This is a genomic window from Polaribacter vadi, assembly GCF_018861005.1.
In the GTDB taxonomy this organism is placed as follows: Bacteria; Bacteroidota; Bacteroidia; order Flavobacteriales; family Flavobacteriaceae; genus Polaribacter; species Polaribacter vadi_A.
Genome location: NZ_JAHKQL010000015.1, coordinates 57,672 through 115,342 on the forward strand (window position 1 = coordinate 57,672; position 57,671 = coordinate 115,342).

The 57,671-nt window shown below is 29.9% G+C and carries 48 protein-coding genes, 1 tRNA gene and 1 pseudogene (2 of these 50 cut by a window edge); 34 read left to right on the forward strand and 16 right to left on the reverse strand.

Going from position 1 to position 57,671, the window contains the following annotated elements:
* From KO506_RS07265 to KO506_RS07290, 6 genes are all read left to right on the forward strand, one after another.
* Positions 1-1,522 carry the 3' portion of a serine hydrolase gene (locus KO506_RS07265; protein ID WP_215994237.1) on the forward strand. It extends 35 nt beyond the left edge of the window, so the window shows 1,522 of its 1,557 coding nt (coding positions 36-1,557); the start codon falls outside the window, past its left edge; it ends in the stop codon at positions 1,520-1,522.
* 3 nt (positions 1,523-1,525) lie between these two features.
* The gene (gene brnQ, locus KO506_RS07270; protein WP_215994238.1) at positions 1,526-2,800 is read left to right on the forward strand and encodes a branched-chain amino acid transport system II carrier protein; all 1,275 of its coding nucleotides are present in this window, start codon (positions 1,526-1,528) and stop codon (positions 2,798-2,800) included.
* 51 nt (positions 2,801-2,851) lie between these two features.
* Positions 2,852-3,691, forward strand: a complete 840-nt coding sequence (locus KO506_RS07275) for a helix-turn-helix domain-containing protein (RefSeq protein WP_215994239.1) — start codon at positions 2,852-2,854, stop codon at positions 3,689-3,691.
* A 321-nt stretch (positions 3,692-4,012) separates the two neighbouring features.
* Positions 4,013-4,327: a thioredoxin gene (gene trxA / locus KO506_RS07280; protein ID WP_215994240.1), complete on the forward strand. Its 315-nt coding sequence runs from the start codon at positions 4,013-4,015 to the stop codon at positions 4,325-4,327.
* A 274-nt stretch (positions 4,328-4,601) separates the two neighbouring features.
* The gene (locus tag KO506_RS07285) at positions 4,602-5,150 is read left to right on the forward strand and encodes a carboxymuconolactone decarboxylase family protein (RefSeq protein WP_215994241.1); all 549 of its coding nucleotides are present in this window, start codon (positions 4,602-4,604) and stop codon (positions 5,148-5,150) included.
* Positions 5,151-5,181: 31 nt separating this feature from the next.
* Entirely contained in the window at positions 5,182-5,556 is a 375-nt protein-coding gene (locus KO506_RS07290) for a cupredoxin domain-containing protein (protein WP_215994242.1), read from the forward strand.
* 66 nt (positions 5,557-5,622) lie between these two features.
* Here KO506_RS07290 and KO506_RS07295 read toward each other — a convergent pair whose 3' ends face one another.
* The 4 genes from KO506_RS07295 to KO506_RS07310 all read right to left on the reverse strand — a co-directional run bounded on the left by KO506_RS07295 (position 5,623) and on the right by KO506_RS07310 (position 8,964).
* Positions 5,623-6,642, reverse strand: a complete 1,020-nt coding sequence (locus KO506_RS07295; protein WP_252726814.1) for a hypothetical protein — start codon at positions 6,640-6,642, stop codon at positions 5,623-5,625.
* Positions 6,617-7,666: a cytochrome-c peroxidase gene (locus tag KO506_RS07300; RefSeq protein WP_215994243.1), complete on the reverse strand. Its 1,050-nt coding sequence runs from the start codon at positions 7,664-7,666 to the stop codon at positions 6,617-6,619. The genes KO506_RS07295 and KO506_RS07300 overlap by 26 nt, the downstream gene beginning before the upstream one ends.
* A 54-nt stretch (positions 7,667-7,720) precedes the next feature.
* Positions 7,721-8,500, reverse strand: a complete 780-nt coding sequence (locus KO506_RS07305; RefSeq protein ID WP_215994244.1) for an MbnP family protein — start codon at positions 8,498-8,500, stop codon at positions 7,721-7,723.
* 140 nt (positions 8,501-8,640) lie between these two features.
* Positions 8,641-8,964, reverse strand: coding sequence for a hypothetical protein (locus KO506_RS07310; protein ID WP_215994245.1), 324 nt, complete (start codon positions 8,962-8,964; stop codon positions 8,641-8,643).
* 196 nt (positions 8,965-9,160) lie between these two features.
* Between KO506_RS07310 and KO506_RS07315 the strand changes: the two genes are divergently transcribed.
* Both KO506_RS07315 and KO506_RS07320 read left to right on the forward strand, forming a co-directional pair.
* Positions 9,161-9,946 carry an alpha/beta fold hydrolase gene (locus KO506_RS07315; protein WP_215994246.1) on the forward strand — a complete coding sequence of 262 codons (786 nt, stop codon included), beginning with the start codon at positions 9,161-9,163 and terminating at the stop codon, positions 9,944-9,946.
* A 225-nt stretch (positions 9,947-10,171) separates the two neighbouring features.
* Positions 10,172-11,176 (forward strand): sugar kinase, encoded by a 1,005-nt coding sequence (locus KO506_RS07320; RefSeq protein WP_215994247.1) that lies wholly within the window; start codon positions 10,172-10,174, stop codon positions 11,174-11,176.
* Positions 11,177-11,240: 64 nt separating this feature from the next.
* Here the strand turns inward: KO506_RS07320 and KO506_RS07325 are convergent, their stop codons facing one another.
* From KO506_RS07325 to KO506_RS07335, 3 genes are all read right to left on the reverse strand, one after another.
* Entirely contained in the window at positions 11,241-12,536 is a 1,296-nt protein-coding gene (locus KO506_RS07325; RefSeq protein ID WP_215994248.1) for an aminopeptidase P family protein, read from the reverse strand.
* Positions 12,537-12,592: 56 nt separating this feature from the next.
* Positions 12,593-13,900 carry a DEAD/DEAH box helicase gene (locus KO506_RS07330; protein WP_215994249.1) on the reverse strand — a complete coding sequence of 436 codons (1,308 nt, stop codon included), beginning with the start codon at positions 13,898-13,900 and terminating at the stop codon, positions 12,593-12,595.
* Positions 13,901-14,043: 143 nt separating this feature from the next.
* Complete coding sequence (locus KO506_RS07335; RefSeq protein WP_215994250.1) at positions 14,044-14,310, reverse strand: GlsB/YeaQ/YmgE family stress response membrane protein; 267 nt, start codon at positions 14,308-14,310, stop codon at positions 14,044-14,046.
* Between the two features lie 151 nt (positions 14,311-14,461).
* Between KO506_RS07335 and KO506_RS07340 the strand changes: the two genes are divergently transcribed.
* From KO506_RS07340 to KO506_RS07365, 6 genes are all read left to right on the forward strand, one after another.
* Positions 14,462-17,290 carry a VPS10 domain-containing protein gene (locus KO506_RS07340; protein WP_215994251.1) on the forward strand — a complete coding sequence of 943 codons (2,829 nt, stop codon included), beginning with the start codon at positions 14,462-14,464 and terminating at the stop codon, positions 17,288-17,290.
* Positions 17,291-17,361: 71 nt separating this feature from the next.
* Positions 17,362-17,982: a DUF6973 domain-containing protein gene (locus KO506_RS07345; protein WP_215994252.1), complete on the forward strand. Its 621-nt coding sequence runs from the start codon at positions 17,362-17,364 to the stop codon at positions 17,980-17,982.
* An 81-nt stretch (positions 17,983-18,063) separates the two neighbouring features.
* A complete protein-coding gene (locus KO506_RS07350) occupies positions 18,064-19,734 on the forward strand; it encodes an ArnT family glycosyltransferase (RefSeq protein WP_215994253.1) in 1,671 nt (556 codons plus the stop codon).
* Positions 19,735-19,975: 241 nt separating this feature from the next.
* Positions 19,976-20,653 carry a succinate dehydrogenase cytochrome b subunit gene (locus tag KO506_RS07355; protein WP_215994254.1) on the forward strand — a complete coding sequence of 226 codons (678 nt, stop codon included), beginning with the start codon at positions 19,976-19,978 and terminating at the stop codon, positions 20,651-20,653.
* Between the two features lie 13 nt (positions 20,654-20,666).
* The gene (locus KO506_RS07360) at positions 20,667-22,679 is read left to right on the forward strand and encodes a fumarate reductase/succinate dehydrogenase flavoprotein subunit (RefSeq protein ID WP_215994255.1); all 2,013 of its coding nucleotides are present in this window, start codon (positions 20,667-20,669) and stop codon (positions 22,677-22,679) included.
* Positions 22,680-22,687: 8 nt separating this feature from the next.
* On the forward strand, positions 22,688-23,428 hold the full coding sequence (locus KO506_RS07365) for a succinate dehydrogenase/fumarate reductase iron-sulfur subunit (RefSeq protein WP_215994256.1): 741 nt from the start codon (positions 22,688-22,690) through the stop codon (positions 23,426-23,428).
* A gap of 119 nt (positions 23,429-23,547) precedes the next feature.
* Here KO506_RS07365 and KO506_RS17090 read toward each other — a convergent pair whose 3' ends face one another.
* Entirely contained in the window at positions 23,548-23,985 is a 438-nt protein-coding gene (locus KO506_RS17090; RefSeq protein WP_252726815.1) for a helix-turn-helix domain-containing protein, read from the reverse strand.
* Between the two features lie 764 nt (positions 23,986-24,749).
* Between KO506_RS17090 and KO506_RS07375 the strand changes: the two genes are divergently transcribed.
* From KO506_RS07375 to KO506_RS07400, 6 genes and pseudogenes are all read left to right on the forward strand, one after another.
* Positions 24,750-25,358, forward strand: a complete 609-nt coding sequence (locus KO506_RS07375; RefSeq protein WP_215994257.1) for a hypothetical protein — start codon at positions 24,750-24,752, stop codon at positions 25,356-25,358.
* Between the two features lie 333 nt (positions 25,359-25,691).
* Positions 25,692-25,844, forward strand: a complete 153-nt coding sequence (locus tag KO506_RS07380) for a hypothetical protein (RefSeq protein WP_215994258.1) — start codon at positions 25,692-25,694, stop codon at positions 25,842-25,844.
* A 254-nt stretch (positions 25,845-26,098) separates the two neighbouring features.
* Positions 26,099-26,428: a GLPGLI family protein gene (locus KO506_RS07385; RefSeq protein ID WP_215994259.1), complete on the forward strand. Its 330-nt coding sequence runs from the start codon at positions 26,099-26,101 to the stop codon at positions 26,426-26,428.
* A 61-nt stretch (positions 26,429-26,489) separates the two neighbouring features.
* The gene (locus KO506_RS07390; protein WP_215994260.1) at positions 26,490-27,221 is read left to right on the forward strand and encodes a GLPGLI family protein; all 732 of its coding nucleotides are present in this window, start codon (positions 26,490-26,492) and stop codon (positions 27,219-27,221) included.
* A 72-nt stretch (positions 27,222-27,293) separates the two neighbouring features.
* Positions 27,294-28,021 (forward strand): annotated as a pseudogene (locus KO506_RS07395) (GLPGLI family protein).
* A gap of 9 nt (positions 28,022-28,030) precedes the next feature.
* Positions 28,031-30,679 carry a carboxypeptidase-like regulatory domain-containing protein gene (locus KO506_RS07400; protein WP_215994261.1) on the forward strand — a complete coding sequence of 883 codons (2,649 nt, stop codon included), beginning with the start codon at positions 28,031-28,033 and terminating at the stop codon, positions 30,677-30,679.
* A 78-nt stretch (positions 30,680-30,757) separates the two neighbouring features.
* Here the strand turns inward: KO506_RS07400 and KO506_RS07405 are convergent, their stop codons facing one another.
* Together KO506_RS07405 and KO506_RS07410 are read right to left on the reverse strand one after the other, a co-directional pair.
* Positions 30,758-31,393, reverse strand: coding sequence for a ribonuclease H1 domain-containing protein (locus tag KO506_RS07405; RefSeq protein WP_215994262.1), 636 nt, complete (start codon positions 31,391-31,393; stop codon positions 30,758-30,760).
* A complete protein-coding gene (locus KO506_RS07410) occupies positions 31,386-31,958 on the reverse strand; it encodes a phosphoribosylglycinamide formyltransferase (protein WP_215994263.1) in 573 nt (190 codons plus the stop codon). The genes KO506_RS07405 and KO506_RS07410 overlap by 8 nt, the downstream gene beginning before the upstream one ends.
* A gap of 172 nt (positions 31,959-32,130) precedes the next feature.
* Between KO506_RS07410 and KO506_RS07415 the strand changes: the two genes are divergently transcribed.
* From KO506_RS07415 to pyk, 5 genes are all read left to right on the forward strand, one after another.
* On the forward strand, positions 32,131-32,367 hold the full coding sequence (locus tag KO506_RS07415) for an acyl carrier protein (protein ID WP_004569249.1): 237 nt from the start codon (positions 32,131-32,133) through the stop codon (positions 32,365-32,367).
* Positions 32,368-32,374: 7 nt separating this feature from the next.
* On the forward strand, positions 32,375-33,628 hold the full coding sequence (gene fabF / locus KO506_RS07420; RefSeq protein WP_215994264.1) for a beta-ketoacyl-ACP synthase II: 1,254 nt from the start codon (positions 32,375-32,377) through the stop codon (positions 33,626-33,628).
* A gap of 8 nt (positions 33,629-33,636) precedes the next feature.
* Positions 33,637-34,380 (forward strand): ribonuclease III, encoded by a 744-nt coding sequence (gene rnc, locus KO506_RS07425; RefSeq protein ID WP_215994419.1) that lies wholly within the window; start codon positions 33,637-33,639, stop codon positions 34,378-34,380.
* 91 nt (positions 34,381-34,471) lie between these two features.
* Positions 34,472-34,939 carry an IPExxxVDY family protein gene (locus KO506_RS07430; RefSeq protein ID WP_215994265.1) on the forward strand — a complete coding sequence of 156 codons (468 nt, stop codon included), beginning with the start codon at positions 34,472-34,474 and terminating at the stop codon, positions 34,937-34,939.
* A 5-nt stretch (positions 34,940-34,944) separates the two neighbouring features.
* Positions 34,945-36,372: a pyruvate kinase gene (pyk, locus tag KO506_RS07435; RefSeq protein WP_215994266.1), complete on the forward strand. Its 1,428-nt coding sequence runs from the start codon at positions 34,945-34,947 to the stop codon at positions 36,370-36,372.
* 75 nt (positions 36,373-36,447) lie between these two features.
* On the opposite strand, the gene KO506_RS07440 is transcribed toward pyk, so the two are convergent.
* Positions 36,448-38,745 (reverse strand): M20/M25/M40 family metallo-hydrolase, encoded by a 2,298-nt coding sequence (locus KO506_RS07440; protein WP_215994267.1) that lies wholly within the window; start codon positions 38,743-38,745, stop codon positions 36,448-36,450.
* A 108-nt stretch (positions 38,746-38,853) separates the two neighbouring features.
* Here KO506_RS07440 and KO506_RS07445 point away from each other — a divergent pair, with 108 nt between their 5' ends.
* Positions 38,854-39,321 carry a CBS domain-containing protein gene (locus KO506_RS07445; protein ID WP_215994268.1) on the forward strand — a complete coding sequence of 156 codons (468 nt, stop codon included), beginning with the start codon at positions 38,854-38,856 and terminating at the stop codon, positions 39,319-39,321.
* Between the two features lie 2 nt (positions 39,322-39,323).
* On the opposite strand, the gene KO506_RS07450 is transcribed toward KO506_RS07445, so the two are convergent.
* Together KO506_RS07450 and KO506_RS07455 are read right to left on the reverse strand one after the other, a co-directional pair.
* On the reverse strand, positions 39,324-39,677 hold the full coding sequence (locus KO506_RS07450) for a hypothetical protein (RefSeq protein ID WP_215994269.1): 354 nt from the start codon (positions 39,675-39,677) through the stop codon (positions 39,324-39,326).
* A 1,002-nt stretch (positions 39,678-40,679) separates the two neighbouring features.
* Positions 40,680-40,753, reverse strand: a tRNA-Asn gene (locus KO506_RS07455).
* Positions 40,754-40,939: 186 nt separating this feature from the next.
* On the opposite strand from KO506_RS07455, the gene KO506_RS07460 reads away from it, so the two are divergent.
* The 3 genes from KO506_RS07460 to KO506_RS07470 all read left to right on the forward strand — a co-directional run bounded on the left by KO506_RS07460 (position 40,940) and on the right by KO506_RS07470 (position 46,776).
* Positions 40,940-43,672, forward strand: coding sequence for a 2-oxoglutarate dehydrogenase E1 component (locus tag KO506_RS07460; protein ID WP_215994270.1), 2,733 nt, complete (start codon positions 40,940-40,942; stop codon positions 43,670-43,672).
* 188 nt (positions 43,673-43,860) lie between these two features.
* Positions 43,861-45,075 carry a 2-oxoglutarate dehydrogenase complex dihydrolipoyllysine-residue succinyltransferase gene (odhB, locus tag KO506_RS07465; protein ID WP_215994271.1) on the forward strand — a complete coding sequence of 405 codons (1,215 nt, stop codon included), beginning with the start codon at positions 43,861-43,863 and terminating at the stop codon, positions 45,073-45,075.
* Between the two features lie 114 nt (positions 45,076-45,189).
* Complete coding sequence (locus tag KO506_RS07470) at positions 45,190-46,776, forward strand: TlpA family protein disulfide reductase (protein WP_215994272.1); 1,587 nt, start codon at positions 45,190-45,192, stop codon at positions 46,774-46,776.
* 76 nt (positions 46,777-46,852) lie between these two features.
* Here KO506_RS07470 and KO506_RS07475 read toward each other — a convergent pair whose 3' ends face one another.
* Both KO506_RS07475 and KO506_RS07480 read right to left on the reverse strand, forming a co-directional pair.
* The gene (locus KO506_RS07475) at positions 46,853-47,455 is read right to left on the reverse strand and encodes a carboxymuconolactone decarboxylase family protein (RefSeq protein WP_215994273.1); all 603 of its coding nucleotides are present in this window, start codon (positions 47,453-47,455) and stop codon (positions 46,853-46,855) included.
* A 4-nt stretch (positions 47,456-47,459) separates the two neighbouring features.
* Positions 47,460-49,652 (reverse strand): T9SS type B sorting domain-containing protein, encoded by a 2,193-nt coding sequence (locus KO506_RS07480; protein ID WP_215994274.1) that lies wholly within the window; start codon positions 49,650-49,652, stop codon positions 47,460-47,462.
* 82 nt (positions 49,653-49,734) lie between these two features.
* On the opposite strand from KO506_RS07480, the gene KO506_RS07485 reads away from it, so the two are divergent.
* Positions 49,735-50,169, forward strand: a complete 435-nt coding sequence (locus KO506_RS07485; RefSeq protein ID WP_215994275.1) for an OsmC family protein — start codon at positions 49,735-49,737, stop codon at positions 50,167-50,169.
* Between the two features lie 34 nt (positions 50,170-50,203).
* Complete coding sequence (gene recJ, locus KO506_RS07490; protein ID WP_215994276.1) at positions 50,204-51,889, forward strand: single-stranded-DNA-specific exonuclease RecJ; 1,686 nt, start codon at positions 50,204-50,206, stop codon at positions 51,887-51,889.
* Between the two features lie 11 nt (positions 51,890-51,900).
* On the opposite strand, the gene KO506_RS07495 is transcribed toward recJ, so the two are convergent.
* Positions 51,901-52,269, reverse strand: a complete 369-nt coding sequence (locus KO506_RS07495) for an SPOR domain-containing protein (protein ID WP_215994277.1) — start codon at positions 52,267-52,269, stop codon at positions 51,901-51,903.
* Between the two features lie 195 nt (positions 52,270-52,464).
* On the opposite strand from KO506_RS07495, the gene KO506_RS07500 reads away from it, so the two are divergent.
* The 3 genes from KO506_RS07500 to nrfD form a co-directional block, all read left to right on the forward strand.
* Positions 52,465-53,769, forward strand: a complete 1,305-nt coding sequence (locus KO506_RS07500) for a c-type cytochrome (RefSeq protein ID WP_215994278.1) — start codon at positions 52,465-52,467, stop codon at positions 53,767-53,769.
* Positions 53,770-53,841: 72 nt separating this feature from the next.
* Positions 53,842-56,904 carry a TAT-variant-translocated molybdopterin oxidoreductase gene (locus KO506_RS07505; RefSeq protein ID WP_215994279.1) on the forward strand — a complete coding sequence of 1,021 codons (3,063 nt, stop codon included), beginning with the start codon at positions 53,842-53,844 and terminating at the stop codon, positions 56,902-56,904.
* A 22-nt stretch (positions 56,905-56,926) separates the two neighbouring features.
* Positions 56,927-57,671, forward strand: partial view of an NrfD/PsrC family molybdoenzyme membrane anchor subunit gene (nrfD, locus tag KO506_RS07510; protein ID WP_215994280.1) — the 5' portion only. 710 nt of this gene lie beyond the right edge of the window; only the first 745 of its 1,455 coding nucleotides appear in the window; it begins with the start codon at positions 56,927-56,929; its stop codon lies beyond the right edge, outside the window.

Sequence of the window (57,671 nt, forward strand, 5' to 3'; positions counted from 1 at the left end):
ATTAACGTTTTTTTCTATTCAAATTGATGCTCAAATCAAAGAAAAAACTTTAGATGAACTTATACAAAAAACCTTAATCACTTTTGATGTTCCAGGAATTTCTGTAGGTATTTTAAAGGATGGGAAAATGGTTTATTCAAAAGGTTTTGGTGTTCGTTCTTTAACAAATAAAAAAGAAATGAACGAAAGCACTTTAGTAGGTGTAGCATCTAACAGTAAAGGTTTTACCTGTTTTGCATTAGCAATGATGGTAGATGAAGGTAAACTAAATTGGGATGATAAAGTAAGAAAATATATTCCTGAATTTCAGTTGTATGATGCTTGGGTAACAGAAAATTTTACGATTAGAGATTTGGTTACACACAGAAATGGAATGGGTTTAGGCGCAGGCGATTTAATGTTTTTTCCTGAAGGAAATGATTTTAAAGTAAAAGACCTTATCAACAATGTAAAATATTTAAAACCAGAAACTTCATTTAGAAGCACATTTGCTTACAATAACAATATGTTTATTATTGCTGGCGAAGTTTTAAAACGTGTTAGTGGTCTTTCTTGGGAAGAGTTTATTGAAACAAAAATTATGAAACCTGTTGGAATGACAAGTAGTAAAGCGTCTTATAACAGAGTTACAGACAAATCAAATATTATTGATGCACATACAAGAACAGAAGGTAAAGTAATACAAATACCTCATGATTGGAGTGAAACTGCAAATGCTGCTGGTGGTATTGTAAGCAACGTAAAAGATATGTTAACTTGGGCTAATTTTTTAATGAATGATGCTGTAACTACATCAGGAAAAAGATTGTTAAGCACAAACCAATTTCATGAATTATGGCAACTGCAAACACCTTTAAAAGTTAGAAAAGGAGATTTGTACAATTCCAATTTTAAAGGTTATGGTTTAGGTTGGTTTTTAACAGATGTAAAAGGTGGTTACAAACAAGTGTATCATACAGGAGGTTTATTGGGTACAGTAACTCAGTTTACTATGATTCCAGATTTAGATTTGGGTATTATTGTACTAACAAATCAAATGAATGGAAATGCTTTTAACACCATTACAAATACTATAAAAGATAGTTATTTAGGTTATGACAATAGAAACTGGATAAAAACCTATGGAGATAAAAATGCCAGCTATTTGCAATATAATGATAGCATAAAAGCAAGTATTTATAAGAAAGTTGATATTGCAAAAAGTAATAAAAATTTACCAAAACCATCACAAATTGTAGGTACATATTCAGACAATTGGTTTGGTGATGTTATTATTTCTTTTGATGATAATAAGTACACTATAAAAAGTAAAAGATCTACAGATATTACAGGTGAATTATTGCCATTTAACCAAACAACTTATGTGGCAAAATGGAACAACAGAAGTTTTGATGCAGATGTTTTTGTAAACTTTACGTTTGATGAAAATGGAAATGCAAAAAGTGCAACTATGAAATATATTGCACCAATTACAGATTTTAGTTTTGATTTTCACGATTTAAATCTTCAAAAAATAGATTAATTTATGAACAAAACAAAAGAAATTTGGATTGCAGGTTTTGCACTTTTTTCACTCTTTTTTGGAGCAGGAAATTTAATATTACCTCCAAGTTTGGGCGCAAAAGCAGGTTTAGATTGGTGGATTGTTGTTTTAGGCTTTGTGCTTACAGGAGTTACTATTCCTATTTTGGCAATTTTTGCACACGCTAAATTACAAGGAACTTTATACGATTTTGGTAAAAAAGTTTCTCCGGTTTTTAGTACCATTTTTTGCTTTTTAATCTACATTATTGCAGTTGCAATTCCATCACCAAGAACTGCAGCAGTTACACACGAAATTGCAATTCAGCCATTTTTTGATTCCTCACCTATTTTAACTAGTATTATCTACTTTTTATTGGTTTTTATTTTTGCGGTAAATCGTTCCAAAATCATTAGTTTAATTGGTAAGTTTTTAACCCCAATTATTGTAATTATTTTATTGCTAATTATTGCAATTGTAACTTTTACAGCCCAAGGAACTGTAAATCCATCCACTTTAAAAAAACCTTTTGTAGATGGTATTTTAGAAGGTTACCAAACTTTTGACGCCATTGCTGGTGTAGTTGTAGGAGCCGTAATTATTATCTCATTAAATTATAGTTCGCACACCACTTTTGATGCCAAAAGAAAATTAATTAGACAAGCAGGTTTTATTGCAGGTACAGGTTTATTATTAATTTATGGAGGTTTAATTTTAAGTGGTTCGTTGTTATCATCAACCTTTGTAGAAAACGCTTCTAGAACTGAAATTTTAACCAGTTTAAGTACACAAACTTTAGGGAATTTAGGTGCTACTTTTTTAAGTATTTTAGTGGCTTTGGCTTGTTTTACAACAGCAGTTGGTATTGTAACAGGTACAGCAGATTATATAAAAGGCATTTGCAATGATTCTAAAAAGGCTTACATACTTACAGCAGCCATTGCTTCAATTATAGGAATTTTTGTGGGTAGTTATCAAGTAGATTTTATCATTACAATAGCAGTCCCAGCCTTAATGTTTTTATACCCAATAACTATTATGCTGATTATTTTAAATATTGTACCAGACAAATACGCATCAAAATTGGTGTTTAGAGGTGTAATTTTAGTAACCTTTATTTTTAGTATTCCAGATTTTTTAGGGTTTATCATCCCAAGAGAAAATTTAACAGGTATTGTAAATGTAATTCCTTTAGCCAAACATAGTTTGGGTTGGGTTTTACCAGCAATTTTGGTTTTTGGGTTGCTGAATTTGAAGAAGAAAGTGTTAACGAAATAGAGTTTAAGTTTCCATCACTTTTTACGACCAACAAACAAAACAAACTCAAATTTGGCAGTTCAAGACATCACTAAACATTCTTTTAAAGATATTTTTTCGGTAAGCACAGTAGCATTTGAAAAAGCCTGTACAATAGATCATTCAATTCAACAAAATAATTATTCTATTTATTGGATTCAAGAAGGAAGTGGAATCTATAATATCGATTTTGAACAATACACTTTTACAGATAATGTATTATTTTTCTTATCACCAGGCCAAGTTTTTACTGTAGATTCAGAACAAATAAAAACGGCTTATAAATTAACTTTTAAAAGAGATTTTTACTGCATACAAACACACGATGCAGAAGTAGCTTGTAACGGAATTTTATTCAACAATATTTATGAAACCCCTTTTGTAAAACCCTGCGAAAAAGACACAAAAAAACTCAACTATATTTTAGAAAATCTGATAGAAGAATTTCAGCAAAACGAAACTGCACAATATGATATGTTGCAAGCCTATTTAAAGCAATTCATTATAAATTCTGTACGTATTAAAAAAGAAAATCACGTAATAAAAGAAGACACAGAAACACGTTTATTTAAGGATTTTAGTTTGTTGGTAGAGCAGAATTTTAAAAGTATGCACACAGTAACAGATTACGCAAATAGATTAGGACTTTCGCCAAAATCGATTACCAAACACTTTCAGAAATTGGGTGCAAAAACACCATCAGAATTTATTAAAAACCGCATTTTATTAGAAGCAAAACGTTTGTTGATTTACACAGACAAAACCGTTAAAGAAATTGCTTTTGAGCTCGGTTTTAACGATCCTGCTTACTTTACACGCTTTTTTACAAAGGCAATTTCAAAATCTCCACTTCAATTTAAAAAGGAATACTAAACCTATTTCTTGTATAATTTTAATACTAATTTGTGCGTGTCTTTGTACTGATTATCATCAGCACAAAGTCAGGCTTTCTCAACTCGCTTTTTAAAGTTTTATCAAACTTTAAAAGAGCTCAAACAAATTGTTCAATCCTTCACGCGTGCATTTTTGCCAACTTTATTTCCTTGTCCAAACAGTAGGAACTTTTGTCCATTTTTAAACCTTTGTCTTGGTTGCATCTTTGCAGTGTAAATAAAACAAATCATTTTAAGATAATTTCTAAATACATTAAAAACATCTTTCCTGTGTTAACAGGAACCTAAAACAAATATAAATATGGAAATACAATTAGAACAAACTCAAGCAAACGATATTATAAAAAACAACCCAACTGTTTTATTAGATTTTTATGCAGATTGGTGTGGCCCTTGCCAAACATTATTACCTACAATTCACAAATTAGCAGACGAGTTAAAAGATGATGTTACTATTAAAAAAGTAAACGTAGATAACAACCAAGAATTAGCAGCAAAATTCGGAATTAGAAACATACCAACTTTGGTTTTCTTTAAAGATGGTAAAGCAGTAGATAAACATACAGGTTTAATTACAGAAAGAAATTTAAGAAGCAAAATAGACAGATTAAAGTAAATAAATTTTACTGTCCAAACCAAAGGAACTTTTGTCCATTTTTAAAGGTTAATGTTGGTTGCATCTTTGCAGTATCAATCAGTAACAACTAAAAAAATAAAAATTATGAAAACAATAGAAAGTACACAATGTCCTAATTGTTGGGGCTACCAAACTTACGATGAGCAAAGTCCAGAACAACAACTTTGTGAGTGTAAAAGCTAACAATATAAAATTAAAAAAAATAAATAGTTAAAACAATCGCTGAAAAATATCAGCATAAAAAATAGAAATTATGAGCACATTTAATGTACCAACAAAAAACGAAGTATCAGAAAACAACCAAGCAATATTTAATCAATTAGAAAAAGGATTGGGTTTTGTGCCAAATTTATACGCATCTTTTGCACACAGTGAAACAGCATTAGGTAACTTTTTAGCTTTCGGTCAAGGAAAAACAAGCTTTTCTGCGAAAGAAAAAGAAGTAATAAATTTAGCTGTAAGTCAAGTAAACGAATGTGTTTATTGTTTGTCTGCACACACTGCAATTGGTAAAATGAACGGTTTTACAGATGCACAAATCATAGAATTAAGAACTGGTAATGCTTCTTTTGATTCAAAATTAGATGCTTTATCAAAATTTGCAAAATCAGTTGCAATTCATAGAGGAGCAGCAACACAAGAAGCTATAGAAAACTTTTACGAAGCAGGTTATACAAAAGGAAATTTAGCAGATGCAATTTTATTAATTGGCGAAATTACCATTACCAATTACTTTCATAAAACAACAGAAGTTCCTGTAGATTTTCCTGTTGCAGAACCATTAGAATCTTTATCAATATAAATAACAAATAATAAATTAAATAGTAGAAATTATGAGAAAATTAGTAGCAGTAATAGTATTAGTATTAGGTTTTGCATTTAACACAAATGCACAAGACAAAATGATGAAAGAAGCAGTAAAAACGGTTTCTTTAGAACAAACAAAAGGTGAGTTTACTCAAAAACAAATTACCTTATCAGAAGGGACTTATATTTTTGAAATTGCAAACACAAATGTTGGTCACAATGTAGGTTTTGTTTTAGCGCCAAAAGCGGATGCAAATGCGCATATTAAAAATGCTTATGTTACTGCACAAGTAAAAAATAACACTAAAGAAACTTCTAAAGAAGTTACTCTTAAAAAAGGAGAGTATGTTTATTTCTGTCCTTTAAATCCAACACCACAATATACTTTGATAGTAGAATAATTGTTCTTAATTCAAATGATGATTGGCGAGCAGAAATGCTCGCCTTTTTTTACATCATTTTTTATCTTAATTATTTAAATTAAAGTTTAAATAAATAGATAAAGATTGTTTGGGAGTAACATTACCACCAAATAAATTATGAGAAATTGGTAAGGTGTAATTTGCCCCAATAATAAAATCTTTGGTGGTTATTTCTGCACCAAAAGTTCCGTTAACAACGTTACCATCTGTTTTCGGAATTTCTTCTTGGTATTGTTCAATTTTATCATAAATATTACCAGAAAGGCCTACAAAAGGTAAGAGCATGTATTTTTCTTTAGAAATAGCATAAAAGAAATTAGAAGCATAACTAAACTGATTCCCAAACTTATATTCATTCTTGTTTTCATTTTTAAAATAATACGTTAAACTAGTGTTTACACCAAATTTATCTGCTCCATAACTATGTGCAAGTCCCAAAATACCGTCTAAACTTCCTGTTCCTAATTGAAAACCTGGGTTTACTCTGTCTGCTAAAATTTGTTCGAATTTACCTGTTGGTAATTTTGCTCCCAAACCAATTTCTAAAGAATGTCCTGAAGGTTCTTTTTGTACGTTTGTATACAATTTAGCCTTTTCTTCATCTAATTTTTTGTAAAACTTAAATTTGTACCAACTCATTATTGTTGCGTCTCCAAAACCATTAATATTTTCTTCTCTGTCTGTATAAGTTCTTTTTAAATCTTGATATGGTAAAATGGCACTCACATATAATTTTTCATTTATAGGCAATCTTCCCCAAAGTTGATAGGTATGAAAATTTTCTGTGCTTGTTGGCGAGTTTGAAAAAATACCATCTTTAGATTCAAATGTTTGATAAATATAACGCACACCAACAAAGCTAGCGTTGTTTAAAGTTCCTAAACCAAAAGAACCACTGCTTGTTGAACATCCGCATAAATCACAAAAGAAAAACTCAAAAGAGTCTGGCTCGTGATTAGAACAATTTTTAAAATTATGATTTGCAAAACTTTGAAAAGTAAGCAACACAAATCCTAAAAATACTATTGATTTTTTTATTTTAATATTCTGCAAAACGTTCATCATTTAAAAATGTATTATCTGTTAATGTATTTAAAAAAGCAATTAAAGCAGTTTTTTCATCCGAAGTTAAATCGATACCTAAACTGCCATCGTTTTTTACTAATAAAGGATCTACAATTCCTCCATTTTCGGTCATTCCATCTGTATAAAAATTAAGAACATCTTCTAAAGTTCCAAATCTTCCATCGTGCATATAAGGAAAAGATAAAGCTACGTTTCGTAAACTTGGTACTCTAAATTTGTAAAAATCAGATTCGTAACCAGAAACGCGTTTTCTACCTTCTTCTTCTGGGAATTTTGTATTGTAAGGAACTCCGTTGTTTCTGTAAGTTTTATCAGTAAATAAAGCACCTGAATGACAAGTGGCGCATTTATTATCAAAAATTTCTAAACCTTCACTTTCTGCTGTTGTAAAAGTTGCATTTTCTTCGTTTCTAACAACTTTATCGTATTTAGAATTGCCAGAAATCATAGTTACCATAAACTGAGAAAGTGCTTTTAACATTCTTTCTGATGTAACTTCTGCATCACCAAAAGCATTGGTAAATAATTGTTCATATTCAGTATAAGAACTCAATTTTGCCAAAACAGAAGGAATGGTTTCATTCATTTCTACTTCGCTTGTAATGGGTATTATAGGTTGTAGATCTAAATGAATTGCTGCTCCATCCCAAGTAAATTCAGTAAAAAATGCTAAATTTTGTATAGGTTGTGTGTTTCTAAATCCTGTTGCACCATCAACTCCATGACTAACAGTGTGTCCATGATGTGTAAATGCAGATGCCTGTTCATGACAAAATCCGCAGGCAATAATATTATCTGAAGCCAATCTGCCTTCGTAAAATAATTTTTTACCTAAAGCTACACCTTCATTAGTTAAAGGGTTTTTAGATAAATCATATTCCAAATCCGGGAAATTACTAGGTACTTGCAAGTCTATATAATTGGGTACAGCAGTATAAACTTCCTCTTTATCACAAGAAATAAACGAGCTGATTGCTAAAAAAAATAGAATTATTTTTTTCATATTTATAATTAATACGCAACCAGATAAATTCTGGTTGCGTTATCTAAAAAAAGATTAATTATGTACGTGATCTACTACAAACATACCATTAACATTGGTTGCAATTTGTGGCGATTTTACTGCATCTACATGAATTTGAGCAGCATCGTCTAACAAAAAGGTTGTTGTACCAGATAAAATATTAGCAAGATCTGCAACTACATGAATTTCTGGAGTTGAGGTTGTTCTTACTCTTGCAGAGTTTGTTAAACTTAAAGTAACTTCTTTGTAATTGTCTACAGAAGAACCATGGCTACCCATATGAAATGCAAAAGCAGTTTCTGTAGTGGTTACGTCTGATGTGTAAAGCCCTTCAAAAACAAAAAACTTATAACCAGCTTGCCAAGACCACATCATACCTGCATCTTGTGCTAAGGTTAAAAAGTCTCCTTGACCAGTTGCGCCTTCTAAATATTTTTCTTGATCTACACCAATACCAAAAGTAATTTTTGTATAATCTGCTGCAGGTATATTAGAAAGACTTATAAATTGAGAATCTGTATCTGTTTCGCTTACAATAAAGTAAGAATCTTCTTTTGGATAGGTAAAAATCTCTCCTTCTTCGTTTTCTAAACGGATGTTACTTACAATGTACTTTACATCAGAAATTTTAATTTCTTCAGATTCATTAGCAGAATAAGAAGCAGTGCTTAATAATAAATCTGATGTTAAATAAGAATTATCGAATTCTAAGGTAACTTTGCCTTCTCCTGTAATTATTTCTTCGTCTTCTGATGAACAAGCTGTAATTGATAATGCAATAAAAGATGCAATTAAGTATTTTGTGATTTTCATGATTTTCTTTTTTAAATACGTGTTTTTTTAATCGTATTTTAGTTCTTAGTAAATAGATTTTAATTTGTTGTAGCACATCAGGTTTTTATAGAAAAAAATCTATAAAAAGTGTACTAAAAAGGTTTTAGTGTAATAACTATTTAAGAAAGAAAATCTGGTGGTTGTTCTAATTTATTTAGAAAAGAATAAGAGTGTAAAGAGTTCTTGTTTCTGATTGTTTTTTTCTGATAAAACGTGAAATGTTTTGCAAGGTATTCATCGTTTTTTTGAAGAAAAACAGGAAAAAAAGCATCAGTAATAATGTTTATATCTTTTAGATCATCATCAGAAGTATCTATATCATTAGAAATTTGTTTTGCTAAATGACATTTACCATTACATTGTAACTCTGGTTTATTTTTATTTACACAATAAGTTTCTATAATGTAATCTATATTTAATTGATAATAGCCAATATATGCCAAGTGATATATGGGCCTAAAAGCAAAAGCTATAAATACTATTATGCAGATCGTTTTTTTCAGAAAAACAAATTTTTGCAAATATAAAATTTACTCAGGAGTTTGGTTTACTTATGTAAGTTAAAATTTAGGTTTTAATTACAATAAAATTAAAAAGCCTATTTTTGCGTATGTAATTTTATAATTTTAATAAACGCACTTGTTAAATTACTATTCATATCCTCATAAAACCGCTAAAGAATGGGTAACTTTTGTACATGGTGCAGGAGGTAGTAGTTCTATTTGGTATAAGCAAGTTCGCGATTTTAAGAAGCACTTTAATGTGTTGATTTTAGATTTAAGAGGTCATGGAAATAGCAAGCCAAAGCTAAAGGATACATTTAATCCGAAATATACTTTCGATTCTATAACTGAAGATATTGTTGAGGTAATAGATTATTTAAAAATTGAAAAATCTCATTTTGTAGGTATTTCTTTGGGTACAATTTTAATAAGAAATTTAGCAGAAAAAAAGCCAACATTAGTACAAAGCATGATAATGGGTGGTGCTATTATTAAAATGAATTTTCGCTCGCAAGTATTAATGAAAGTAGGCAATATTTTTAAATCTGTAGTACCTTATATGCTATTGTATAAGCTGTTTGCTTTTATAATTATGCCAAAGAAAAATCATAAAAAATCAAGATCACTCTTTGTGAATGAGGCTAAAAAATTATATCAAAAAGAATTTTTACGTTGGTTTAAATTAACATCAGAAATTAATCCTTTATTACGTTTTTTTAGAACTAAAGATATTAATATACCTACATTTTATATTATGGGTGCAGAAGATCATCTGTTTTTACCATCCATAGAAAATATTGTAAAGCTGCATAAAAAAGCATCACTTTTTGTAATTGAAAATTGTGGACACGTGGTTAATGTAGAGCAACCAGATGCGTTTAATAGCCAAACAATTCGTTTTATTACTTCTTTAAAAGGATAGTTAAATTACTTGTAAAATTGGTTAACCAATTTCCTTAATTTTTAACTTTTTGTCTATTTTTTCTCATTTATTTTTTTCTTCTGATAAAATTATAATTCTATAAAACCCTTTATTGGTAGGGTTTTCGAGATGTTTTATCTATAGGTTTTTTGCTAAATAATTACAAATAAAATAATCTTTTTATAGGTTTTTATGAAGTATCTTTGCCATATAAAAGATTTTAATATGAATCAGATAATTACATTTGGAGAGGTATTAATGCGAATTTCTCCACGTGGAAATAAAAAGTTTATTCAATCTAATAATGTTGAGTTTTATTTTGGAGGTACAGAAGTAAATGTAAGTATTTCTATTGCCAATTTTGGTGGTAACGTAAAACATATTTCTTGTATTTCTGATGATTTTATAGGTGATACAGCTATTTCTTATTTAAGAAAATTTGATGTAAGCACTTCTGCAATTGTGCGTTCTAGAAGACCTTTAGGTGTATACTTCTTAGAAGTAGGTGCAGTTATGAGACCTAGTTCTATTTCTTACAACAGATCTCACTCTTCTTTTTCTGAAATTCAACCAGAAATGGTAGATTGGGAAAATGCCTTAAAAAAAGGAAAATGGTTTCATTGGACAGGGATTACACCTGCTTTAAACAAAGGAAGTAGAGATACTTTATTAGCAGGTTTAAAATTAGCTAAAGAAAAAGGAATGCAAATTTCTGCAGACCCAACTTACAGAAGTGGACTGTGGAAATATGGAGAAGACCCTAAAGAGGTTTTAACAGAGTTAGTAAGTTATTCTACCATATTTATAGGTGGTGTAAATGAAATAAATGAACTTTTAGGTACAGATTATTCTTTTTCTAATGAAGATTTTATTAAAGCTAGTAAAGAACTAATAGAGAAATTTCCATCTATAGAAAAAGTATTTGATAAAATTAGAACTTCAATTAATTCTTCTTGGCATAAAATTAGAGCCAGAATGTGGAATGGTAAAGAGTTTAAAGAAACTGAAGATTTAGATATTACACATATTATAGATAGAATTGGTACAGGTGATGCTTATGCAGCTGGGATAATTCATGGTTTACAAAAATTCGACGATTATAAAGCTATGGAATTTGGTAGCGCAGCTTGTGCAATAAAACATACGTATATGGGGGATGTAAATTACGCCACAGAAAGAGATGTAATTAATATTTTAGAAGGAAATACAACTGGTCGTTTAAAAAGATAGGTTTAAGTTATAATATAAAAAAAGGCAAGAAAGTTAATTTTCTTGCCTTTTTTTATATCTTTTTTTAAGAAGGATTCATTAAATCCTCAATTTCATCTGCTTCTATGGGTATGTTTTGCATCAAATTAAATGGAGATCCATTTTCTTGAATTATAACATCATCTTCTAAACGAATTCCAAAACCTTCATCTGGTATATATATACCTGGTTCTACTGTAAAAACCATATTTGCTTGCATTGGTTGGTATAGTAAACCATAATCATGGGTGTCTAAACCAATGTGATGACTTGTACCATGCATAAAGTATTTTTTATAAGCAGGCCAATTAGGGTCTTCATTTTGTACATCAGCTTTGTCTAATAAATTTAATTTTAACAATTCTGATGTCATTACTTTACCAACTTCTACATGATATTCTTTCCATAAAACTCCAGGAGCTAACATATTTGTAGCTTCTTTTTTTACTTTATTTACAGCATTGTAAACTGCTTTTTGTCTATCAGAAAATCTTCCAGAAACGGGTATAGTTCTAGATAAATCACTTTTATAATTTGCATATTCTGCAGCAATATCAAACAAAATTAAATCGCCATTTTTACATTGTTGATTGTTTTCTATATAATGCAAAACATTGGCATTATTTCCTGATGCTATAATTGGTGTATACGCAAATCCTTTAGATCTGTTTTTTACAAATTCATGTAATAATTCTGCTTCAATTTCATATTCCCAAACTCCTGGTTTTACAAAGTTTAAAATTCTTCTGAATCCTTTTTCTGTAATATTACATGCATGTTGCATTAAATCTAATTCTATTTGATCTTTTACAGAACGTAAACGTTGCAAAATAGGATTGCTTTTTGCTACAGAATGTGCAGGATATTTTGCTAATAACCATTTTGTAAATCTATCTTCACGAGTTTCTGTTTCTACAGCAGCTCTGTAATGTTCATTGGTATTAATATAAAAACGATCTGCATAGGCACTCATTTCGAAAAGTACTTTTTCTAAATCTTGTAACCAATACACAGTTTTAATACCAGAAGTAGTAAATGCAGCTTCTTTGGTAAGTTTTTCACCTTCCCAAACAGCTATATGCTCATTGGTTTCTCTAACAAAAAGCACTTCTCTTAAACTTTCATTTGGGCAATCAGGAAAAAGTAGCAAGATGCTTTCTTCTTGGTCTACACCACTTAAATAAAAAATATCTCTATGTTGCTCAAAAGGCATTGTGCTATCTGCACTAATAGGATAAATGTCATTAGAGTTAAAAACAGCAATACTTTTTGACTTCATTTGTGAAGCAAAATTTTGACGATTTTTGATAAATAAGGCTGAGTTTATAGGATGATATTTCATATGAATTTGAATTTACTATACAAATGTAATGATAATATCATCAGAAAAAAATCAAGCTAAAAACGTTTCTTTTTAGGAGCTCCTGTTCTTCCTCTTCCAGAAGAGGAGCCAGCTGGTTTATTTCCTTTAAAATGAGGTTTTCTTTTAGGTTTACTTCCTTGAGAGTTTGCACTTTTTTTCTTACCAAAAGAACCTTTACTTTGTGTAGCAGCTCTTTTTGGTGCAGTAGTATCTGTTGGCTCAAAACCCTCTACAATAGTAGAATTTAATTTTTCTTTGAGTAGTTTTTCTATTTCTTTTTGATATTCAGTTTCTTCGCTACAAACCAAAGAAATTGCTTCTCCTTTTGCACCAGCTCTTCCTGTTCTACCAATTCTGTGTACATAATCTTCTGGTACATTTGGCAGTTCATAATTGATTACGTGTGGTAATAATGGAATATCTAAACCACGTGCAGCAATATCAGTTGCTACTAATATTCTAATGGAATTATCTTTAAAATCTCTTAAAGCTTTTGTTCTTGCTCCTTGACTTTTATTTCCATGAATGGCAGCTGCAGAAATTTTGGATTTTATTAAATTTTGAGTTAATCTGTTGGCACCGTGTTTTGTTCTGGTAAAAATTAAAACTTGGTTCCAATTATTTTCTTTTATCAATTTAACAGTAAACTCTGTCTTTCGTTTTTTATCAACTTTAAAAACACTGTGTGTTACTTTTTTTGCAGTAGAATTTTGTGGAGCAGTTTCTACCTCTACAGGATTTTTTAAAATACCATTAGCAAGCTTTTTTATATCCTTAGAAAAAGTAGCAGAAAACATTAAGTTCTGACGTTTTTCTGGCATAAAACTAATAATCTTGTTAATGTCTCTAACAAAACCCATATCTAGCATTCTATCAGCTTCATCTAAAATTAAAACATCGATTCTTTTAAAAGACACCGCTTTTTGATCGTGCAAATCCAGTAATCTACCAGGTGTTGCTACTAAAATATCTACACCTCTTTTTAGTGTAGCAATTTGCGATGCTGGTTTAACCCCACCAAAAACAACTGCAGATTTTATGTTTACGTATTTACTGTATTCTCTTACATTATCGTAAACTTGTGCAGCTAATTCTCTTGTTGGTGTTAAAACTAAAGCACGTAAAGGTCTATATTTTGGGTGTTTTGTTTCTGTTAAATATTGTAAAACTGGTAAGGTAAAACCTGCTGTTTTTCCTGTACCTGTTTGTGCAGATGCCAAAACGTCTTTTCCTTGTAAAATATGTGGTATAGCTTTTTGCTGAATAGGAGATGGAGTTGTGTATCCTTTTTCTTCTACTGCTTTTATAAAGGCATCAGATAAGCCTAAAGATTTAAATGTCATAAATGGTATTTAAGAAACAATTTTTTCATCATTTCTAATAGAGTGCAAATGTAGGTTGATTCTTTTGCTTATGTATTGTTATTTACTGTAAATAAAAAAAGATGCATTTAAGCACCTTTTTTTTATCTGTACTATTTTAATATTTATCTTCTTTTGGCACGACTTCCTCGTAAAATACCAACTAAAAATAAAATTACTATGGCACCAGTAGCACCAACTATAATATCTTCTAACCAGTATGGGTTTACGTTAATTTTTATGCCTAATTGTCCATAAAGCCAATCACCAACAAAACTACCAGCAATACCAATAATAATATTTACTAATAGTCCAAAACCATTATCTCTCATTAATACATCTGCTATATAACCACAAATAGCACCAATAATTATCGTGTACAATAATCCCATTTTTAAAAAATTTAATTGATTAATTAATCGCAAATTAATAAAAATTAACAGTAAATTCTAAAAGAAGTCCTTAAAAACTAATATTTTAGTCAAAAAAATAGCCTTATACAGGTAAATTATAACCAATCAATAACTAATACTTCCTTTTTTTATGAAAAAAGCATTACTCTTAAGTTTCGTTTTATTTTCAACAATTGTTTTTGGTCAACAAAAAACCACAAGCGCATCAGACGTAAATCAATCTTTAACCAAGAAATCTAAAATGATGACTTCTTCTTTGGTTAAAAACATCAATTTTACAAATATTGGACCAACTGTTATGAGTGGTAGAGTTGTAGATGTTGCTGTAAACCCTTATAATACAACAGAATTTTATGTTGGTTATGCTTCAGGTGGTTTATGGTATACAAATAATAATGGAACCACTTTTACACCACTTTTAGATAATTCTCCAACACAAAATATTGGTGATATTGCTGTAGACTGGAACTCAGGAACAATTTGGGTAGGTACAGGAGAAAAAAATTCATCAAGATCTAGTTACGCAGGTATAGGTATGCTAAAATCTACGGATAAAGGTAAAACATGGGTAAATGTTGGGTTGTTAGATTCTCATCATATTAGTAGAATTGTCATCAACCCAAATAATACTGATGAAGTTGTAGTTGGTGTTATTGGTCATTTATATTCATCAAATAAAGAAAGAGGAATCTTTAAAACTATTGATGGTGGTAAAACTTGGACAAACCCTTTATTTATTAATAATGATACAGGGGTTATAGACGTTGCTTTTGCGCCAGAAAACTTTAATATTATGTATGCTGCTTCTTGGGAAAGAGAACGTAAAGCTTGGAATTTTGATGGTGATGGAAAAAATTCTGCAATTTATAAAAGTACAGATGCAGGAAGTACGTGGACTAAAATTAGCGATAAAAGTGGTTTTCCTGTAGGTGATGGAGTAGGTAGAATTGGTTTGGCTGTTTTTAACGCAAATACAGTGTATGCTTTGCATGATAGTCAATTTAGAAGACCAAAAGATGCAGATAAAAAAACTTCTTATGAATTGTCTAAAGACGATTTTAAAACCATGTCTAAAGACGATTTATTAAAATTAGAGGATAAAAAATTAAATACCTATTTAAAAAATAACGGATTTCAAGAAAAATACAGAGCTCAAAATGTAAAGCAAATGGTTAGAGTAGGTTCTGTAAAACCTGTAGATTTAGCAAGTTATTTAGAAGATGCCAATTCTATGTTATTCGATACTCCTGTTATTGGAGCAGAGGTTTTTAAAACTACAAATGGTGGTAAATCTTGGAAAAAAACTCACACCGATTTTTTAAATGGTGTGTACAGTTCTTACGGTTATTATTTTGGAGAAATTAGAGTAGATTTACAAGACGAAAACGGAATTTACGTTTTAGGTGTACCTATTATAAAATCTAAAGATGGAGGAAAAACGTTTACATCTATTAGTAGAGAAAATGTACATTCAGATCACCAAGCTTTGTGGGTAAATCCTAAAAAATCGGGTCATATTTTAAATGGTAATGATGGTGGTTTAAACCTTTCTTATGATGATGGAGAAAACTGGACTAAATTAAACGATCCTGCAGTTGGTCAGTTTTATGCTGTGTATGCAGACAATCAAAAAAACTATAAAGTGTATGGTGGTTTGCAAGATAATGGAGTTTGGGTTGGCGCAAACAATGCAAGAATGGATAAGCGTTGGCAACAATCAGGTCAAAACCCTTACGAATCTATTATGGGTGGAGATGGTATGCAAGTTCAGGTAGATGATAGAAATCCGAATATTGTGTACACAGGTTATCAATTTGGAAACTACTTTAGAATTGATAGAGAAGGAAGAAATACTTACATTCAGCCAAAACATACTTTAGGCGAAACTCCTTATCGTTTCAATTGGCAAACTCCTATTTTATTATCAAAACACAATCAAGATATTTTATATTTAGGTGGTAATAAATTACACAGATCTTTAAATCAAGGTGATGATTGGGAAACCATTTCTGACGATTTAACAACTGGAGGTAAAAAAGGAAATGTTGCTTATGGAACATTAACTACAATTTCAGAAAGCCCTTTTCAATTTGGGTTGATTTACGTAGGTTCTGATGATGGTTACATCAACCTAACAAAAAATGGAGGTGGAAGCTGGACAAGGATTTCTAATAATTTACCACAAAATTTATGGGTAACTAGAGTTATTGCATCAGCACACAAAAAAGAAAGAGTGTATGCAACTTTAAACGGTTATAGATCAGATAATTTTACACCTTATGTGTATATGTCTGATGATTATGGGCAAACCTGGCAAAATATTGGGGAATCAATACCTACATCAGCAGTAAATGTAATTAAAGAAGACCCAGCAAATGAAAATGTTTTGTATTTAGGTACAGACAATGGTTTATATGTTTCTTTTGATAAAGGAACTTCTTGGAGTGTTTTTAGCAAAAACTTGCCAAATGTTGCAGTACACGATTTGGTAGTTCAGCCAACAGCAAAACATTTAATAGTTGGTACACATGGTCGTAGTTTATATAAGGCAGATATTGCACCTATTCAAAAAATGACCAAAGAAGTTTTATCAAAATCTACCCATATTTTTACTATTTCAGATATTAGACAAAGCAGAAATTGGGGGAGTTCTAGGAGTCAGTGGAGAGCTGCAAACGAGCCAGAATTGAGTATTCCTTTTTACTCTAAAACTAAAACAAAAACGGTTGTAAATATTTATAAAGATGATGTAAAAGTAAACTCAATTTCTGTAGATGCAGATAAAGGGTTTAATGCATTTTCTTTTGATGTAACTTTCTCTAAAAATGGTCTTAAAGCGTATAAAAAAGCCAATGAAAAAGCTAAAGTAAAAGCCGCTCAAAATGATGTTTACTATTTGCCAAAAGGTAAATATGTAGTAAAAATAGGTGATGCTAAAAGTGATTTTCAAATTAAGTAAACAATTTTTAAAATAGCTATTTTACAAACCTCACAGATATTAATATTTGTGAGGTTTTATATATTTGAATTATGAAGACTTCAGTAATTTATATTTGCTTGTTTTTAGCTATTACTATAAATGCACAATCTAATTTTAATAAGTTTTTAAAGCTATCTAAACCTTTAAAGAGTTGGGTGGCCTTGCATCCTTTTAAAGCAAAAAAAGCTTTATTGATTTCTGAAGAAACCATAAGAATATCAGATTCTATTGCTAAAACAGATTTATTAGATGGTGATGTTTCTGGTGGACAAGTAGATGCTTTTAGACACGCCTTTTGGATGGCAAGATTGCATCAAGAAATTGGTAAATCTGCAGCTAAAACTTTAGGAAAAGCGCATGAAAAAGAAAATTACCTAACTTTTAAAAAGAATAAGTTAGAAGATGGTTTTTTGCCAGATAAAATATCTTCAGATATGGATTTATGGAATAATGAACAAGGTTTAAAGCTAATAGTAAAAGGAAGTGAAACCTCTAAAAACGGATTAATATTTAGAGTTATTAACGCAATTTTAGCAGGTAAAATGAAAATTATCAAAAAAGATAAAAAAGGTAATTTTTTAAATTGTAAAGGTGATGTTATTCTTACAGAAGATTTAAAAGGAAAATGGAAGAATAATAAATGTTTGGTAACATCTAACTCTCAAAATTAAAATCAGTTTAAACTTAACTTAATTATTACATAACAAGGCTGTTATTACTTTTATAAATCATAATTTCTTAATAGAAGTATAATGGTTTATAGAACAATAATTCCTTATTTATTTACAATACTTACAGCTTGTTTAGGTATTTATATCTATAATTTATTTTTAGATTTTTATATAGATGATGCAGCCTTGTATGGAACTTTAAGTAAGCACATGATAGAAACTGGCGATTTTCTATCACTAATTCACAATCATAAAGATTGGTTAGATAAACCGCACTTTCCTTTTTGGGTTGCTGCTTTGTTCTTTAAATGTTTTGGTGTAAGTCCGTTTTCATATTTTTTACCAATTACACTTTCTATTTTTGGTTCGTTTATTTACACTTTTAAATTTGCTAATAAATATTATCACAAAACTACTGCTTGGTTAAGTGTTTTTGTTTTGGCAACTGCACAATATACTTTTATGGCAAGTACAGAAGGTAGAATAGAACCTTATTTAATGTTGGCAATTATTGCTAGTATTTATCATTTTGATGCAGGTTTTTATCAAAAGAAATTAGGTCATTTAACTTTGGTTTCTGTATTTGTTGCTATTGCAATTATGACCAAAGGTATCTTTATAATTGTGCCTATTTTTGGCGGAATTTTTGGACATCTATTTTACAATAAAATAAGCCTAAAAGAACTAATTTCTTGGAGATGGCTTTTTATTTTTTTGTTGATTTTTATTTTCATTTTACCAGAAATTTATGCACTATATGTTCAGTTTGATAGTCAATTAGGTAAAGAAGTTTTTGGTAAAAAAGGAGTTTCTGGAATCAGGTGGTTTCTTTGGGATAGTCAATTTAGTAGATTAATAAATTCTGGACCAATTACAAGATCTAGAGGAGATGTTTCTTTCTTTTTACACACCTTAGTTTGGGCCTTTTTTCCTTGGTGTATTTTGTTGTATATAGCTTTTTTTAAAAGAGGAAAACAATTATTTAAGAAAGATAAAATAGCAGAAAATTATACTTTTTTTGGTGGTCTATTTATGTTAATGCTATTTTCGATATCTAAATTTCAATTACCACATTATATTTCGATTGTTTTTCCTTTTTATGCAGTTTTGGTGGCAAATACTTTAAATAATTCTTTTTCAAAAAAAGAGAGAAAAATCATTAACATAACACAATTATTATTTATAGTTTTAGGTGTGTTTCTATTGTTTTTTTTAACGATAATTTCTAAGTCAAACATCTATTTTACATCAATATGTATTTTACTATTGGTTGCTGTTATTATAAAATTACACAATATTAAGTTAACTAGAACAATTAAATATGTAGTGTTTTCTGGTTGTATATCCATTGTGTTAAATTTATATGCAAGTGTAAATGTTTACGCTAAGGTTAGCGATTATAGAGCAGGTATATATGCAGCAGAGTACTTAAATGATAATTATGCAGCTAAATCAGTAGTAACTATTGGTAAAATACCTAATGTATTCGATTTTTACGCTAACTCTTCAGTAACCAAGTTTAGAGTTTTACCAAAAGATGAAAAATTAGAATCAGAATTTGTGTTGTCTTTTTTAATTGATAGTGTTAGTACAGCAAAAATTTTAAAAGATTATATAATAGAAAAAAGGTTTAGGCATTATAATCAAGAGAATATTCAACTAAAGTTTTTTTACCCTAAAAAAAGAGCAAACAGTTTAACAGAATTTGTACTTTATAAAAGAAAGGATGAAGCTTTTTTAACTCAATTATAAAATAAGCTAAGTTTTTAGAACTTTTTTTGCAATGTCTTTTTTTGCTGAAAAAGAAAGTTTATAACTTTTTAAGTTATAATTACTTAAAAACGTTTAAAAATAACATTTTTCAAGTTTTTTGTTAAACGTTTAACCAATTTATTTAAAATAGTTCTAAATACCATTGAAAACGTTCTAATTTCTTTGCTATCCATTTGTTTAAGGTGTATTTTTGTAAACACAATTTTAACTTAACTACACAATGAGCGGATTTTTCAAATCTTCAATTGGAAGGAAAGTAGCAATGGCGCTTTCTGCTTTCTTCCTCATGTTTTTTTTAATAATGCATTTATCAGTTAATTTACTGTCACTTTTTAGTGAAGATGCATTTAACACAGCTTCTCATTTTATGGGAACAAATCCTTTAGTCCAATTTGCATTACAGCCAGTTTTAATAATTGGAGTTGTTTTTCATTTTGTAATGGGTTTTATTTTAGAATTAAAAAACAAAAAAGCACAAGGAGTTGCTTATGCTAAAAACAATGGAGCAGCAAATTCTACATGGATGAGTAGAAATATGATTTATAGCGGAATTGCAATTCTTGCTTTTATCATTTTACACTTTATCGATTTTTGGATTCCAGAATTAAACACAAAATATGTTGTTGGAGATATGTCTGGAATGTACAATGGAGAAATGAGATACTTTCATGAATTGGTAGAAAAATTCCACAGTCCATTAAGAGTGGGTGCTTACGTAATTGCATTTGTGTTTTTAGGTTTGCACTTAGCACATGGTTTTACTTCTGCTTTTCAATCTATGGGTTCTACAGCAGGTCGTAAAAAAGCATTACAAAACTTTGGTAAAGCATATTCAATTATTATTCCTTTAGGGTTTATAATTATTGCATTGTATCATCATTTATTTAATAACCATTAATCTTAATATTAGCATGGCTTTAGATTCAAAAGTACCAAAAGGTCCAATTAAAGATAAATGGACAGATTATAAAAATAAAATTAATTTAGTAAACCCTGCAAACAAACGTCATATAGATGTTATAGTTGTAGGTACAGGTTTAGCAGGTGGTTCTGCTTCTGCAACATTAGCAGAATTAGGCTACAATGTTAAAGCATTTGCATATCAAGATTCTCCAAGAAGAGCGCATTCAATTGCAGCTCAAGGAGGTATTAATGCAGCAAAAAATTACCAAGGAGATGGCGATTCTACTTACAGATTATTTTACGATACTGTAAAAGGAGGAGATTATAGATCTAGAGAAGCAAATGTATATAGGCTTGCTGAGGTTTCTGCAAATATTATAGATCAATGTGTGGCACAAGGAGTACCTTTTGCACGTGATTATGGTGGTTTGTTAGACAATCGTTCTTTTGGTGGGGTTTTAGTTTCTAGAACTTTTTATGCAAAAGGGCAAACAGGTCAGCAATTATTATTAGGAGCTTATTCTGCAATGAATAGACAAATTGCTCGTGGTAAAATAGAAATGTTTAACAGACACGAAATGTTAGATGTTGTTATTGTTGATGGTAAAGCAAGAGGAATTATAGCACGTAATTTAATTACAGGAGAAATAGAAAGACACTCAGCACATGCTGTTGTTGTTGCTTCTGGTGGTTATGGAAACGTATATTTCTTATCAACCAATGCAATGGGTTCTAATGTTACTGCTGGATGGAAAATCCACAAAAAAGGAGCTTATTTTGCAAACCCATGTTATACACAAATACACCCAACTTGTATTCCACGTTCAGGAGATTATCAATCTAAATTAACATTGATGTCTGAATCATTAAGAAATGATGGTAGAATTTGGGTGCCAAAAAACATGGACGATGTTTTAGCAATTAGAGAAGGTAAGAAAAAACCTACAGATTTATCTGAAGCAGAAAGAGATTATTATTTAGAAAGACGTTACCCAGCTTTTGGTAATTTAGTACCAAGAGATGTAGCATCTAGAGCAGCAAAGGAACGTTGTGATGCTGGTTATGGAGTTAATGCAACTGGTGAAGCTGTGTATTTAGATTTTGCTTCTGCAATTACTAGATATGGAACTGAACAAGCAAAAATTCATAATATTAACAATCCTTCTGATGCAAAAATATACGAATTAGGTCAAAAAATAGTTGAAGCTAAATATGGTAACTTATTTCAGATGTACGAAAAAATCGTAGATCAAAATCCATACGAAACTCCTATGATGATTTATCCTGCAGTACACTATACAATGGGTGGTGTTTGGGTAGATTATAACTTAATGACAACCATTCCTGGATGTTATTGTATTGGAGAAGCAAACTTCTCTGATCATGGTGCAAACAGATTAGGAGCCTCTGCATTAATGCAAGGTTTAGCAGATGGTTATTTTGTATTACCATATACTATTGGAGATTATTTAGCTGATGATATTAGAACCGGAAAAATATCAACAGAAACTCCAGAATTTGAAGCTGCAGAAAAAGAAGTAAAAGACAGAATAGATTTCTTTGTAAATAATAAAGGAACAAAATCTGTAGATTATTTCCATAAAAAACTTGGTAAAGTTATGTGGGATAAAGCAGGTATGTCTAGAAACGAAGCTGGTTTAAAAGAAGCTATGGCAGAAATTAAAGCAATTCGTGAAGAATTTTGGAAAGAAGTTTCTGTACCTGGAGGCTCTGACGAATTAAATCCAGAATTAGAAAAAGCAGGTAGAGTTGCAGATTTCTTAGAGTTAGGAGAATTATTTGCAAAAGATGCTTTAATGAGAGAAGAATCTTGTGGAGGGCATTTTAGAGAAGAATCTGCAGAAGAATCTGGACCACAAAAAGGTGAAGCAAAACGTGATGATGTAAACTTTGCATTTGCTGCTGCCTGGGAGTATAAAGGAGAACCTGCTGATGCAGTTTTACATAAAGAAGAATTAGAGTTTAACGACATTGAATTGAAACAACGTTCATACAAATAAAAGACAGAATGAATTTAACACTTAAAATTTGGAGACAAAAAGACTCGAACGCAAAGGGTCAAATGGTAGACTATAAAGTGACTGAAATTTCAGAGCATATGTCTTTTTTAGAAATGATGGATGTTTTGAACGAGCAATTAGTAAACTCTGGTGAAGAACCTGTTGCTTTTGATCATGATTGTAGAGAAGGTATTTGTGGTATGTGCTCTATGTATATTAATGGAGAAGCTCATGGACCTGATAGAGGTGTTACAACTTGCCAGTTACATATGCGTATGTTTAAAGATGGAGACACTATTACAATAGAACCATTTAGAGCTGCTGCTTTTCCTGTAATTAAAGATTTAATTGTAGATAGAAACTCTTTTGAAAGAATACAACAAGCAGGGGGGTACATTTCTGTAAACACATCTGGTAATACACAAGATGCAAACTCTTTACCAATTTCTAAACATGCTGCAGACGAAGCAATGGATGCAGCAACTTGTATTGGTTGTGGTGCTTGTGTAGCTACTTGTAAAAACAGTTCTGCAATGTTATTTGTAGGTGCTAAAGTATCTCAATACGCATTATTACCTCAAGGACAAGTAGAGGCAGCAGATCGTGTAAAAAACATGGTTGCACAGATGGATTTAGAAGGTTTTGGAAACTGTACAAACACAGGTGCTTGCGAAGTAGAATGCCCAAAAGGAATTTCTTTAGACAACATTGCAAGAATGAACAGAGAGTTGATGAAAGCGTCTATATAATTTACGAGCGTCATTGCGAGTTTTTACGAAGCAATCTCAAAATTGTAACGAAAACATTAATAATAAAACCCAAAACTAAAATTTAGTTTTGGGTTTTTTATTGAGAACGATGAATAGTTTTATTTAAAACCTTTAAAAAATTCTTCAGGAGAAATTTCTAATTTTTCTAAAATTTCTAACAATCGAATAGTATCTAATTTTGTTTTGCCAGTTTCTACTTTGTAAAAACCACTAGAGGTTAAATTTAATAGCGCTCCTAAATCCCATTGGGTTAAACCAAGTTCTTTACGTCTTTTAACAATTCGCCTTAAAATAGCTTTAGACTTCTTTTCTAACCTTTCTTTTTCTTTTTCTTTTTCTTTTTCTTTTTCTTTTTCTTTTTCTTTTTCTTTCATTTCAATTTTTAAAGCATAAAAATAAGCTAAAAAAAACACTTTTTCACTTTCCATTTTGGCATCCCTATTTATAGGGGTAAAATACTCTCCCCATAAATGGGGATGCCAAAACAGCCATAGAATTATTTTTATTTCTGATAAATCTTTCTCAAATTTGAACAAAAGAAATTGCTATGAAAAAGAAAACTTTTTAATAAATTGTTATTGTTATTATGGATGAACTTGTTTCAGTAACAGTTAAGAAATTTCCTTTTCTTTCTTTTTTTGTCATTCCTGCGAAGGCAGGAATCTAATCTAAAATAAAACAACCTCTGCTTGCGGAAATAAGAAATATAAAAATCGTGTAAATAAATGTATCACTTAAAACCATTGCCTATGTAAATAAACAAGAACAAGCAGAAGAAGTGCTACAAATGTACCATATTTTCTACAAGTTTTTGGTGTTGTTTACACTTGTTCAATCAACTAAACACACCAAATCATATTTTATAAATCATTTTTAAAAATAGAAAAAATTAGTTTTAAGTTTAGTTATTGTATTTGCAATGTCGACATTTTCAACCTAAAGATAGAAGAAGTAATTATAGAAATATGGGGCCAGCAAGTGATTGTGTAAAATAATCTAAGTATAAATCTTTATGGATAGTTCATATAAATCAATAAAGACCAATGGATTACTATATGACTTATTACTTAGTTGTGTAAAGTTAAACTAAATTAAGGTCAACAAAAGGACTGACAATCCAACTTCGGTATATGTGAAAGTTGAAACCGAAATAAAAGAATAAGTAAACCGAATTATTAAAAAACGAAAGAGTAAAATAAACTTATAAAAAAATGAAAATTATATTTTGGCAAATATTCTTGATAGTATTTGCTGTTTTAGTAGTACTATATATAATAAAAAAAATAAAAAATAAAATAAAATGAAAAATAAAATTATTATACTTTTCTTAACGATTATATCTTATTCATGTTCAGACGAGAATTTAGTCCTGCAAGAAGAGAAATTAACAAAAGAAAAAATTATTGAGCATCTAAAAAAAAGAAATAATAATTACAGTTTTCATGATGAGTCGACTATTTTCTTAAGCAAAACAAAAACAAAATTCCCAGAACCTATATATTTTGATAATATAGAAGAAATGGACATTTTCTTAAACGAAATAGAAAAAGTAAAGAATGAAGCTTATAGTAAACCAATTGTTACGGATGATGCACCAGATTATTCTGGAGATGGTGGAGATAAAGACGGTTACTTTACAAGACAAACTTACATTGGTGGTTTTGGTGTTTACATGAATGTTGGGTTTAATTTTGCTGGTTGTTCGGGTAATAATTTAAATTCATGGATATCTGGATTTACATTAGGTGTTTCTTGGCATCACCTTGGTGGGGCATTATCAACAGATAATCAAAATACTAGAATTAATTTTACAGTTTCAGGTGTTATGAATTATAATCTATTCGTAGAAGGAATAGGAACTGTATTTTCACAAAATTCAACATTTAGTGGTTATAAAACTTGTGACTAATAATTAATATTTGTCATAGTTATAATAAAGAACTTTCTTTAAAAACAGTTCTTTATTTAAATTAAAATGATTCTATTTTTGTTTATTTCTTCCCAGAATAACTGTACACAACACAGTATATAATCTATTGCTGGCTTCTCACCTAATTACGATAGTCCTCTCGGACTTTCTTAGTCGGTATTGATTTACTAACTAGTTGCTTAAACTACGCAACAAATCACATATAAAAACGGTTGTTTGTACACTGTAGAGTAATATTTTATGATAAATAATTTAGAGATCAGTTTTAATTGATCTCTAAATTTTAAGAAAGTAATTGATAACATATAAAAAATGAAAAAAAATCTTTTTTTAATTTATTTCTTTTTAACAGTAGGTATATTTTTACAATCAAATTTAACGGGTGTGGTGTATTATGAGTCAGGTATTAGCCAACAAAATATTGATAATTCTTTATTCAAAATAAAGAAAATTACTAAAAAATAAAGAATGTATTAAATTTATGGATAATTTTTTATTTAACAGTAAGAAGGTAGTGTCAACTTTACAGTTTTGATTAAATGAAGCTTTATTTCAAGTAAATAAAAAATAACAGATTGTTACAACATTACGGAAAAAATGAATTTAATAGCTGCTGGAGGTTATAAAAATTTTTATCAAAATACAAGAACACAAAGTTTAGAAATACAAAACTGTCAAACCCTTGGAGAATGTTTTGTTAATAGTTCTAAATTTAAAAAATGGAAATTAACTCAAGAAACAAAAAAAATGCAGGTTTTCTTTGTTGTAAAGCTACAACTAATATTAAAAGTAATGATAAACACATTAATGTTACAGCTTGGTATACCAATGAAGTCCCTTTTAATTTTGGGCCAAAAGCTTACAATGGTTTACCTGGTTTAATTTTAGAACTACAAGAAGATATTTTGCTGATAAAAGCTACTAAAATATCATTAAACCAAAAAAAGAAAAAGCTGATTAAAAAGCCAAGTCAAGGTGAAAAAGTAACGTTAAGAGAATATAATGCAATTGTAAAAGAAATGTATAATAGTCGTTTTAAAAGAAATTAAAAACCTTCGCTTGCGGAAATAAAAAATATAAAACCTTGTAAATAAATAGTAGACATAACTAATGCATAGAATTAATATTAATATAGCACTCCTGTTTATAACAGTAGCGTTATTTAGTCAAAAGAACTCGAATATTAGAATAACTTATGATGTTGGTTTAAAATTATATAAATCTGGAGAGTCATTAACTAAGGAGAAAAAAAGTTATAATGATTTTATGAAGGATTTACCAAACAAAACTTACATCTTAGATATTAATAATGAGCATTCTATTTTTTATACAGATAACAAAATGAATATTGATGTAAAAAATAAACTCGATTTAGTCTCGGCTTTTGTTGGTAATGGAGTCTATTATCATAATGCAGAAACAAATATAACTTTAAATCAAAAAAACACTTTAGGAGAAGATTTTATAATAGAAAATGAAGTAAAATATATTTGGAATCTTTCTCAAGAAAAAAAGAAAATAGGTGATTATATCTGTTTTAAAGCAACAACAACCCAAAAATATATTAATAGAATAGGAGAAACAAAAACTAAACAAATTGTGGCTTGGTATAACCCAGATATTCCAATTAATATTGGGATAAAAGATTATCATGGGCTTCCAGGAATAATAATATCTCTAGATGAAGGAGATGTTTATTATGAATGTGTAAAAATTGAGTTAAACTTAACAGAAAACCTAAATTTATCAAAACCATACAAAGGAAAATATGTTACTAAAAAAGAATATAATGATATTCTCAAAACAGGTTTTACAAAGAAGTTCGGAATAAAAAATAGATAAAAATAACTTATTTGAAACCTTAATAAATTCTTTTCGTTCTTAAAAGTAGTACGTCAATTATAAGGTAAAGCTATGAGATTTAATCTATTACTAATTTATTTGTTTTTTTCAATAACCATTTTTTCACAACAATTAACTGGCAAAGTAACTTATATAGTTTCTATGGAATCATATTCAAAAGAAAAAATAGATTCCATATCTAAAAAACTCAAGACAAAAAAAGTGAAAATGAACAAATGGATGCGTGATGTTTTTGAAAACACACCCAATGTAAATGCCTATTTAGAGTTTTCTAATGATGAGTCTTTATATTACGTAGAGGATAAAATGCAAAATGATGGAAAACCCATTTTTAATGTAAATAGAACTTTTGCTGGTGGAGATCGTAGATATTACAAAAACACAAAAACGAATGAGTATTTTAATGAAAGTAACACTTTTGGAGAATTATTCTTAATAGAAATTAATCCCAAAAAATGGAAAATAACACAAGAGTCTAAAAAATTGGTAGATATCTATGTTTTAAAGCAATTGATATTGAGTCAACCAACAAAAAGATGAAACCTGTAGTTTGGTTTACTCCAGAAATACCTGTTAGTTTTGGACCTTTAAAATATAATGGCTTACCTGGTTTGGTTCTTTTAGTAGAAATGCATAGAAGAACTATTAGTGCATCAGAAATAATTATAAATCCTAAAAAAGAAATTGTAATTAAAAAACCTACAAAAGGTAAAAAAATGACAGCAGAAGAAGCTAGAAAAAGAGGAGAAGCGTTTTGGAAAACTATTGAAAAGCAATAAACTGTTTTTATGAAAAAGAAACTCCTAATCATTTTAGTCTTTACAATTTCAAGTTTTAGTTATTCCCAAAAAGTTACGTTAACAGGTTTTGTAAAAGACAGTTTACTAAATTCTTTACCTTACACAAACGTAATTGCAAAACCCAAAGATGTGTCTAAAAATTTGCAATTTGCTATTACAGATAATGAGGGTTATTACAAGCTAACTTTACAAAAAGGAGATACGATTACTATTAGTATTTCTTACTTGGGTTATAAGCCTTTAGATTATCAATTTATCGCGTTAAAAGACAGCAAAAAAGACTTTGTTTTACAACAATCTTCAGAACAATTAGATGAGGTAATAATTGAAATGCCAGTAACAGTTAGAGGAGACACCACAACCTATAAAACCAGTAAATTTATAGATGGTTCAGAACGTAAACTTAAAAATGTATTAAAAAAGCTACCAGGAGTTGAGGTAGATAAAAATGGAGGAGTTAAAGTACAAGGTAAAAAAGTAACCAAAATGTTAGTAGATGGTAAAAAGTTTTTTGGCGGTAACACTAAATTGGCAGTAGAAAATATTCCTGTAGATGCTGTAGGTAATGTAGAGGTTATAGACAATTACAACGAAGTTTCTTTTCTAAAAGGTTTGTCCGATTCTGATGAAATGGCAATGAACATCAACCTAAAAGAAGATAAAAAACGTTTTGTTTTTGGTGATGTTGAGGCTGGTAAAGGCAATAAAGATTTTTACAAAACAAGTGCCAATTTGTTTTATTATTCGCCAAAAACCAACGTTAACTTTATAGGAAACATCAATAATATAGGCGAAAAAACATTTACGTTCAGAGATTATATGAGTTTTTCAGGAGGAGTAAATGCTATTTTTAGTGGTAATTTTAGTTGGAAAGGTGGCGATTTTTCTCAATTTATGCAAAGTAATGATGTGTTGAGTAGTCAACAAAAATTTGGGGCGTTAAATATTTCAAAAACGGCAACTCAAAAATTGGATGTTTCTGGGTATGCTATTTTTTCGAATTCAGAAACATCGAGTTTAGTAGAAAACCTGAATGAGTATACCACTTTTGTAGAAGATAGAACTCGAAAAACAAATTTCGATAATTTATTAGGAATTGGGAATTTAAATTTAGAATACACACCCAATTCCAAATCGAAATTCTATGCAAGAACGCAAGTAAAAAGAACCAACAATATCAACAATCAAAATTTAACGAGTAGTATAAATGCAAATACAAATACCATTGTAACAGACAGAGATTTAACAGCTACTTACATCAACCAAAATATAGAATGGCACAAAAGGCAAAATGACAAGCACACGTTTTCGTCTGTCATCAATTATACCTTTGATAAAAGTAATAAAACCGCTTTTTGGGAAACCCAAGATCCTATTTTACAAGGATTAATTCCTGCTGATAATAACCAGACTTTATTGCGAATTAATCAATTAAAAAACACCCAAGAACATAATTTTGATGGCGTTTTTAAACACTTTTGGGAAATTAACAACAGCAATCACATTTATACAACTTTAGGAAACAAATTTTTGCAAGAAGACTTTTTTACAGAAGACATTCAAGTTTTAGATAATAATACTGTAAATAATTTCGCCAATGGCGGATTTGGAAACGATGTAAATTTTAGCTTGAACGATTTTTTTGTAGGAATACATTACAAATTCAGAGCAGGGATTTTTACCCTAAAACAAGGAATATTTGCCCATAAATACGATTGGAATATTAATCAAAATATAACTACGGATGTTAGTAAATGGGTTGTTTTACCTGATTTTTTAGCCAAAATTGAGTTTAATAAATCAAAAAAAATCACCATAAATTACAACTTAAAAACTTCTTTTTCTGATGCCAGTAAATTCGCCAATCGTTTTTATTTGCAATCGTACAATTCCGTTTTTAAAGGAAATGAAAATCTACAAAACAACTTATTCCATAGTGCAAGAATTTATTATAGTAGATTTAGTTTGTACAGAGGTTTAATGTTGTTTGCAAGTGTAAATTACAATAAACAAATTCGTGGTGTAAGAAACACGGTTGATTTTAATGACATCAATCAATTTTTAACAGTAAAAATGTTTGACAATCCATCAGAAGATTGGCGAGGAAATATTCACTTAGAAAAAACCATAAAAAACCTAAAGTATAAATTTGATGTTGGTTTTAGTAATTCACAATACGTACAAGAACTAAATAATACCCAACAAACCAATACCAACAAAAATTACGATTACGAAATTGCTATTGAAACGTTGTTTGATAAATTCCCAACTATAGAAATTGGTTTTAAACAAGATATGGGCAATTTTACATCGAGTGCAACAACCACAAAGTTTGTAACTACAGCTCCTTTTATAAATATTGATTATAATTTTATAGAAAACTTTATTTTTAATTTCGATTATACCAAAAGCAATTATCAGAATAAAACGTTGAATCAGAAAAATACCTACGAAATTGCCAATGCAACCTTATCTTATAAAAAAGAAAATTCTGCTTGGAGTTATAAAATAATCGCACAAAATCTATTAAATGCACAATTTAAACAAAGCAATAGTTTTTCGGATTATGTAGTTTCAGATACTAAAACCTTTATATTACCAAGAATTATTATGTTTAGCATTGGGTATAATTTGTAGGTTCAGTTTTTAGAAAAAAAATCTAAGTTTTACACAAATCTACTAGCTCCTTCCCTTTAGGAAGGTTGGGATGGGATTTTATTTCCTCCCAAAATCCGCAGGAATTTCTCCCCAAGCTTTGGTTTCCCATTTTAAAATTGGGTTTTTAAAAGAGTTGTTTTTAAGCCAATTTTCGGCTCTTTTAATCAAGTCTAATAAGTCTTTGTTAGCAGTATCAAAATGAAGATTGGTTTTGCATTTTTTTTGTTTAATCCAACTCATGGCAATTCTAGAATCAGAATAAATAGGAATATTTTCTTTGTTTTTGCTCTTTAATAACGCAATTCCATGCACTAATGCTAAAAATTCACCAATATTATTTGTCCCTTTTTGGAAAGGACCTTTTCTAAAAATTTCTTTTTTACTGTGTGTAAAAACACCTCTATATTCCATTTTACCAGGATTTCCAGCACAAGCAGCATCAACAGAAATACTCTCTAAAATTGGCGAACCATATTTGGCTTTTTCAGAAGAAGATAATGTGGGTTTTTTAGTGTTTTTACCTTTATAATCTTCATATTTTCCTTCGAATGCTTTTTCGGCTTCACCTAAATCAGCAAAAGATTTGTATTGAGCACCATCAAAACCATCAATTTGAGCTTTACAAACTTTCCAAGAAGTAAAAACACCTGTTTTTCTTCCTTTCCAAACTACATAAAACTTTTTTTTAGCCATTTGTAGATAAAATTACTTCTTCTATAACTTTTGGAAAATACTGTTGTTCTAAAAGATGAATCTTTTCTGCAATTTTCTCTGGAGTATCTGTATCATTTAAAGCCGTTTTTGCCTGAAAAATGATAGCACCTTCATCATAATTTGCATTTACATAGTGAATTGTAATACCAGTTTCTGGTTCGTTATTTTCTTTTACAGCTCTATGAACGTTCATCCCATACATTCCTTTTCCACCATAATTTGGCAATAAAGCAGGATGAATATTTATAATTTTATTAGGAAAAGCATCAATTATTTTTTCAGGAATTTTCCATAAAAAACCAGCCAAAACAATAAAATCTGCTTCTTCTTTTAAAATATTAAGTATAAAATCCGAAGAAAAAAACTCTTCCCTTTTAAAGTGTAAAGAGTTAGTGTTTAGTCTTTTACATCTATCAAAAACCTTGGCACGCTCATTGTTACATAACAATTTAGTAACCTTAGCGGTTTTAGTATGATTAAAAAACTTTATAATGTTTTCTGCGTTCGTTCCAGAACCAGAAGCAAAAACAACAATACGCTTCATAACTACATTTCTAAGCTACAAAAAAAAGAATAAATATTAACAAATTGATTATTTTTGAAGGAGATTAATTTTTTTTCTTTACATTTAGTAATCATTTTTCGGGCAAATATTAGTTATAAATATAAAGATTTGTATTTTTGCGCCGATTTAAATTTTAAAAAACAAAAAAATTATGTCAGACATTGCATCAAGAGTAAAAGCTATTATCGTAGACAAATTAGGAGTAGACGATAACGAAGTAACAACAGAAGCTAGCTTCACAAATGATTTAGGAGCAGATTCTTTAGATACTGTTGAGTTAATTATGGAATTCGAAAAAGAATTCGATATTCAAATTCCAGATGACCAAGCAGAAAACATCGGAACTGTAGGTCAAGCAGTTAGCTATATAGAAGAAGCAAAAAAGTAATATTTATATGCAATTAAAACGAGTTGTAGTAACTGGACTTGGCGCATTAACGCCAATTGGTAATAATATTGAAGAATATTGGAACGCTTTAATTAACGGAGTTAGTGGAGCAGCACCTATCACACACTTTGATGCTGCCAAGTTCAAGACTCGTTTTGCATGTGAGTTAAAGGGTTTCAAAGTCAATGATTTTATTGATAGAAAAGAAGCTCGAAGAATGGATAAATTTACACAGTATGCTGTTGTAGCTGCTGATGAAGCCATTCAAGATGCTAAATTAAATTTAGACGAGATTAACAAATTACGTGTTGGTGTAATTTGGGGAGCAGGTATAGGAGGCTTAGAAACTTTTCAAAACGAAGCTATGAATTTTGGAGCTGGAGATGGCACACCAAGATTTAATCCTTTCTTTATCCCAAAAATGATTGCAGACATTGCCCCTGGTCATATATCTATTAAAAATGGATTTATGGGGCCAAATTATACTACAGTTTCTGCATGTGCATCTTCTGCAAATGCAATGATAGATGCTTTAAATTACATTAGATTAGGACATTGTGATGTTATTGTAACAGGTGGTTCAGAAGCTGCTGTTACTCAGGCTGGTGTTGGTGGATTTAATGCCATGAAAGCATTATCTGAAAGAAATGATGATTATAAAACTGCTTCTAGACCTTTTGATGCAGAACGAGATGGTTTTGTTTTAGGTGAAGGTGCAGGTGCTATTATTTTAGAAGAATATGAACACGCAAAAGCAAGAGGTGCCAAAATTTATGCAGAAGTAATAGGTGGTGGTATGTCTTCTGATGCTTATCATATGACAGCCCCACATCCAGAAGGAATTGGTGTAATTGCAGTAATGAAAAACTGTTTAGAAAATTCTGGAATAAATCCAGAAGATGTAGATCATATTAATACACATGGTACTTCTACTCCTTTAGGAGATGTTGCTGAATTAAAAGCAATTTCTGAGGTTTTTGGAGATCATGCTAAGAACATCAATATAAATTCTACCAAATCTATGACTGGGCATTTATTAGGTGCTGCAGGTGCAATAGAATCTATAGCTTCTATTTTAGCTATGGAAAATGGTATTATTCCTCCTACTATTAACCATGCAACTATTGATGAAAATATTAATCCTGAATTAAATCTTACGCTTAATAAGGCTCAAAAAAGAGATATTAAGGTGGCTATGAGTAATACATTTGGTTTTGGTGGGCATAATGCTTGTGTAGCCTTTAAGAAGTTGGTGGAATAAAAATGAAAATTAATTTAATTCGTAAAATAGTTAGAAGACCTCCTAAAGCTAAAGAAGATAGGGCTTTGTACTACGAATTAAAAGAATTACTAAATTTTACACCAAGAAGTTTAAGTAAATACAAAAAAGCTTTTACACATAGATCTGTACAGTTATCAGACGAAAAAGGAAATCCTATAAACTACGAACGTTTAGAGTTTTTAGGAGATTCTATTTTAGGCTCTGTAATTGCTGCATATCTTTATAAAAAAGTGCCAACAGGTTCAGAGGGTTATCTAACACAAATGCGCTCTAAAATAGTAAGTAGAGAACATTTAAATGAACTGGGTAAAGATTTAGACTTAATTCGTTTCATTAATAGTAATGTAGATGAAGCCAATGTTGGCGAAAATATACATGGAAATATTTTTGAAGCTTTAGTTGGTGCAATTTATTTAGATAAAGGCTATAATTTTTCGCAAAAATTTATTTTTGAAAACGTAATATTACCTTATGTTGATATAGAAAGGTTAGAAGGTAAAATTACAAGCTACAAAGGGCTAATTATAGAATGGTGCCAAAAACAAAAGAAAAAGTATAAGTTTGACACTTATGAAGATACAGGTAATGACCCTGTAAAACACTTTAGTGTTCGAGTTAGTATAGATGGAGAACAAATTGCAAAAGGTAGAGCTACATCTAAAAAAAAGGCAGAAGAACAAGCCTCAAAAAGAGTTTATTACGCTTTCCAAAGCCAAATTTCTGAGGGCTAAATACGATAACGTTTTCGTTAAAATAACATTGAAACTCATAAACTATTAGTAAATTAGCGTTGTAAAAACATATAAACGCCAGTTTCTATTCATGCAAATTCATTCATTAGGTTTAGATATATGCGAAGAAGAATATTCATTAATTGGAATTCATACAGCATTAGAAGACTTCAAGTTAGCCTATCTATTGAATAAAAAGTTAGGAACCAGTTTTTATAAAGCTAAAGAAGATTTAAATTTTGAAGAAAAACAAAATGAAACTTCTTTTTCAATATTTAATTATTCAAATAACAAATATGATTTCGAGTGGTTTTTAATAGCTAATAGCTCTAAAAGAGAAAATCAAAAAGAATCTAACGAACTTTTATTAACATCAGAAACAAAAACATATTTAATACCAGAAAAGAAAAAAGTAGATTTTTTTATTAAAATTTCTGGTAGTTTACAGTATAATTTTGTTGAAGAAATTATAAACAAAATCAAAACAATAGATCAAGTAATTACTTCTTATATAATAGATAAGAATAAATTAAAATCAAAAGACTTTTTAATATTTTAGAAATTATGGCACACAGTAATAAAACAAAAATAGTTGCAACTTTAGGACCTGCAATAGATACTAAAGAGAAAATGAAAGAACTAGCCATAGCTGGTGTAAATGTTTTTCGAATTAATTTTTCTCATGCAAACTATGACATTGTAGAACAAAATGTAAATAGAATTAGAGAAATAAATGAAGAAAACGGATTTAACATTGCCATTCTAGGAGATTTACAAGGACCAAAATTAAGAGTTGGTGTTATGGAAGATGATGTAGAATTAAAAGATGGAGACACTTTTACTTTTACAACAGATGAGTGTATTGGTACCAAAGAAAAAGCTTTTATGACTTACCAACGTTTTCCTAAAGATGTAAAAGCAGGAGAACAAATTTTAGTAGATGATGGTAAATTACTTTTCGAAGTAATATCTACCAACAAAGAAAATGAAGTGGTTGTTAAAGTGTTAGTTGGTGGGCCTTTAAAGTCTAAAAAAGGTGTAAACTTACCAAACACAGATATTTCTTTACCTGCTTTAACAGAAAAAGATATGGAAGATGCTGTTTTTGCAATAGGGTTAGAAGTAGATTGGATTGCTTTATCTTTTGTAAGAAATCCAGAAGATTTAAGAATGTTACGCGATTTAATATCACAACATTCAGAATATAGAATTCCTGTTATTGCAAAAATAGAAAAGCCAGAAGCTGTTAAAAACTTAGACGCATTAATACCTTATTGTGATGGTTTAATGGTTGCTCGTGGAGATTTAGGTGTAGAAATACCAATGCAAGACGTACCATTAATTCAAAAGAAATTAGTTAGAAGAGCAAAAAGAGCAAGAATACCTGTAATTATTGCTACTCAGATGATGGAAACAATGATCGATAATTCTGTACCAACTAGAGCAGAGGTAAATGATGTTGCCAATTCTATTATGGATGGTGCAGATGCTGTTATGCTTTCTGGAGAAACATCTGTAGGTAAACATCCATTAAGAGTTATTCAAAAAATGTCTGAAATTATTAGAGCAACAGAAAACTCTAGAATGATAAAAGTGCCACAAGAAGCACCACATATTAGAACCAATAGATTTATAACAAAATCTATTTGTCATCATGCAGCAATGATGGCTAATGATACAGATGCAGCTGCCATTTCTACTTTAACAAATAGTGGTTATACAGCATTTCAAATTTCTTCATGGAGACCTAGAACACACGTTTTAGCTTTTTCTACAGAAAGAAGAATATTAGGTAAATTAAATTTACTTTGGGGAGTTAAAGCGTATTATTACGATAAAAACTTAACTACAGATGATACTGTAGAAGACATAAATAGAATAGCTAAAGAAAAAGGTTATGTAAAATCTGGTGATTTAATTATCAATTTGGCTTCTATGCCAGCAGAAGCTAGAGGTATGGTAAATACTTTAAGAGTTTCTGAAATTGAGTAATTAATTTCTGATAATTAAAATTAAAAAAAGCGTTTTGAATTTTTCAAAACGCTTTTTTTATGCTTTTATAATTGGCTATAACTTTAATTTTTTACTGATGATAATAGCATCATTAGTAACAAAAGGCATAGGCATCATTTCTTCGGATCTTGGATTTATAGAGAAGTTAGAGTTGGTTAACAAATCATAAGAAATCTCATTTAATATAACATCTAGTTCTTGGTTTACATCAATGGTAAATGATATTGTTAAATCTTCATCAGAATTTGCAAAATGATAAATTAAAAATGTTCCGCTTTTTTTAGTGTAGTTTTTCCCTTTTAGAACCAAAGCATCATTAACTTTAAATTGTTTTAAAGTGATTTTATTTTTGGTGATAAATTCTAATTTATTCACTTTTCTTTTAGGTGATATAACTAGTTCTAAAAAACGATTATTACCAATTATTGTATCTATATCTACGCTAATATCCGAAGGTAAAATATTTCTATAATCTGTTTTTTTATGATACTTAAAACGTGTGTTGTATTTGCTTTTAGTTTCCGCATTTTTAATACTTCCTTTTGTGGCAGTTTTATCAAAAATTTGTTTTGTAAAGTTGTCTAAAATATTGTTGTAAGTGCCAAAATATGCAGTTTTATCATCAGAATTTTGAATGTAAACAATGCTGTTTGGTTTTTTATTATCAACAGAAAAATTACTATTATAAGAAGCTAATCCGAAGAAAATAAAAGTAAGAATTATACTAAATCTCAACATCCATTTAGCTTTTTTATTGTAAAAAACAAGTGACATTAACCCAAAAATTAAGGCGATTAAAATGCCACTTATAAAAAGATTTTTTAAACCTAAACCAACAGGAAACATCTGTATCATAGGCGAAAAAATGTAAATAGTGGGTATAGATAAAATTGTAAATAATATACGATTTGAGCGATCATCAAAATACATAAAAAGAGAAATAGCTAAAATGAATAAAGCTATAAATACAGGAATTATAAAAAAACCAGCACCTTTTAAATAATTACTAATAAAAAGGTTGATAATTAGCCATATAAATATTGGAGCAATGAGTAAATCTCTTGTTTTTTTCTGTTTTTTAAATAATTTGTAAACGATGAGTAAGATGGTTAGGTTTAAAAATACAAAAGCAAAAATATAAGTGTAGCCATTGTAAGTAAAACCATGTAAAATGTCTTTATAATGAGGGTGAATAGTCTCTATAAGTTGCCAGCCATAAAATGAAATTACACCACATATAACAATAGAAATTAAAAAAGGAATAAAGCCCATTAAACTACCTTTTATTGTTATTTTTTTTGATGAAAATCCGTAGATTAAAAGTAGAATAAAAATAACAACTGCAATTATTAACATTGGTGTAACCCATGCAAAAGGATAGGTTAACATTTTTATAAAAGGAAAATTAACATAAACTAAATCTTCATCAGAATTTAGGTTTTCTAAATCAGAATTGGAAAAGTAATTAAGCGATTGCATTAAGTAATCTGCTTGGTGTAAGAGGGTTTCTCTGTCTAGCCTTTCATAAGTGTCTTGTGTTGTATGATAATCGAAATGATCATCAATAAAAGCAAAATTGAATCCATTTATATTGGCATCTTCTCTAAAAACGGTTAAATCTGTATCATTAGGTAATTTCTTATAAATGCTATACATTAAAGAATTTGCTACAGGAAAATTAGGTTTGGCAGCTAAAAATTCAGTTAATAATTTACTGTTTTTTCCATTTGTTTCCATTAACATATAACTAGGACCTCCACTTCCTCTTGCTTCAAAGTTTAAAACTAAACCAACATCTTTTGCCCATTTATGATTATCAATAAAAGCTTGTGCTCCTAACAAACCCAGTTCTTCAGCATCAGAAATTAGAATAATTATATCGTTTTTGTGCGATTTATTATTTGCTAAAAAAGCCCTAATACCTTCTAAAATAGTTACTACTCCAGAACCAGCATCGCTTGCGCCTTTAGAAGAATGGGGGCTAGAATCGTAATGAGTTAAAAGTAGTAAAGCTTTTCCGTTTTCAGTACCTTTTATTTTTGCTATAATGTTTTCTGTTGTTGTTGTTGCCATCCATTTTTTATTAATGGTGGTTTGGGTTTGTATTTCGGTTTCTAAACCCATTTTTTGCAACACGTTTACTATGTAGTTCTGAACATTTTTATGTTCTTTTGTACCTACAAAATGTGTATTCTGACTAATATTTTTTAGATGATGTAGCGCATTATTTTTAGAAAACTTAGTTACTAAACTTATTTTTTCATTATCTAAAGATGGTTTTAAATCATAAAAACTCCAATAAATAACAGCTAAAAGTATGAGTACAGATAAGACTGATGATAATCTTTTCATTTGGTTGTTCAATTTTTATAAAAGTACTAAATAAAAAAAACTTTGTACAAATGTTAAAATAGAACAGAAATTTCTGTAAATTTAAAAACAACTTAAAACTAACTTATTATGGGTATTAAAAGCTTTCAAGGAAAAAGAGATACAAGTCAAGGAAATGAAGAGTCTCAAATTTTAGTTTCTGATTATATGACAAAAAAATTAGTAACTTTTAAAGCAGAAGATTCTTTAGATGTAGTAATAAGTCAATTAATTAAATATAAAATTTCTGGAGGGCCAGTTGTAAATGATAAAAATGAGTTAATTGGTATTATTTCTGAAACAGATTGTATTAAACATATTTCTGAGAGTAAATATTATAACATGCCTTCTGATACTAATAATACTGTAGGTAAATATATGGTTACAGATGTAGATACTATAGACAAAGACATGAATATTTTTGATGCGGCTTTTAAATTTATATCTTCTCACAGAAGAAGATTTCCTGTTATAGATAATGGTAAATTAATTGGTCAATTAAGTCAAAAAGATGTTTTAAAAGCAGCTATTATTGTAAAAGGTAATACTTGGAAGTAGTGTTAAGATTCTTTTTTAATTAACAAAAACAGTTCGTTATCTAGTGCTAAATAACCTTGATCATAAATGTAAAAATAGGTGTTACCTGTTTTTGTTTTATAGATCGATGTAAAGAAATTAAAATCGAAACCATTATTGTAAAGTTTTGTTCTGGTTACTTTGGTTTTACCAGAAACGTTTAATTCTGATAAGATTTTGTGATTTTTTCTAAGTCTATTATTAATATTTCTAATAAGATTTTTACTGTCTTTATTTACTTTATTATTGTAAGAGTTTCTGCAATAATCAGAACAAAATTTTTTGTCTATTCTTCCTTTTACAGGCGTTTGGCATTCTAAACACAGTTTATTTTCCATAATTGTAAATGTACAATAAACTTACTCGATTACAAACGTTTACCATTGGCTTAGTACTACCTACATCTGGATAAACGTTTCCTGTAAATAATTTACTTAAAAGGAGAAGCCTTATTTTGGGGATAATTTTTGGTGTAAGGCTACTTTGTAAGTACTGAAGGATTAGATGAGGTGATATGCGAAACATCTAAAATGTCATGATTTGAAATGAGTTTTATTTTTCTATGTGTCTAATCTGTAATCCATAGCTTACTTTTTTTAACAAAAGTTTTTATTACAAATGGTTTAAGCACAAGTCAAAAAAAAGGAATATTAAAGTAGAATAAAGAATTATTAAACTTTTTTTAAGTTGATAGATGATTCTCTGATATTTAGTCGTCCATTTAAAATAAAGGTTTGTGGTATGTAAAAGCCTTATTTTCTATTTGATCTAGTTGTAGTTTTGTTCTAGATTGTCTAATATCATAGGTTAGTTGTTTTACAGAAGATATTGGTATATATAATTTTTTCTATTCTAGGTTTTGAAAACCCAGTAAAAGTTACATCTGCAGGTATTGAAAAACCAACTTTTTTCTTTTTTTAAAAAAAAGGGTAAAAAAATACCATTATTTTTTATGATAAAACTTGATTGTTAAACCTAATTCCTACTTTATAGTAAATATTTTTTAAGTGCAAAGAATTTAAAAAGTATATCAAAACTAAATTTGGATATACTTTTCTTAAGCCTTTATTTACTAAAAATAGAATTTATACAAGTTTATATAATAACTCGTTTATTTACTTAATTGTATTTAATAATGTAAGGTTAAAAGCAGTTAAAAGAATAAATAATCCCTGTTTTTTAAAGTTAATTAGTTGTGTTTTTGATGCAAAAAACAGGTTAAATGCTTGAAAAAAAGATTGATATGTTTTTTTTGATATTAAATAAATTGAAAATCTAGAAATAGATACAATTACTAAAAACAAAAAAGCCTTATCATTTTTGATAAGGCTTTTTTTAAGCTCCCCCTCTTGGGCTCGAACCAAGGACCCTCTGATTAACAGTCAGATGCTCTAACCAACTGAGCTAAGGAGGAGTTTGCTTCACTTATTTTGTGATTAGCGAGTGCAAATATATATCTTTTTCTAATATTGCCAAATACTTTTGTAAAAAAAATAAAAAAAAACATTTAATTTTTTTATTGCAGAAAAAAACATAGTTTTTAACATTTATTGTATTTTTGTGAGTCATGATAGCTTATTAAAAAAGCATAAACTATAATATGGATAAATTTTCGTTTTTAAACGCAGTACATACAGGCTTTATAGCTGATTTATATGACAAATATTTAATCAATCCAGATTCAGTTGAACCAAGTTGGAGAAGTTTTTTTCAAGGATATGATTTAGCAAATGAAAATTACTCATTAACTGATGAAGAAGAATCTGTAGAAATACCTCAAGAAGTTCGTAAAGAATTTTTAGTTGTAGACTTAATTAATGGGTATAGAACTAGAGGTCATTTATTTACAAAAACTAATCCTGTTAGAGATAGAAGACAATATCAACCTACTTTAGATATCGAAAATTTTGGTTTGTCCGAAAACGATTTAGAGATTGAGTTTTCTGCAGGAGATATTCTTGGTTTGGGTAAAACATCGCTATCTAATATTATAGATAATTTAAAAAGTATTTATTGTGATTCTATTGGTGTAGAATACACTTACATGCGTAATCCAGAAAAATTGAAATGGTGGAATGATCGTTTAAATAAAAATGATAACCATCCAGATTATAGCACAGAAGCTAAAAAATACATTTTAGGTAAATTAAATCAAGCAGTAACTTTTGAAAGCTTTTTGCAAACAAAGTATGTAGGGCAAAAACGTTTTTCTTTAGAAGGTGGAGAAACTTTAATACCAGGTATTGCTGTAATGTTAAGAGATGCAGCAGAAAAATTTGGTGTAAAAGAATGTGTATTAGGTATGGCTCATAGAGGGCGTTTAAACACATTAGTAAATATCTTTAAAAAACCAGTAAGAGAACTTTTTAGCGAATTTGAAGGTAAAGATTTTGAAGATGAAGATATAGATGGAGATGTAAAATATCATTTAGGTTTAACTTTAAGTAAAACTTATAGAGATGGTAATGAGATTAAAATGAACTTAGTGCCAAATCCATCGCACTTAGAAACTGTTGCAGCTGTAGCAGAAGGAATTACAAGAGCTAAAATCGATAGAAAATATGATGGTGATTCAAGTAAGATATTACCAATCATAATACATGGAGATGCTGCAATTGCAGGTCAAGGAATTGCTTATGAAGTGGTTCAAATGGCAAAATTAAATGGTTATAAAACAGGAGGAACTGTACATATTGTTGTAAATAACCAAATAGGTTTTACAACCAATTATTTAGATGCGCGTTCAAGTACATATTGTACAGATGTTGGTAAAGTAACTTTATCGCCAGTTTTACACGTAAATGCAGATGATACTGAAGCTGTTTGTCATGCAATGGAAATGGCTTTAGAATTTAGAATGCGATTTGAAGCCGATGTTTTTATAGATTTATTAGGATATCGTAAATATGGGCATAATGAAGGTGATGAACCTCGTTTTACACAACCAAAATTATACAAAGCAATTTCAAAGCATAAAAATCCGAAAGATATTTATGCTTCGCAATTAATTGAAGAAGGTAGTATAGATAAAAGTTATTTAACTTCTATTACTAATGAGTTTAAAGAAATGCTGAATACTGAGTTCGATAAATCTAAAGAAGATACAACTTCTAAGGTTAAAGAATTTATGGAATCTACTTGGAAAGGTTTTGAGCGTCAAGAAAAAGGTGCTATGCTTACTACTTTAGATACCTCTTATTCAGAAGAAAACTTAAATAATATTGCAAAAATAGTTTCTACTGTGCCAGAAGGAGCTAATTTTGTTAGAAAAGCAGAAAGAATCTTACAAGGTAGAGCAAAAATGGCATTCGAAACCAATGAATTAGATTGGGGAATGGCAGAAAACTTGGCTTACGGTTCTTTAATGGAAGAAGGTTTTAATATTCGTATTTCTGGGCAAGATGTAGAAAGAGGTACTTTTTCTCACAGACATGCTATTTTAAGAGATGAAGTTTCTGAAGAAAGAATAAACCTACTAAATATTAACCCTAATAGTAAAGGTAAAATGACGATTTACAACTCGTTATTATCTGAATATGGGGTTTTAGGTTTCGATTATGGTTATGCAATGGGTAACCCTAATACATTAACAATTTGGGAAGCTCAGTTTGGAGATTTTTCTAATGGAGCACAGATAATGTTCGATCAATATATTTCTGCTGCAGAAGATAAATGGAAAGCTCAAAACGGAATTGTTGTTTTATTACCTCATGGTTATGAAGGGCAAGGTTCTGAGCACTCGTCTGCAAGAATAGAGCGTTATTTACAATTATGTGCAGAAGATAACATGACAGTTGCAAACTGTACAACACCTGCAAATTTCTATCATTTATTACGTCGTCAAATGAAACGTAATTATAGAAAACCTTTAATTGTATTTACACCAAAAAGTTTATTACGTCATCCAAAAGCTGTAAATACAATACAAGAATTAGCAAATGGCGAATTCCAAGAGGTTATAGATGATACTTTAAATACTGATGGAGTTAAAAAAATGGTGTTCTGTATGGGTAAATTCTATTACGATTTATTAGCAGAAAGGGAAGAGTTACAAAGAGATGATGTTGCTTTAATTAGAATAGAGCAATTATTCCCTTTACATGAAGAGAAAATTCAGAAAATAATAGACAGATATCCAAATGTTACAGAATATATTTGGGCACAAGAAGAGCCTAGAAATATGGGTGCTTGGAGTTATATGTTACAACGTTTTGAGTTAAAGAACTTAAGTGTTCGCTCTCGTAAATATTATGCAGTACCAGCTGCAGGTTCTAGTACACGTTTTAAAAAGCGTCATAGAGCAGTAATAGATAGTGTTTTTAGTAATGAATAAATGCGTTAAGGATAGAAACGACATCCTTTTTTACTATCAGTTCAAGTAAAATTTCTTTTTCAGAAATTTTGTGTCGAGAACAAAGTAAAAAAGATATAGTGTAAAGCCTGTTAAAACGCCCAAATAATAAAACGAAAAATTAAATTAAAATAGCTGATTAAATTCAGCATAAAGTAAAACCAGAACTGATGAGTGTCTTAGAAATGAAAGTTCCTTCTCCAGGAGAATCGATTACAGAAGTAGAAATTGCAACTTGGTTAGTTGAAGATGGAGACTACGTAGAAAAAGATCAACCAATTGCAGAAGTAGATTCTGACAAAGCAACTTTAGAATTGCCTGCAGAAGAAAGTGGTATTATCACTTTACAAGCAGAAGAAGGTGATGCTGTTGCTGTAGGTGCTGTGGTTTGTTTAATAGATACATCTGCTGCAAAACCAGAAGGTAGTGAGGCATCTGCACCAAAAGAAGAAGCTCCAAAAGAAGAGAAAAAACCAGAAGTAGCAGCTCCAAAAGCAGCAACTTACGCTACTGGTACAGCTTCTCCTGCAGCTAAAAAAGTATTAGCAGAAAAAGGAATTGCTTCATCTGCAGTAAAAGGTACAGGTAAAGATGGCAGAATTACTAAAGAAGATGCTGTAAAAGCAGTACCTTCTATGGGTACTCAACCAGCAAATGGTTCTAGAGGTACAGAGCGTAAGAAAATGTCTATGTTACGTAGAAAAGTTGCGCAACGTTTAGTAGCTGTAAAAAGCGAAACTGCAATGTTAACTACGTTTAACGAGGTTAATATGCAACCAATTTTCGATTTACGTAATGAGTTTAAAGTAGCTTTTAAAGAAAAACACGGAGTTGGTTTAGGCTTTATGTCTTTCTTTACTTTAGCAGTAGTTAGAGCATTAAAATTATTTCCAGATGTTAATTCTATGATTGATGGGGATTTCCAAATAAAACACGATTTTCAAGATATTTCTATTGCAGTTTCTGGTCCTAAAGGATTAATGGTACCTGTAATTAGAAATGCAGAAAACTTATCTTTTAGAGGTGTAGAAAGTGAAGTAAAACGTTTAGCTTTAAGAGCTAGAGATGGGCAAATTACTATTGATGAAATGACAGGAGGTACATTTACAATCACAAATGGTGGTGTATTTGGTTCTATGTTATCTACACCAATTATCAACCCACCACAAAGTGGAATTTTAGGAATGCACAACATTGTAAACAGACCAATGGCTGTAAATGGAGGAATTGTTATTCAGCCAATTATGTATGTTGCTTTATCTTACGATCACAGGATTGTAGATGGTAGAGAATCTGTTGGTTTCTTAGTAGCTGTAAAAGAAGCTTTAGAAAATCCAGTTGAATTGTTAATGGATGGTAATCCTGCAAGAGCATTAGAAATGTAAGCAGTATTATTGTTAGATAAATATTAAAATCCTGAGCTTTTGCTTGGGATTTTTTCGTTTTATAAAGTTAGGTATTCTATAAAGTTATATTTTTATTCGAAAAATTAAAATTATATGAAAAAAATTGCCCTAATAGTTTTACTGTTGATTCTCTCTTGTAGTAAACCTACAAATAACTCACAAGCTAAAGATGACGTTAAGAAAAAGGATAAACTATTAGAAAAATACAATCCATCTTCAGATAAAGTTGTAATTACAGGAACTACAGATGATATTATAGGTTTTCAATATTTAAATATTAGTACTGAAAATAATATTGAATATTATAAACCTAATGATTTTAAAAAAGAAATAATTGGAGATTCTTTACATTTAGTTTTAAGTTCAATCGATAAACCACTATTTGCAGAAGTTTCTGCAAGTGGAAAAAATAAAAATTTTTATCGTGGTTGGGTGTTTATAATTCCAGGAGATACTGTAAAAATGAGTATCAAAAAAGGGAAAATGAAATTTAAAGGAAGAAATGCGATTTACAATAATTTTTATGGTGAATTAGATAAAAACACACCTCAATATAACAGAAATCCATATAATGGTAGCTTAATGGACTATAAAAAGAAGGCGAAGTCAATTTATAATCAAAGAACAGCTTACTTTCATAAATTTATAGAAAAGCATAAAATTGAATCAGAATATTTTATAAATACAATTACAATAAATTTAAGGCATAGATACTTGCATAATCTAATGAGTCCAGCAAATGTAAAAGCTCAGTTTTTAGAAGGTTGTTATTTTAATGAATCAGATGTGTTGTATTCGTTAATGTATAAAGAACAAGATAAAAACCCTGAAACCATTATAGATTTAAATAATTATTTTGAATCTATTTCACTTAATGAGTTTAAAAATCAAGCAGCTTTTGATAATTCTATGTTTTTTAGAATGAATATCAATGGATATATTAGAGACTATTTCTTGAAACCTAACTTAATTCCTTTTTCAAAAGAAAAGTTTATCGCCGAAAAAGAATTTATAGAAACAAATTTTGAAGGTGATATAAAGATTTTTGCTATTAAAGAATTGATTCGAGAGTTTCATGCAAAAGGATTTGGAAAAAGTAAACTTACTATTTCTTTGCTAAGAAATGTTATAAATGATTATGAAAAAGAATTTACTAAGCCTTCTTATATTGAGCTTATTGAAAAGGTTAAAGAAGATTTAAATAATTATAAATTCGACTTAAGCGAGTATGCACTAAAGAGTAAGTTTATAAATATTAATGGTGATACTTTAAGCTTAAAAGAAGTATTTAATCGTTCAAAAAAAAGAATTAAAGTAGTAGATTTTTGGGCAAGTTGGTGCCCTCCTTGTGTAAAGCAAATTAATGAGGGGAAAGCTTTTAAAGATCGTTTAGTGGTTGAAAATAATGTAGAGTGGATTTATATTTCACCTGAAAAAAATTATGAAAAGTGGTTAAAAGCAAATGAAAAATACAAGCACACTTTAAATTTTTATAATTCATTTTTTCTGATAAAAGGGCGTTCATCTTCACTTTCTAAGTATTTTAAAATTAATCAAATTCCTAGGTATATTATTTTTGATCAGCAAAATACAATCATTTTAAATAATGCACCTTCACCTTTAGAAAATAAAGTTTTTGAAAGTATTATTGATGATATTTATGATAATAGAAATCAGTAATTTTCTTACAAGAGAGCTAAAATAATTAACAAAACCCCAAGCAAAAGCTTGGGGTTTTGTTAATTATTTTTAGATACTAATACTTAGAACCATCGTGTTTGCCAACTTCAAAACCGTGTTTTCCTAAATATTGATTACCACTATCAATGGCTCCTTCTTCCATAGTTGTTCCCATAGAATCATTCCATCTATTTAAATATCCGAATAAAGAAATTACACCTAACATTTCTACAATTTCTCCTTCATCCCAATACTTGTAAAGTTCAGTTTTTATTTCAGCATTTACAGCATTTGGTACCATGGAAGCAGCTAAAGAAAAATCTAAAGCAGCTCTTTCTGCATCTGAAAATGCTGGATGAGTTTTATATTCCCAAATATTATCTAACTGTTCTTGTTCTGCTCCATAACGTTCTGCAGCTCTAATTGCATGTGCTTGGCAATATCTACAACCAGTTGCGTTACTTGAAACCCAAGCAATCATTCTTTTTAAAGCAGAAGTTACACGTCCTTCATTAGCCATAACAGCCATATTTAAGTTGATAAATGCTTTAGAAATTGCAGGTCTTCTTTGCATTGTTAAAACTGAATTTGGACAAAAACCCAATGTTTCATTAAAGAATTCTGCTAATTTTTTTGTTTCTAAATCGTGTTCTGCTGATAAAGGTGTTACTAATGCCATTTTATTATTTTCTTATTAAACTAAAATTTCCTATTTTTTCTATAAATAAACCATTTACATCTGTTAGTCTTACTTTAAACCAATAACTATTAGATGGTAATTTTTTTCCTTGATAATTGCCATCCCAACCTTGACTATTTTCATTAAATTGATAAATGAGGTTTCCATATCTGTTATAAATTAAAACTTCGGATGAAGTATAGAAAGTGGTGTCATAACCTGTTATTTTCCAAAAATCATTAATACCATCTTCATTAGGCGTAAAAAATTTTGGATAAGCCAAAACAGAAAACACAAAGCTTTCAGTTCCACAGCCACTAATATCATTTATATATAAGGTATGAGTCCCTGTGGATAAATTATCGAAAAAACCATCACTCTTATAATTTCCAAATTCATCATCAATAGCAAATTCATATTCTCCACTACCTAAATCTAAATTAATTATTTGAATAGAATTGTTATTAGAATCATCAGAAATTAGTACATCATCTATAGTAATTGTTGCTTTTTCAGAATCTTTTACAAAAATAGTTTGTTCTAAAGATACACAGCCAGCATCAGAAATTGCGCTTACTGTATAAATTCCAGAACTATTAATATTTATAGTTGATAAATTTCCAGATAAATGTTCACCGTCTTTTTTCCAAACATAGCTATAATTTCCAAGTGGATTTGTAGTTTCTAAATCAATAGATCCTATATCTGCACATAAAACATAGGTGGTTTGCAATACATCAAATTCTGGAATTGTATTATCTACAACTGCAGTAATTTCAGTTCTTGCAGAAGAAATACAACCAGAATTATTAGCTTCTAGATAATAACTTGTAGTTGCATTTAAATTAGGAGTTGTAAAATTATCACCAATAAAAATTGGAATTGTACTTGTTGTAGATTCAAACCAATGTACATCACCATCAGAAGCAGATGCATTTAATGTTGCAGTTCCTGAACAAATTAAATCGTTAGTTGTATTTGTAATTGTAGGTTTTTCGAGAACAGTAATAGTAACTGGAATTCTTGGAGAAGTTGTACAGCCATTTACACTTACAGAAGCGTAAAATGTTGTAGTAGTAGAAATATTATTTACCGTAAAATTAGTACCTCTTGCTAATTCTGATGTTGAGTTGATATTCGAATTTTCATACCAAACGATTTCTCCTTCACTTGCTATTGCACTAATGGTAGCGTTTCCAATTTCACAAATTGAAGCATTTGTGGTAGATGTAATTTGAGGAATATAAATACTAGTAGAAGCAACAATATTTAGAGTAGGATCTGAAGGGATACCATATTCTACAATATAACCTTGTGGATAATAATCATTATCAGGTTGCACACCACTAATATTTGGTAAATCATTCCATTTACCAGGAACACCAAGATTTGGGTGTGTAATATGTGCATAATCTTCATTGCCTCCAAAATCGTTAGGTTCATTACCAGCAGTATGCCAATTGGCAAATTCGCCAGCAGGTGAGCTTCCATTTCCAGAACCATTCCAAAAAACAGTTCCAGCTTCTGGTCCTGTAACCCATTTCCAAACCCCTTCAGTTTCTTCGTCAGAACCACCAATCCAACCAGCTCCAGATGCTTGTTCACCTGCAAAATCGGCTTCAATTTGGCTTGTTAAAGTTGCTAAATAACCTTGTCTTCCATAATAAGACCTGTTTTCTGCAGCAGTTTTAGCATCTTTCCAAGTGATTCCAGTTTTAGAAACAAATTCATAAAAATGATCTGTAGAAGGTAGGTAATTAGCATCACCAATACTTAAAGAAAAGAATTTTTCTGGTGTAATACTATTAGAGTTTGTATTAAAAACTACATCTTTTACAGCATTTTCTAATTCTGTTAATAATATTTCTGTTCCAAAATTAGCGGAAGTTAAAGTTAGTTTTCCTTCATTAGAATTCCAGGAAGTTGTTATGTTTGGATGGTTGCCCATCAACTCTAAAATATCAAAACCTAATTGATATCCTGTAGATATTTGAATAAAAAAACTTGCTATAGTAGTATCATCTGGATCAGAAATTGTAAAATCAGTAACAATTTTAATGGAGTTACCAGGGCAAAAACGTTGTCTGCCAGATGCTGTTATAGAAGGTGCTAAATCTGCTTGAGAATACGAAAATGAGGTAATCATCAAAAAAAGAAAAGTGATTAAATTTTGTTTAATTTCTACAGATTTGTGCATTTTTACGAATATCTAATTTGTGTTTTCTTATTTTTGTTGAATAGCACAATTTAAGACTTCAAAATTAATAAAAATATAAAATATGGCTAAAAATGTAGTAACTACAGTTTGGAAAGAAAATATGCAGTTTGAATCTGATAACCCAAGTGGACACAATTTATTTATGGACGCAGGTGAAGAAAGTGGTGGTAAAGGCGAAGGTTTTAGGCCTAAAGCGCTTATGTTGTCTTCTTTAGCAGGCTGTTCTGGTTTAGATGTGGTTTCTTTATTAAAAAAAATGCATGCAGAAGTTGCTGATTTTAAAATTGAAGTATCAGCAGAATTAACAGATGAACATCCTAAATTTTACAATAAAGTAAAAGTAGATTACCATTTTACAGACGCAGAATTACAGCCTAAAAAAATACAGAAAGCAGTAAACTTATCTGTAACAAAATATTGTGGAGTTATGGAGATGTTTCGTCAATTTGCAGAAGTAGAAATAGAAATTCACTTACATAATTTAGAGAATAACTAAGAATTTATTTAAGTAAAATCAACATTAAATTGCTATGAGATGGACCTTAAAATCTAAACCAGAAAAAGAAAAAGTAGATAATCTAGCAAATGCTTTAGGTGTTGATAAAAGCATTGCAACAATTCTTTGTCAGAGAAATATTGAAACTTTCGAAGAAGCAAAAAAGTATTTTAGACCAAGTTTAGATGATATTCATGATCCTTTTTTAATGAAAGATATGGATTTGGCAGTTCAAAGAATTGAAAAAGCCATTTCAGAAAATGAAAACATCTTAATCTATGGTGACTATGATGTAGATGGAACAACTGCAGTTTCTTTAATTTCATCTTATTTAAAAACGATTCACAACAATATTGCAACTTACATTCCAGATAGATATGCAGAGGGTTATGGAGTGTCTTATTTAGGAATCGATTTTGCAGAAGACAATGATTTTTCTCTAATCATAGCCTTAGATTGTGGTATAAAAGCAATTGAAAAAGTTGCTTATGCTAAAGAGAAAAATATAGATTTTATTATTTGCGATCATCATAAACCTGGAGATAAAATTCCAGAAGCAGTTGCAGTTTTAAACGCAAAAAGAGAAGATTGTAATTATCCTTTTGATGAATTGTGTGGCTGTGGAGTAGGGTTTAAGTTAATACAAGCTTTAGGTTCAAAAAGAAATAAAACAATTCAAGATTTTTTACCTTATTTAGATTTAGTGGCTACTGCAATTGCTGCAGATATTGTACCTATGAATGGCGAAAATCGGGTCTTAGCTTTTCATGGCTTACAAGTTATCAATCAAAATCCTAGAAATGGAATCAAAGCAATAATTCATCAAATTAAAAAGAAAGAACTTACTATTACTGATGTTGTTTTTGTTATTGCACCAAGAATTAATGCAGCTGGTAGAATGAAACATGGCAATTATGCTGTTGAATTATTAACTGAAATGGATTTTGATACAGCAGTAGATTTTGCTGCAGAAATTGAAATTTTTAATGCTGATAGAAAAGATTTAGATAAGAAAATTACTAATGAAGCTTTAATTCAAATTATTGATAATGAAGAAGAAAATAAGTTCTCTTCTGTTGTTTTTCAAGATGATTGGCATAAAGGTGTAATTGGTATTGTAGCTTCTAGATTAATAGAAAAATACTACAGACCAACTTTAGTTTTTACAAAAAGTGGTGATAAATTAGCGGCATCAGCAAGATCAGTAAAAGGTTTTGATGTCTATGAAGCTTTACATAAATGCGATGAGTTTATAGAACAATTTGGTGGTCATAAATATGCTGCTGGTTTAACTTTATTGCCCGAAAATTATATCAATTTTAAAAATAAATTTGAAGAAGTTGTATCAAAAACTATCGATAAATCCTTATTAACTCCAGAAATTGTAATTGATTCTGAAATAGAATTATCAGAAATAACACCAAAATTTTTTAGAATTATACAACAAATGGCACCTTTTGGACCTCAAAATATGAAACCCGTTTTTAGATCGAATTGTGTAAGGGATAATGGTTATGGTAAAAAAGTAGGTGCAGACCAAACCCATTTAAAACTGGGTGTTTTTCAAGGTGATAACAAAAAAACAATGAATGCTATTGGTTTTAATTTAGGTGATAAAATGGAATTTGTACAAGATGATTTTGATATCGTTTATACTTTAGATGAAAATGAATGGAATGGTTATAAATCCATTCAATTGATTTTAAAAGATTTAAAGTAAAATCATGAATCTTATTTCCCTAAAGGGATAACAATAAGGCCAGAAAATTTTTCTGAAAAATTGATAATTGCTTTATCTGCCTCAAGTTTTGTTTTATATCTTCCAACTAAAACTTTCCAATCTGGTTTGTTGTAGTCTAATTCAGTATAAACTCCAGGAAATTCTAACCTAAATTTACTTCTTAAACTTCTGGCTTTGGTTTCGTTACCATAATATATTTGAATAATATACCCATAACCATAAGTTTTGTTAAAAGATCTTTTTTTAGTTATTAAACGCTTAATTTCTGGACTACTATTTGTAATGTTTTGAGCTGTAATTCCTTGAGAACAGAATATGAATAATAAAAAGATAAATCCCAAAAAAGCATTGTTTTTCATATAAAATAATTTCTACAAAAATAACGACTACAAATAGAATATATTGACAACTACTGTTATTTAGAATTGTTATAAATTAATATTTAACGCGGCTTTCCTATTTTAATTTTTAGCAATATGTACTACTTTTGTCCAACTGTTCAAAAAGCGTTTTTTGAGCTATTTTATACACGATACTAAAAATAGTTTGTAAATATGAAAAGTGTAGCGTTACACAGTAATCTAACCAAGGTTCTTCTTAAGAGTTTTACAATTATTCTGTTTTTTGCATTTAGCTTGTCTTCTTTTTCACAAGATATAGATGAAGCGCGCCAAAAAGAAGGTAGAAAAATTTTTAAATCTTTATGTGCTTCTTGTCATAAATTAGATAAGAAATTAATTGGTCCTGCTTTAGGTGGGGTTGAATTGCGTAGAGAACATGATTGGTTAAAAAGTTGGATTAAGAATAATGCAGAGTTTAGAGCTTCTGGTGATAGAGATGCTATTGCTATTTTTGAAGAATACAACGGTTCTGTAATGTCTGCTTTTCCTCAGTTGACTGATAAGCAAATAGACGATATCATATATTATACTACTGTTGGTGATCCAGTTAAAAAAGTTGTTGGTGATGTTGCTGTTTCAAATGGTGGTTCTAATCAAGGTAGTGCTCCAAAATGGATTATATACTTTTTAGCAGGGGCAATAGTAGTTGCTTTTTTAATGATTGCTAGTTTACTAAAGCAAGTAAATGAATTAAAAGGTAATACATCTCCAGAATCAACATCAAATCTTAAAAGAGATTTGCATGAAGTTTGGGCTGGCTTAAAAAGAAATACTTTTTTACAGGTTCTGTCTACGATATTTGTCTTATTGATGGGGGCTTATTTCCTTTTTGGAACTTTATTTAAAGTTGGTGTTAATGAGGGATATATGCCTCTACAGCCTATTGCTTTTTCTCATAAAATTCACGCAGGAGATAATAAGATTGAATGTCAGTATTGTCATACTTCAGCAAAACACAGTAGACACTCAGGAATACCATCTGTAAATGTTTGTATGAATTGTCATAAAAATATTTCAGAGGTTGCAGAAGGAACTCAGGTTGAGTGGGATGGAATGACTTATGGTAAGGCTGAGTTAGATAAAGAAATTGCAAAAGTGTATGATGCTGCAGGTTGGGATGCTGATGCCTTAGAGTATACAGGAGAAACTAAGCCTGTGAAATGGGTTAGGATTCATAATTTACCTGACTTTGTTTATTATAATCACTCTCAGCACGTAACTGTTGCAGGTTTAGAATGTCAGAAATGTCATGGTCCTGTAGAAGAATATGATGAGATGCGTCAATTCTCACCTTTAACTATGGGTTGGTGTATTGATTGTCATAAAGAAACTAAAGTGGATTTAAAGGGTAATGAATATTATGCTAAAATTCACGATGAGTTAGCGAAAAAATACAATGTAGATCAGGTTACTATTGCTCAATTAGGGGGTAAGGAATGTGGTAAATGTCACTATTAATTAAAAGATTCAAATATTAAAAGATTCAAAAATTGTTTTTAAATTTTTTAATCGTTAAATAATAAATAAAGAATGGCTTCAAACAAAAAATACTGGAAAAGTGTTGAGGAACTAAAAGATAGTTCTATTGTTGAAACGCTGAGTAAAAATGAATTTGTAGAAGAAATTCCTACGGATCAGTTTTTAGGTGATAAAGAAACATTAGAGAAAACTTCTACTTCACGTAGAGATTTCTTAAAATATGTTGGTTTTACTACTGCAGCAGCTTCTTTAGCGGCTTGTGAGGGTCCTGTTAGAAAGTCTATACCTTACGTTGTAAGGCCAAATGATATTATTGCAGGAGTTGCAGATTGGTATGCTACTTCTATTGCTGATGGTTACGATTTTGCAAATGTTTTAGTAAAAACTAGAGAAGGTCGTCCAATTCAAATAATGCCTAATAAAGATGCAAATGGAACTACTAGTGCAAGAGTACAAGCTTCTGTTTTATCTTTGTATGATGAGAAACTTAGATTAAAAGAGCCAACCAAAGCTGGTGAATCTATTTCTTGGTTAGATGCAGATAAAGAAATTGCTCAAAAATTAAATAACTTAAAAGAAAGTGGTAAATCTGTTGTTTTATTAACAGGAACAATGGCTAGTCCTTCTACAGATAAAATTATTTCAGAATTTATTACTGCAAATCCAAATGCAAAACATGTTGTATATGATGCAGTTTCAGAATCTGGTGCTGCAGATGCTATGTTAGCAATGTATGGAAAACGTGCTTTGCCAAACTATCATTTAGATAAGGCAAAAACAATTGTTTCTTTTGGTGCGGATTTCTTAGGAGATTTTCATGGAGGGTTTGAAAAGCAATTTATTGCAGGTAGAGATCCAAAAACCGGTCACATGTCTTACCATGTGCAGTTTGAAAGTAATATGTCTTTAACTGGTGCAAATTCTGATAAAAGAGTGGTTTTAAAGCCTTCTGATCAAGTATTTGCTTTGTTAAATTTATATAATGCAATTACTGGTAATGCTGTTGCTTCTAAATCAACTCCTGTAGATGCTGAAGTTAAAAGCATGGCTACAGAGTTAAAGAAATCAGGTTCTAAATCTGTTGTTTTAACAGGGTTAAATGATAAAAATGCACAATTAGTTGCTTTTGCAATTAATGAAGCATTAAACAGTGAAATTTTTGATACTACTAATTCTTTAAATGTTCGTCAAGGAAATGATGCAGAAGTAGTAAAATTAGTTTCAGATATAAAATCTGGTAAGGTTGCAGGATTAGTTTCTTATAATGTAGATCCAGTTTATACTTTGTCAAATTCATCAGAATTTTCTGAAGGATTAAAGAAATTAGAATTATCTGTTGCGTTGTCAACAGAAAAGAATGCTACAGTAGATGCTTCTAATTATGCATTGCCAGCTCCACATTTCTTAGAGTCTTGGGGAGATACGCAGTTTGATTCTGTTACTTATGGTTTAATGCAGCCAACTATTCAGCCTTTATTTAATACACGTCAATTTCAAGACACTTTATTAAAATGGTCTGGTAGTTCTGTAAAATATTACGATTATTTAAAAACTTACGCTGCTGAAAATGTTTTAGGAGGTTCTTCTTGGAACACAGCTTTACATAATGGTTTCTTTACAGCTGAGTTAGTTGCAGAAGAAGCTACTTTTGAAAGCACGGTTTCAGTTATAGATGCAGCTAATCAATTAGCAAGCTCAGCAAAAAAAGCAACAGGTTTTGAATTAAACTTATATACTAAAACTGGTTTAGGAGATGGTAAACAAGCAAACAATCCTTGGTTACAAGAATTTCCTGATCCAATCACTAGAGCTTCTTGGGATAACTATTTAACTATTTCTATTGCTGATGCAAAAGAATTAGAGTTTGAAAACCCTGTAAAAGATAATGGAGCTATAGATGGAAATTTTGCTAAAGTAACTGTAAATGGTGTAGAAGTTACTGTTCCAGTAATGATTCAACCTGGTCAAGCTAAAGGTTCTGTAGGTTTAGCGTTAGGTTATGGTAAAACTTTTGGTTTAAAAGAAGAAATGCAAGTAGGTGTTAATGCTTATCCATTATATAATGGAGGTAATAACATTCAATATAATGTTAAAGTTGAAAAAGTATCAGGTAATCATAAATTTGCTTGTACTCAGGTGCAAAAAACAATTGCTGGTCGTCATGATATTTTAAAAGTGGCATCTTTAAAAGAGTACAATACTGTTGCTCCTAAAGATCATCATCATGGATGGAATAAACCATCAATGGTTTCTTATGATCATCAAGAAGTAGAAGCTAATACTATTGATTTATGGGATGAACATAACAGAGAAATTGGTCATCACTTTAATTTATCAATAGACTTAACATCATGTACAGGTTGTGGTGCTTGTGTTGTTGCATGTCATGCAGAAAACAATGTGCCAGTAGTTGGTAAAAATGAAGTTAGAGTTGGTAGAGATATGCACTGGTTGCGTATTGATAGATATTACTCTTCTGAAGTAGAAACAAGAGAAGAGGCTAAAGAGTTAGGTTTAGGAAGAGGTGAAATGTATGAAGCATTAGAAACTGAAGCTGAAAACCCAGAGGTTACTTTTCAACCAATGATGTGTCAGCACTGTAATCATGCTCCTTGTGAGACTGTTTGTCCAGTTGCAGCAACTTCACATGGTCGTCAAGGACAGAATCAAATGGCTTATAACAGATGTGTAGGTACAAGATATTGTGCAAACAACTGTCCATATAGAGTTCGAAGATTTAACTGGTTTAATTATGCAAATAATAGCGAGTTCGATTTTAACATGAACAATGAGTATGGTAAAATGGTTTTAAATCCAGATGTTGTAGTTCGTTCTAGAGGAGTTATGGAAAAATGTTCAATGTGTATACAAATGACACAAGCAACTATTTTAAAAGCTAAAAAAGAAGGAAGGCCAGTAAATACAGATGAGTTTGAAACAGCTTGTTCATCTGCTTGTACAACTGGGGCTATGGTTTTTGGAGATGTTAATAACAAAGAAGATCAGGTAGCTGCTTTAGCAGAAGACAAAAGAGCTTACAATGTGTTAGATTACTTACAGACAAAACCTAATGTAATCTATCAAGTGAAAATAAAGAATACAAACGAAGCGTAATTAAAAATTAAGATATAAAAATATGTCTCATTACGAAGCACCCATAAGGGAACCTTTAGTATTAGGTGATAAAAGTTACCATGATATTACCGAAGACATTGCTAAACCAATAGAAGGTAAAGCAAATAAGAATTGGTATATCGCATTTTATATTTCTTTAGCAGCAATGCTTTGGGGGTTTGGATGTATCTTTTATACAGTTGGAACAGGTATTGGAGTTTGGGGATTAAGCAAGAACATTGGTTGGGCTTGGGATATCACAAACTTTGTATGGTGGGTAGGTATTGGTCATGCAGGAACATTAATTTCTGCGGTACTTTTATTATTCCGTCAAAAATGGAGAATGGCCATAAACCGTTCTGCAGAAGCTATGACAATCTTTGCCGTTTTTCAAGCAGGTTTGTTCCCAATTATTCACATGGGTAGACCATGGAATGGGTATTGGGTATTGCCAATTCCTAATCAATTTGGATCGTTATGGGTTAATTTTAACTCACCATTATTATGGGATGTATTTGCAATTTCTACATATTTATCTGTATCATTAGTTTTTTGGTGGACTGGTTTATTACCTGATTTTGCAACAATAAGAGATAGAGCAGTTAAACCTTTTCAAAAGAAAATATATTCATTATTGAGTTTTGGTTGGTCTGGTAGAGCTAAAGATTGGCAACGTTTTGAAGAAGTTTCTTTAGTGCTTGCAGGTTTAGCAACTCCGTTAGTACTTTCAGTACATACAATTGTATCTATGGATTTTGCTACATCAA

Coding starts and splice junctions, on each gene's coding strand:
- brnQ (WP_215994238.1), top strand. CDS start 1,526: ATGAACAAAACAAAAGAAATTTGGATTGCAGGTTTTGCACTTTTTTCA.
- trxA (WP_215994240.1), top strand. CDS start 4,013: ATGGAAATACAATTAGAACAAACTCAAGCAAACGATATTATAAAAAAC.
- KO506_RS07285 (WP_215994241.1), top strand. CDS start 4,602: ATGAGCACATTTAATGTACCAACAAAAAACGAAGTATCAGAAAACAAC.
- KO506_RS07290 (WP_215994242.1), top strand. CDS start 5,182: ATGAGAAAATTAGTAGCAGTAATAGTATTAGTATTAGGTTTTGCATTT.
- KO506_RS07295 (WP_252726814.1), bottom strand. CDS start 6,642: ATGATGAACGTTTTGCAGAATATTAAAATAAAAAAATCAATAGTATTT.
- KO506_RS07300 (WP_215994243.1), bottom strand. CDS start 7,666: ATGAAAAAAATAATTCTATTTTTTTTAGCAATCAGCTCGTTTATTTCT.
- KO506_RS07305 (WP_215994244.1), bottom strand. CDS start 8,500: ATGAAAATCACAAAATACTTAATTGCATCTTTTATTGCATTATCAATT.
- KO506_RS07320 (WP_215994247.1), top strand. CDS start 10,172: ATGAATCAGATAATTACATTTGGAGAGGTATTAATGCGAATTTCTCCA.
- KO506_RS07325 (WP_215994248.1), bottom strand. CDS start 12,536: ATGAAATATCATCCTATAAACTCAGCCTTATTTATCAAAAATCGTCAA.
- KO506_RS07330 (WP_215994249.1), bottom strand. CDS start 13,900: ATGACATTTAAATCTTTAGGCTTATCTGATGCCTTTATAAAAGCAGTA.
- KO506_RS07335 (WP_215994250.1), bottom strand. CDS start 14,310: ATGGGATTATTGTACACGATAATTATTGGTGCTATTTGTGGTTATATA.
- KO506_RS07340 (WP_215994251.1), top strand. CDS start 14,462: ATGAAAAAAGCATTACTCTTAAGTTTCGTTTTATTTTCAACAATTGTT.
- KO506_RS07345 (WP_215994252.1), top strand. CDS start 17,362: ATGAAGACTTCAGTAATTTATATTTGCTTGTTTTTAGCTATTACTATA.
- KO506_RS07350 (WP_215994253.1), top strand. CDS start 18,064: ATGGTTTATAGAACAATAATTCCTTATTTATTTACAATACTTACAGCT.
- KO506_RS07355 (WP_215994254.1), top strand. CDS start 19,976: ATGAGCGGATTTTTCAAATCTTCAATTGGAAGGAAAGTAGCAATGGCG.
- KO506_RS07360 (WP_215994255.1), top strand. CDS start 20,667: ATGGCTTTAGATTCAAAAGTACCAAAAGGTCCAATTAAAGATAAATGG.
- KO506_RS07365 (WP_215994256.1), top strand. CDS start 22,688: ATGAATTTAACACTTAAAATTTGGAGACAAAAAGACTCGAACGCAAAG.
- KO506_RS07375 (WP_215994257.1), top strand. CDS start 24,750: ATGAAAAATAAAATTATTATACTTTTCTTAACGATTATATCTTATTCA.
- KO506_RS07380 (WP_215994258.1), top strand. CDS start 25,692: ATGAAAAAAAATCTTTTTTTAATTTATTTCTTTTTAACAGTAGGTATA.
- KO506_RS07385 (WP_215994259.1), top strand. CDS start 26,099: ATGGAAATTAACTCAAGAAACAAAAAAAATGCAGGTTTTCTTTGTTGT.
- KO506_RS07390 (WP_215994260.1), top strand. CDS start 26,490: ATGCATAGAATTAATATTAATATAGCACTCCTGTTTATAACAGTAGCG.
- KO506_RS07400 (WP_215994261.1), top strand. CDS start 28,031: ATGAAAAAGAAACTCCTAATCATTTTAGTCTTTACAATTTCAAGTTTT.
- KO506_RS07405 (WP_215994262.1), bottom strand. CDS start 31,393: ATGGCTAAAAAAAAGTTTTATGTAGTTTGGAAAGGAAGAAAAACAGGT.
- KO506_RS07410 (WP_215994263.1), bottom strand. CDS start 31,958: ATGAAGCGTATTGTTGTTTTTGCTTCTGGTTCTGGAACGAACGCAGAA.
- KO506_RS07415 (WP_004569249.1), top strand. CDS start 32,131: ATGTCAGACATTGCATCAAGAGTAAAAGCTATTATCGTAGACAAATTA.
- fabF (WP_215994264.1), top strand. CDS start 32,375: ATGCAATTAAAACGAGTTGTAGTAACTGGACTTGGCGCATTAACGCCA.
- KO506_RS07430 (WP_215994265.1), top strand. CDS start 34,472: ATGCAAATTCATTCATTAGGTTTAGATATATGCGAAGAAGAATATTCA.
- pyk (WP_215994266.1), top strand. CDS start 34,945: ATGGCACACAGTAATAAAACAAAAATAGTTGCAACTTTAGGACCTGCA.
- KO506_RS07440 (WP_215994267.1), bottom strand. CDS start 38,745: ATGAAAAGATTATCATCAGTCTTATCTGTACTCATACTTTTAGCTGTT.
- KO506_RS07445 (WP_215994268.1), top strand. CDS start 38,854: ATGGGTATTAAAAGCTTTCAAGGAAAAAGAGATACAAGTCAAGGAAAT.
- KO506_RS07450 (WP_215994269.1), bottom strand. CDS start 39,677: ATGGAAAATAAACTGTGTTTAGAATGCCAAACGCCTGTAAAAGGAAGA.
- KO506_RS07460 (WP_215994270.1), top strand. CDS start 40,940: ATGGATAAATTTTCGTTTTTAAACGCAGTACATACAGGCTTTATAGCT.
- odhB (WP_215994271.1), top strand. CDS start 43,861: ATGAGTGTCTTAGAAATGAAAGTTCCTTCTCCAGGAGAATCGATTACA.
- KO506_RS07470 (WP_215994272.1), top strand. CDS start 45,190: ATGAAAAAAATTGCCCTAATAGTTTTACTGTTGATTCTCTCTTGTAGT.
- KO506_RS07475 (WP_215994273.1), bottom strand. CDS start 47,455: ATGGCATTAGTAACACCTTTATCAGCAGAACACGATTTAGAAACAAAA.
- KO506_RS07480 (WP_215994274.1), bottom strand. CDS start 49,652: ATGCACAAATCTGTAGAAATTAAACAAAATTTAATCACTTTTCTTTTT.
- KO506_RS07485 (WP_215994275.1), top strand. CDS start 49,735: ATGGCTAAAAATGTAGTAACTACAGTTTGGAAAGAAAATATGCAGTTT.
- recJ (WP_215994276.1), top strand. CDS start 50,204: ATGAGATGGACCTTAAAATCTAAACCAGAAAAAGAAAAAGTAGATAAT.
- KO506_RS07495 (WP_215994277.1), bottom strand. CDS start 52,269: ATGAAAAACAATGCTTTTTTGGGATTTATCTTTTTATTATTCATATTC.
- KO506_RS07500 (WP_215994278.1), top strand. CDS start 52,465: ATGAAAAGTGTAGCGTTACACAGTAATCTAACCAAGGTTCTTCTTAAG.
- KO506_RS07505 (WP_215994279.1), top strand. CDS start 53,842: ATGGCTTCAAACAAAAAATACTGGAAAAGTGTTGAGGAACTAAAAGAT.